Raw genomic sequence first — 57,671 nt, forward strand, 5'->3', positions numbered from 1 at the left:
GTAGGAGTCTGGACCGTGTCTCAGTTCCAGTGTGGCTGATCATCCTCTCAGACCAGCTAGGGATCGTCGCCTAGGTGAGCCGTTACCCCACCTACTAGCTAATCCCACCTGGGCCAATCCTGACGCGAGAGGCCCGAAGGTCCCCCTCTTTGCTCCCATCTCGTAAAAGACAGGAGATTATGCGGTATTAGCCATCGTTTCCAATGGTTATCCCCCACATCAGGGCATGTTCCCAGGCATTACTCACCCGTCCGCCGCTCGCCGCCCATGAACGCCCCCGAAGGTTTGTTCATGTCGCTGCCGCTCGACTTGCATGTGTTAGGCCTGCCGCCAGCGTTCAATCTGAGCCATGATCAAACTCTTCAATTAAAGTTTTGTTGCCTTTCCGAAGAAAGGCGGCTCAGTGATTACTGATGTTTCAACCGAAGTTGAAACGAATTGACTGTGCCGGTAACCCTTTCGAGAAAGCGCTACCATTTGGTCACTCAGTTCACTGATAAATCTTTTATGACTGTATCATTGTCGAGTGCCCACACAGATTGCATGGTCAAATTGTTAAAGAGCTTTCTGACATGGCCTTGGCTGTAAGCGCCGTTCTCCGTGTCAGTGAGGCGGCATTATAGAGAGTTCGCACACCTTGGCAAGCGCAAAATCACAAATAAATTCCAACAGGGCATTTTTTGAACGATTAGTGCTTTTGTGGTTAAAATCCCCCCAGGCAAAACCTGTAAATACAGAAAAGCCTGCTACGAGGCAGGCTTTTTTCGCTTAATGATCACAATTTATTGGCCGGCAGAGATATGTTCATCCTTTGCTGTAAGCACAATTGGCTTATCAACAGTTAATTTCCCGGAAAGAATATCCTGCGCCAATGGGTTTTCAATGTATTGCTGAATGGCCCGTTTCAGCGGGCGAGCCCCGTATACAGGATCGAAACCTGCGCTTGCAATCAAATCCAACGCAGAATCTTCTACTTTCAGTTCAAAGCCTTTTTCCTCCAGTCGATCACTCAGGCGACCAATCTGAATTCGTGCGATATCTTTGATATGTTTATCACCCAGAGGGTGGAAAACAACGGTTTCATCGACACGGTTGATGAATTCCGGGCGGAAGTGATGGCCCACGACTTCCATAACCAACTGTTTGATACCGTCGTAATCAAGTTCACCAAAGTGCTCCTGGATACGATCAGACCCCAGATTCGATGTCATAATGATGACACTGTTACGGAAGTCGACCGTTCTGCCCTGCCCGTCAGTCAGACGACCATCATCGAGCACCTGCAGCAAAATGTTGAACACGTCCGGATGCGCCTTTTCTACTTCATCCAACAAAATGACGGAATAGGGACGACGACGAACCGCTTCGGTCAGGTATCCGCCCTCTTCATACCCTACATAACCCGGAGGTGCACCAACAAGTCTTGCGACAGAATGTTTCTCCATGAACTCTGACATATCAATACGCACCATGGCATCGTCACTGTCAAACATGAAGTTGGCTAACGCCTTGCACAACTCTGTTTTACCGACCCCTGTCGGACCGAGGAACAGGAATGAACCGATAGGCCGGTTGGGATCAGATAATCCTGCCCGGCTGCGGCGGATAGCATTTGCCACTGAATTAACAGCTTCGTCCTGGCCGATAACTCGCCGATGCAGTGCTCCTTCCATTCGCAGCAGTTTATCGCGTTCCCCTTCCAGCATACGGGATACCGGGATACCGGTCTGACGTGACAGCACCTCGGCAATCTCCGCATCTGTGACACGATTTTTCAGCAGGCTCATTTCCTGCATTTCGGCCTGAGCAGCCAGATCCAGCTGTTTCTCCAGTTCTGGTATCTTGCCGTATTGCAGTTCAGACATGCGATTCAGATCCCCCGCACGCCGGGCAATCTCCATATCTGTTCTCGCCTGCTCCAGCTCCGCTTTAATATGCTGAGTGCCGGACAGGGCTGCTTTTTCAGCTTTCCAGACTTCTTCCAGTTCTGCGTACTCTTTTTCCTTTCCGGCCAGTTCTTCACTTAACACGGCTAAGCGCTTCTGGCTGGCATCGTCACTTTCTTTCGATAGCGCCTGTTGTTCAATTTTCAACTGAATGATTCGGCGCTCAAGACGATCCAGAGATTCCGGTTTGGAATCAATTTGCATACGGATACTGGAAGCCGCCTCATCGATAAGATCAATCGCCTTGTCAGGTAGCTGGCGATCAGAGATATACCGGTGCGACAGGCTGGCCGCCGCAACAATCGCCGGATCCGTAATTTCTACATGATGATGAAGCGCATAACGCTCTTTAAGGCCACGTAAAATCGCGATGGTATCTTCAACGTTTGGCTCTTCCACCAGCACTTTCTGGAAACGGCGCTCCAGCGCGGCATCTTTTTCTATAAACTGACGGTACTCATCCAGCGTTGTAGCCCCGACACAATGAAGCTCACCACGGGCCAGCGCAGGTTTAAGCATGTTACCCGCATCCATCGCGCCTTCACCTTTACCGGCGCCAACCATGGTATGCAGCTCATCAATAAAGAGAATGACGCTGCCCTCTTCCTGTGCCAGCTCGTTCAATACTGATTTGAGACGTTCTTCAAACTCGCCCCGGTATTTTGCACCAGCAATCAGTGCCCCCATATCCAAGGACAGCACTCGCTTATTGCGTAGCCCTTCAGGCACTTCGCCATTGACAATACGCTGGGCAAGACCTTCAACAATTGCCGTTTTACCCACACCCGGCTCACCAATCAGGACCGGATTGTTCTTTGTACGGCGCTGCAAGACCTGAATAGTACGGCGAATTTCTTCATCGCGGCCGATCACGGGATCCAGCTTGCCTTGCTCGGCACGCTCAGTCAGATCAATAGTGAACTTTTCCAGCGCCTGACGGTTTTCTTCGGCATTGGGATCATCGACTTTCTGACCACCGCGGATTTTCTCAATCGCCTGTTCAACTTTTTCAGCACTCAAGCCAAACTTGCGCAATAGCTCGCCCAGCGGACCTTTGTCGTCCACCGCAGCCAGAATGAACAGTTCGGAAGAGATATATTTGTCTTTGCGTTTCTGGGCCAGCTTGTCGCACATGTTAAACAGCACGCCCATGCCATGGGACAACTGCACATCGCCGCCGATACCGCTTACTTTAGGTAAACGGTCGAGCTGTTCAGACAGACTGGAACGCAATTGGGTAATATCTACATTCAGCAGAGTCAGCAGCGGGCGGGTGGTGCTGCTGTCCTGATTCATCAGTGCCGTCATCAAATGCACAGGTTCGATATACTGATGGTCTCGTCCTAAAGCCAGCGACTGCGCATCAGAAATCGCTAATTGAAATTTGCTTGTAAACCGGTCAAGACGCATAAGTCCTCCACTCTAGATATGACCTTGTCATTACCTTTGTATATGGTTGCGCACCTTGTTCTTTTCAAGCATAAATTGTAGGGATATTAAAAAGCGGCTCAAGGCCGCTGTTTTGGAGGAGGTAATGGCAGAGGTTTATTTTTCCAGCCAGATTAAACTGGCCTGACGTCCGGTTACGCCATCCCGGCGATAGGAAAAGAAACGGAAAGCGTCGCTGACTGTACACTCATTGCCACCGAAAATCTGGTTCACGCCCAGACGATGTAGACGCAATCGCGCCAGCTGATAGATATCCGCCAGCCATTTTTCACCTTTTGGCTGAAATGCAGATTCCGCCGCAGGATCATGGGCCAGAAATTGCTCCCTGACTTCCCCTCCAACCTCAAAGGCTTGCGGTCCAATCGCGGGTCCCAGCCAGGCCAGCAATTGCTCTGGTGCTTGCTCAAAACAAGTCACCGTTTGTTCAATAATACCGTCAGCCAAGCCTCGCCATCCGGCATGCACTGCCCCCACCTGGGTGCCCTGACGATCGCACAATAATACAGGTAAGCAATCTGCTGTCATCACCGTACAGGCTAATCCAAACTGCCGGGTAATACTGGCATCCGCATGGGGAATGTCCGTCAGTGGTGCATGCAGGTCCAGTACTATCGTGCTGTGAGTTTGCGACAACCAGGCGGGCGCATGCACTAAGCCCAGTTGCTGCTGCAGCCATTGACGATTATGCGCAACAGCTGCCGGCTCATCACCGACGTGGTCCCCCAGATTAAGACCGGCATAGGGCCCCTGGCTGATACCCCCGGAGCGAGTGGTACTGATGGCTTTGACATTCTCAGGCGCTGGCCAGTCTGGGGTCATCCACATCTCAGTAATCATCCTCCGGATGGTCAAGTTTGTCCTGACGCAGAATCTCGACAAGTGCCACCATATCTTCGGGTGTCTCTGCATGCCACTCCATCAGCTCGCCGGTGATGGGATGATCAAGCCTTAACATACGAGCGTGCAGAGCCTGGCGGTCAAAAGCCCTGAGCGCTTGGATCACTTCCTGAGAGGCATTACGCGGTGGACGCGGACGACCGCCGTACAAGGTATCCCCCACCAGCGGATGCGACAGATACGCCATGTGAACACGGATCTGGTGGGTGCGCCCCGTTTCCAAGCGCAGCACCAGACTGGTGTGTTCACGAAAGTGCTCCGCGACACGATAATGGGTGATAGCCGGCTTGCCCAGCTCATGCACCGCCATCGAAGTGCGCTTAGTCGAATGGCGGCCAATTGGCTTTTCAACCACACCACCACCTGTCATTTTGCCCATGGCAACCGCTTCATATTCACGGGTGATTTTGCGTTTTTGCAGTGCACGAACCAATCGGGTCTGAGCCTGAATTGTTTTTGCCACTACCATCAGGCCCGTCGTGTCTTTATCAAGACGGTGCACAATACCGGCTCGCGGCACTTCGGCGAGAGACGGGCAGTGATGCAACAGTGCATTAAGCACAGTACCGTCTGGCGTGCCTGCTCCCGGATGAACCACAAAATCACGTGGCTTGTTAATCACCAGCAGATGCTCATCTTCGTAGACAATATTGAGCGGAATGTCTTGCGCTATCCAGCGCTCCTCATCTTCAATCTCAGCCACAACCGTGAGTTTTTCACCGCCCATCATTTTAAGGCGGGGTTTAGTCACCACTGCGCCATTGACGCAGACGCTGCCATTGAGAATCCAGTCTTTAATCCGTGAACGGGAATAATCGGAAAACAGTTCAGCCAGAGCCTGATCAAGACGTTGACCAAGCTGGCTATCGTTTACTATGTTGCTTAACTCTATTTGCTGTGCCATAAAGAACTTTTTCAAAAAGCGTGAGACTAAAGCCTAAACGCTGCGTAAAATGACAGATATTAGTTGTCATTGTATCTGTTAACGGCGCTGACCGTAATGGATCACAGAAATAAATTATGACCAAGGAAACTGACGCCGCAATGAAACGCCTGATAATCACGACATTTCTTGCCGCCGCTATTGTGTCTGGTTGCTCCAGTACAGAGGAAGTGGTACCGGATATTCCGCCTTCTGAGCTGTACGGCAGTGCTCAGCAAGCCTTACAAAGTGGTAGCTGGGTAACAGCCATTGAAAGATTGGAAGCTCTGGATTCACGTTATCCGTTCGGCGCTTATTCGGAGCAGGTGCAGCTTGATCTGATTTACGCTTATTACAAAAACGATGATCTGGCGCTCGGCGAAGCAACCATAGATCGTTTTACCCGATTAAACCCCACCCATGAAAAAGCAGACTGGGTGCTCTATATGCGTGGTCTGACTCACATGGCCCAGGACCGCTCTTTCATGCACGATGTGTTTGACATTGATCGCCACGACAGGGATCCGGAACCAGCTCGCCAGGCATTTCGTGACTTTAAGCGCCTGCTGGATCGCTACCCGGCCAGCCAGTATGCCGCAGACGCCAAAGCAAGACTGGTTTACCTGAAAAACCGTCTGGCCAATTATGAGTTAGCCGCTGCCGACTTTTATATCCGCCGTGAAGCCTGGGTGGCCGCCGTAAACCGCTGCCAGCAAATTCAGCGTTTGTATCCGGATACTGAAGCAGCACGTCAATCGCTGCCACTGATGCAAACCGCGTATGAAAAGCTTGGCCTGGAAACGCCGGCCGAACATGCTCAGCGACTGATTGATCTGAATCCGGTCTGATCCCCACACCATTAAAACGACAAACGGCAGCCAGGAGGCTGCCGTTTTTTGTTCTTGCTGATTACCGCACTGCATCTCATCACACCACGTTCTGGCCATTGATGGCAAAGCACTTAGCTTCAGGCCGAAAAACGCCCCTGAGCAGCACTGGCCGCCAGTCATCAACTCACTCCATACTGCCGCATTCATAATGCCCTCGACAAGGGGTTTTTATTCATTTTCTTGTCACAAAGCAGAACAAGTCACAGAAATATATTGGTGAATTATTTTACTTATTAAAGTTGATCCAGATCACTTTATTCACGATTGAGAAGAGTAATCTGAAGTTAACCCACCAAGGGGTAGCAAAACAGGAGAGAGACTATGCAAGTAGAAGTCACAGGCAAAAATATTGATGTCACCCCTGCTATCCGTGAGCGCATTGAGGAAAAGTTCAGTAAATTAGAGCGCTTTCAGGTCCCGCTGATCGGCAAACATGCTGTCATCAGCCAAGAACCCAACCGGCACTTCAAGGTGGAAGCGACAGCCGGCATTCCAGGGGGGAACCTCGTGGCATCCTCTGAACAGGAAAACATGTATGCCGCCATTAAAGACATGTATCAGAAACTGGAGCGACAGCTGAGCAAGCAATCACACAAATCGGAAGCCCGTCGAGCCAGTCACAGCCAGAAGCCTGTATTGACTGAAGCTGAAATGGCAGAAGAAGACTTCGAAGCCTGATCCCTTCCTACCAAGCCCTGCCCCGAGGCGGGGCTTTTTATTCTTGACAAGATCACCGACTCACCATAGGGTGATTCCTAGACAATAATTAACCGATATATTTACGAGATTGACTGACACATGATTCAACACACACTGTTTTTCTTTCACTTCTTTTTTCGCTCACCTTAAGTGGGGGCTATCGTTACGCAAGAAAGCAGCGAAAGACGAACAGCAAGCCTCCCAACCGGGAGGCTTTTTTGTAAGCATAACTATAAAATAAGCACAGACAGGGAACCAGAATGACCAAAAGCTACCACTCACTGGACGAGATCCGAACCCATGTCACTCGGATAGACAATGAAATTCTGGCGCTACTGGCAGAACGGCGTCAGCTGAGCCTGGAAGTCGCCAAAAGCAAAATCAAAACCACCAAACCTGTCCGGGATCAGGAAAGAGAGCAAGCACTGTTACTGAGACTGATTGATGAAGGTAAACAGCACCAGCTGGATGCTAACTATGTCACTCAGATCTTTCACACCATTATTGAAGACTCTGTGCTTTTCCAGCAGGCTTATCTGCAAAAGCTGACCAACCCTGACAGCCTTCAGCCTGTGGTTCGCGTGTCCTTCCTGGGCGCAAAAGGATCTTATTCCAACCTGGCCAGCCGTCAGTACTTCAGCCGAAAACAAACCAAGCTGGTTGAGATGAGCTGCTCCAATTTTCGTGATGTGGTCAATGTGGTAGAAACCGGTCAGGCTGACTACGGTGTCCTTCCGATTGAAAACACCAGCTCAGGTTCTATTAATGAAGTTTACGATTTGCTTCAGCATACCAGTCTGTCGATTGTGGGCGAAATTACCCAGCCGATTGAACACTGTCTGCTAACAGCCGTACCTACCTCGCTGGATAAAATTGATACCCTGTATTCCCATCCGCAACCCCACCAGCAATGCAGTGAGTACCTTCGCACTATGGGGGACATCAAGCAGGAATATACTTCCAGCACTGCCGATGCCATGCAGCAGGTCGCTGAACTCAAACAGCCAAATGTCGCTGCCATTGGCAATGCCTCCAGCGGTGAACTGTATGGCTTAACTCCGTTGAAAACCGGTATTGCCAACCAGCAGGAAAACTTTACCCGCTTTATTGTCGTTGCCCGAAAAGCAGTCGATGTCACCCCGCTGATCCCGGCCAAAACCACACTGATCATGTCGACCGGCCAGAAACCCGGTTCGCTGGTTGAATGTCTGCTGGTGCTGCGCAATCTCAACATCAATATGGCCAAGCTGGAGTCCCGACCTGTGATCGGCAATCCATGGGAAGAAATGTTCTATGTGGATGTTGAAACGAATTTAAAATCCGAGGCCATGCAGCAGGCACTGGAAGAGCTGACCCGACTGACGCGATTTATTAAGGTGTTAGGCTGTTATCCCAGTGAAAACGTCAAACCGACTGAAGTCGATTATCTGGAAGAATAAACACAGAAAGGCCAGCAATCGCTGGCCTTCTTTGTAGGTAAACAGAAAAACATAGAGCGACAGCAATGAGTCCGATCAGCCTCTGTGGGTTGCATCGTTGGCCTGCCGTAATAACGACTGACTTTCTTTCAAAAAGCGTCCGGCGTAGTCACCAAACCAGCTTTCCACCTGATCAAATGCCTGCTTGAACGCGGCTTTATCTTTGTTTTCCAGAATGGCAATGGCATCACCAAAGCGCTGGTGAAAACGCTTAATCATGGCCAGGTTTTGCGGCGAAGACATAATGATATCCGCATAGAGCTGCCCGTCCTGTGCAAACAGTCGCCCTACCATAGCCAGCTCCAGACGATAAATCGGTGAACTGAGCGACAATAGCTGATCTAAGCGCGGATCTTCCTCTGCCAGGTGAACACCATACACAAACGATGTGAAATGCCGCAGTGCCTGAATCAGGGTCATTCCCTGATCATGTTCAATGGCACTGATCCGGTTCAGGCTCGCTCCCCAGATCTGAATTTGCTCCAGCAGCCACTGATAGCTTTCAGGGTTACGCCCGTCACAGTACACCACCACCTGTTTAGCCAGGCTGCTGATATCCGGTCCGAACATAGGGTGCAAGCCCACCACAGGTCCCTGATGCGCTTCCAGCATTGCCTGCACCGGTCCGCTCTTAATCGAGGTCAGATCAGCCAGAATGCAATCATCCGGCAGCTTAGGCAGACGGCGGATCACTTGTTCGGTCAGATGAATCGGTACCGTTACCACAACCATGCCAGCATCTTCTAGCAATTCATCCGCTTTGTCCCAGTCCTGACTACCCAGGATACGTACCTGATAACCCGACAGCTCAAACAAACGGCAGAATAGACGACCCAGCTGACCATGACCACCCACCACGACGATCGGGCGTAATTCGGGTTTCAGGCATTTGAAACCCGAATCATTTTCACTGGCATAAGATTCACGCATGGTGCGGCGCAGAATATCTTCAATCAGATCCGGCGGTACGCCCTGGTCAGCCGCTTCCTGTCGCCGTGATGCCAGCATGGCGGCTTCACGATCCGGGGCATAAATCGGCAGGCCGTGCTGGCTTTTTACATGGCCGACTTCTTCGACCAAAGCCAGACGGCGCGCCAAGAGTGCGACCATCTGCTTATCGACTTCATCAATTTGATCTCGTAGTGTGCTCAGTTCCGCAACCATTCGTCTCTTATTCCATTATTTAATACGTTGTTGTAGGAAAGGGGTTAATTCCTGACGAGCGCGACGCAGCAGGCTTTCGGTATCTTCCCAGTTAATACAGGCGTCTGTGATAGAGACACCGTATGCCATTTCGCTGCGATCCAGATCAGCACTCTGGTTGCCGCCGTTAATATGGCTTTCCAGCATCAGACCAATAACGGAATGATTCCCTTCCCGGATCTGATGAATCACATCTTCGGCAACCAGTGGCTGACGACGGTAATCCTTGCGAGAATTGGCATGGGAACAGTCTACCATTAAGGCCGGGGTGAGACCCGCCGACTTCATCTCAGTTTCGCATTCAGAAACCGACACTGAGTCATAGTTGGTTTGCTTACCACCACGAAGAATAACATGGCCATCCGGGTTTCCCTGAGTGCTGAGCAGTGCTACCTGGCCTTCGCGGTTAATCCCCATGAAACGGTGACCGGAAGCGGCCGCCTGCATGGCATTGATGGCTGTACCCAGGCTGCCATCAGTGCCATTTTTGAAACCAACCGGCATAGAAAGACCGCTGGCCATTTCGCGGTGGGTTTGCGACTCAGTGGTACGCGCACCAATGGCTGCCCAGCTGAACAAATCGCCGATGTATTGCGGGCTGATAGGGTCCAGCGCTTCTGTGGCCAGAGGGATGCCCATTTCTACCAGATCGATCAGCAATTGGCGTGCGATGTGTAACCCTTCTTCAATCTCGAAAGTGCCATCCAGATGCGGATCGTTAATCAAGCCTTTCCAACCGACAGTCGTGCGCGGTTTTTCAAAGTACACACGCATGACAAGGTACAGCTGATCATCAAGTTCAGCTGCCAGTTCTTTAAATCGACGGGCATAATCTTTTGCCGCTTCGACATCATGAATAGAACAAGGGCCGCAAACGACCAGTAAACGGTGATCCCGTTTGTGGATAATGTCGGCAACGGTTTTACGCGATTGTTCGATGAAAGACAGCGCAGATTCACTGACAGGCAATTTATCTTTTAACTGTTGCGGCGTAATAAGGACTTGTTCATCCTGAATATGGACATTATTCAACACATCTTTTTGCATAGGGCCATCCTGATTCTGCTATACCTGGGTGTAAATTTTTAGTTACAACAGGATTTCCCCTGTCAATAAACAGACAATAACAACTGGTATTTCATGGGGCAATAGCCTGTAAATAAAAAATACCATTCGTAAATAAAAATTTACACACCATGTATATTATTGCCTTTCAAACAAAGACAGCTACCATAAACATCCATTTAGCTTATTCCGATACCGCCATGGAACTCATCCTGTCTTTGCTGCAACAGCTTAGTGTTTACCTGGTTTTGGCTTACCTGTTAAGCAAGACACCGCTGTTTATGCCTATTACTACGGTATCTGGCCGTTTATCTCAACGCTTTGCCTGCTATGTACTGTTTTCTCTTTTCTGTATTTTAGGCACTTATTTTGGTCTGCACATAGAAGATGCTATCGCCAATACCCGGGCCATCGGCGCTGTCATGGGAGGGTTGCTGGGTGGCCCGGTGGTAGGTTTTGCCGTGGGTCTGACCGGCGGTATGCACCGCTACAGCATGGGCGGGTTTACTGACGTCGCCTGTGCTATATCAACCACGGTTGAAGGGCTGATCGGCGGTATCATGCACAGCTATTTTGTCCGCCGCAGTAACTTTGATGCGATTTTCCGGCCGCTGACAGTGTTCGCCATTACCCTGGTTGCGGAGATCCTGCAGATGCTGATCATTCTGGCGGTGGCTGAGCCTTTTGATAAAGCCTACAGCCTGGTCAGCGCCATTGCCTTGCCTATGGTGATTGCCAACTCAGTGGGCGCCGCCCTGTTCATGAGTATTATCCGCGATAAAAAAACCATTTATGAAAAATACTCCGCCGCGTTTTCCAGCCGGGCGCTGAAAATTGCCCAGCGCTCTGTGGGTATACTCAGCCAGGGGTTTAATCAGGAAAACTCTAAACAGATTGCCCGTATCGTTTATGAAGAAACCGGGGTCGGTGCTGTCTCTATCACAGACAGAGACAAGATTCTTGCTTTCATTGGTATTGGCGATGATCACCATTTGCCGGGCACCCCAATTTCTTCCAAACATACTAAGCAGGCCATAGATAACTGCGAACTCGTCTATGCCGACGGTTATGAGGTGCCCTACTGCTGCTCACTCTACGACAAATGCAAACTAGGCTCTGCACTGGTCATTCCGCTGATTGGCGGCAACCATGAGGTAATAGGCACCATAAAACTCTATGAACCCAAGCATAAGCTGTTTTCCACCATTAACCTGACGCTGGGAGAAGGGATCGCCAAACTCTTGTCGAACCAGATCCTGACCGGTCGCTATAACCGCCAGCAAACCCTGCTGACTCAGGCAGAGTTGCGCCTGTTGCAAGCACAGGTTAACCCACACTTTCTGTTCAATGCACTGAACACTATCAACGCGGTGATCCGCCGTGATCCTGATAAAGCCAGGCAGCTGATTCAGCATTTGTCACAGTTTTTCCGTCGCAATCTCAAGCAGAATATAGAAACTGTCACCCTGGAAGAAGAGTTGCAGCACGTACATGCCTATCTGGAAATTGAACGTGCCCGGTTTGCCGACCGACTGCAGGTTGAAGTTAATATTGATGATGCATTATTGAATATCACGATTCCGACCTTTACGCTTCAGCCATTGGTGGAAAATGCCATCAAGCATGGCACGTCTAATTTGCTGGCAAGCGGTAAACTTACCATCAACGCGTTCCAGAGTGATGAGCGTATTGTGTTAGAAGTCCGCGATAATGCAGGCTTGTATCAGCCAGTGGGTGAAGAGAGCGGTCTGGGCATGAAAATTGTCGATAAACGATTGAAAAACCGATACGGCAAAGAATACGGCCTGCAAATGCGCTGGGAAGCCAATCAATGGACACTGGCCACCATTACGCTGCCAAAGGAGAACGGACAACCATGATCAAAGCGCTTGTCATAGACGATGAACCCTATGCCCGCGAGGAGCTGATGGAGCTGCTGCATGACAGCGGCGATATCGAAATCATTGGCAGCGGCGCCAACGCCATCGAAGGTCTGAAGATGATTAATCTGCTCAAGCCCGAAGTGGTGTTTCTGGATATCCAGATGCCGCAAATCACAGGGATCGAACTGCTGAGCATGCTAGACCCGGACACCATGCCCAAAATTGTGTTTGTGACGGCGTATGACGATTACGCCATCAAAGCATTTGAAGATAATGCCTTTGACTACCTGTTAAAACCGGTAGAACCGACAAGGCTTGCTAAAACTCTGGCCAAGCTGAAGCGCGAACTGCGCCAGCCTGATTACACCCCTTTGATCAGCGAGATGCTTGAGCTCATTCCGTGCAGTGGTCATAACCGTATCTTGCTGCTCAGCCCGACAGATATTGAACTGGCGCATTCTGATTTATCAGGTGTGCACATAGTCACTAAAGACACCAAGGCCACCACACAGCTGACACTCAAAGTGCTGGAAGAAAAAACCCCGCTCATCCGCTGCCACCGCCAGTATCTGGTCCACCCGCAGGCTATTCGTGAGATCAAACTGCTGGATAACGGGCTGGCGGAGATCACGACCCAGCATGGTCAGCAGGTTCCGGTCAGCCGGCGATACCTGAAAGAAATCAAAGATCGCTACGGGCTGAGCTGATGCATCATCAAGGGGCAGGTACACTCCGCTCTGCCTGCCCCTCGCTCTATCAACTCAACAACGCCAACTTTAGCGCTAGGCCACTCAGGATCACAGACAACCACTCCCCCCCCCGTTGCCGCCGCTCAACCTCTTTAGCGACCACTCAATAACGCCATACAGCCACTCAGTCTTTTAGGCCGTGTGTCTTTGCCGCAACCGGTTAAGATGCAAGCCTTGATAAAAGATTAAATCACCCTACTACCTACACTGAGAGAGGCACAGATATGGCCTGGTTTCTGATTTGCGTGGCTGCTTTGATTGGCGGTTACTTTATTTACGGTACCTTTATTGAAAAGCTTTTCGGCATTAACGAAAAGCGCCAGACGCCCGCTTACACCATGCAGGACGGCGTTGACTATGTACCTATGTCCAAGAAAAAAGTCTACCTGGTACAGCTGCTGAACATTGCCGGTGTTGGCCCTATTTTTGGTCCCATCATGGGGGCACTTTACGGTCCGGCGGCCATGCTGTGGATTGTGCTGGGCTGTATCTTTGCCGGCGCCGTGCACGACTATTTCTCAGGCATGCTGTCGGTACGCAATGGCGGCGCCTCAGTACCAACGCTGTCTGGCCGCTACCTGGGCAATGGCGCCAAGCACTTTATGAATATCTTTGCCATTGTGCTGCTGCTGCTGGTCGGTGTGGTCTTTGTTTCTGCCCCGGCAGGCATGATCACCAACCTGGTCAACGAGCAAACCGACATGACAGTTTCTATGGGATCCATGGTCGCTATCATCTTTGCCTACTACATCATCGCCACCATAGTACCGGTTGATAAGATCATCGGCCGCTTCTACCCGCTGTTCGGTTTCCTGCTGATCTTCATGTCGGTCGGCCTGATCACTGCCATTGCCGTTTCCAGCGAATACACCCTGCTGGGCGACTACCAAGTCAGCCAGATGTTCACCAACATGAACCCGAATGATCTGCCGCTGTGGCCTGCCCTGTTTATCACCATTGCTTGCGGTGCTATCTCAGGCTTCCACGCGACTCAGTCGCCACTGATGGCGCGTTGCATGGAAAATGAGAAAAACGGTCGCTTCGTTTTCTACGGTGCCATGATAGGTGAAGGTGTGATTGCCCTGATCTGGTGTGCGCTGGCACTGTCTTTCTTCGGCTCCGTTGAGAACCTGTCAGATGCCGTGGCTAACGGTGGTCCGGGTAACGTGGTTTACAGCGCATCCTTTGGCTTGCTCGGCGTTGTGGGTGGCGTGGTCGCCTTCCTGGGTGTCGTGATTCTGCCGATAACATCCGGTGATACCGCGTTCCGCTCAAGCCGCCTGATTCTGGCTGAATATTTCAACATGGAGCAGAAGAGTCTGCGTAACCGCCTGCTGATGGCCGTTCCTCTGTTTATTATCGGTGGTATTCTGACTCAGGTAGACTTCGGTATTATCTGGCGTTACTTCGGATTTGCTAACCAGACGACAGCTGTCATGATGCTGTGGACCGCTTCTGCTTATCTGTTGCGCCACAACAAACTGCATTGGGTAACGACAGTACCGGCTATTTTCATGACTACAGTCGTGATCACCTTTATTCTTAACAACAGCACACTGGGCTTCGGTCTGCCTATGATGATCTCGACTGTCATCGGCCTGATTGCGACGCTTGGCATCACTGTGTATGTCATTGTGAAGTCAAAAGGTAAAGGCGAAATCGACCTGGATGAAGAAGAGAGTGAACGCAAAGGCAAGCTGGAAACGGCTTAACCTTGCACTTCTCTAAAAACCAGCCTCCGGGCTGGTTTTTTTTATTCCTCTTCTCCCGATTGACGCTTTATTGCTTTAACCCCCACCTTCTGCCTGTATGTACTCGACATAACAACCGGTACAGGTGTATGGCAGTCAGTCCCCTCAAAACCCGCCTTCCCCAAGCCAGTGTAACGTCCTGCATAGAAGAGCTCAGTGACAGACAGCCCAGCTACTGCAACTTTTGAGCGCGCTGAGCCCGCATATAGAGGTGAAGAAACCGAAGTCCCAGTGTGAGTAAGACGGCATCCGGTACACTGCCGCTCCGCGGTAGCAGGTTGGCGCACCACAAAAAAAGGCCCGCCAAATTGGCGGGCCTCTCAATACGCGTCTTTCGTGTCGCGTTCTTATTTTCTGGTCAGCTTCTCTTTGATACGAGCCGCTTTACCTGAACGCTCACGCAGGTAGTACAACTTGGCACGACGTACTGCACCACGACGCTTAACAGTAATGCTGTCTACGATTGGAGAGTGAGCCTGGAATGCACGCTCAACACCTTCACCGTTAGAAATCTTACGAACAGTGAAAGCTGAGTGCAGACCACGGTTACGCTTGGCGATAACAACACCTTCGAACGCCTGCAGACGCTCACGGTCACCCTCTTTTACCTTAACCTGAACAACAACAGTGTCACCTGGTGCGAATTCAGGCAGGTCATTTTTCATTTGCTCTTGCTCAAGAGCTTTGATGATATTACTCATTGGTATATACCCTAGAATAAACTGATACTAAATTAACTCATGGCTTGCCGATGTTCACGGATAAACTCCGCTAGCAAGCTCTCCTGATCGTCAGTCAGAGCTAGGTTTTCCAGGAGCTCTGGTCTTCTCAGCCAGGTACGGCCCAGCGATTGTTTCAATCGCCAGCGGCTAATGTCCTTATGGTTACCAGACAAGAGTACCGGAGGTACGGCTTGTCCATCTAACACTTCAGGACGCGTGTAATGCGGGCAATCCAGCAAGCCATTGGCAAAAGAATCTTCTTCTGCTGACGCAAAGTCACCCAGAACGCCCGGTACAAACCGCACGACTGCATCGACTAAGGTCATGGCTGGCAGCTCACCACCCGTCAGCACAAAATCCCCGATAGACCATTCTTCGTCTACCTCTTGTTGGATAATGCGCTCATCTACCCCTTCATACCGGCCACAGATCAGAATCAGATTCTCGTTCTGTGCCAGTTCCTCAACACCCGTCTGATCGAGCTTACGGCCCTGAGGAGAGAGATAAATCACTTTCGCCTGGCCTTTAGCAGACACTTTGGCTGCATGAATGGCATCGCGCAAAGGCTGCACCATCATCAGCATACCGGGTCCGCCACCATAAGGTCGGTCATCGACCGTACGGTGCTTATCGTGAGTAAAGTCGCGGGGATTCCACGTCTCTACAGTCACTAGGCCTTTTTTTACCGCCTGACCTGTTACCCCAAACTCAGTAATAGCCCGGAACATTTCAGGGAATAGGCTAATTATTCCTACCCGCATGGTTCTTTACGCTCTTACTGATGGGTTAAAATCCAGGATCCCAGTCAACTTCGATCCGTTGAGCAGTGCGATCAATCGACTTGATGACCTGCTCATCGAGGAACGGAATTAAACGTTCCTTCTGTCCAAAAGCATCTTTAAGGTTGGCTTTAACCACTAAGACGTCATTAGAACCGGTTTCCAGGATGTCTGTCACTTTACCCAGGTCGTAACCTTGAGTAGTCACAACAGCCATGCCCATCAGTTCGCGCCAGTAGAATTCTTCATCTGACAACGCCGGTAATTGTTCAGCAGGTACGTTGATCTCCGCGTTGGTCATGACCTGAGCATCCTCTCGGATATCCAGACCCTGCAACTTGGCAACTAACCCCTGACCATGACGTTTCCATGCTTCCACATGGAAGGTCTTCCATTCACCTTTCATCTTTATCAGCCATGGCTGATAAGCGAAAATGCTCTCGGCTTGTTCTGTGTAGGAAAAAACTTTGAGCCACCCTTTGATACCGTAAGTGGCACCGATTTTACCGACAACAACTTGGTCTTGGTTGTGTGAACTCATTGCTTCTCTGCTACCCATTAACCAATCTTAAGCAGCTGCTTTAGCAGCGTCTTTGATCAGTTTAGCTGCGCGATCAGATACAGTTGCACCTTGACCAACCCAGTGATTTACACGGTCCAGGTCCAGACGCAGACGCTCTTCCTGACCAGTAGCTAGTGGGTTAAAGAAACCTACACGCTCGATGTTACGACCGTCGCGCGCAGCGCGGCTGTCAGCAACAACGATGTGATAAAATGGACGCTTTTTCGCGCCGTGACGTGCCAAACGAATGGTTACCATATCGTCCTCTTTGCATTACTGTAAATAAAAGTGGCCCCGCCATAAAAAACGGGGCCCGTGCCAAATAAAGCCTCGGAATTTTACTCTTTCAACCCGCGAATGCAACTGCTTTAGCTACTTTTTCACCAGTAAAATCACCAGCCGAGACCAAAAAACAAGCAATTGAAGCAATTAGCGCCCAGGGAACATGCCGCCACCCGGCATCATGCCTTTCATATTGCGCATCATGTTCTTCATGCCGCCCTTCTGCATTTTCTTCATCATCTTCTGCATTTGGGTAAATTGCTTCAGCAAACGGTTAACGTCCTGTACCTGAGTACCGGAACCGGCAGCAATACGTTTCTTACGCGAACCTTTAATCAACTCCGGACGCTCACGTTCTTTCGAGGTCATGGAGTTAATGATCGCTTCCATCTGGACAAAGATTTTATCATCGACCTGGTCTTTGATATTACCAGGCAACTGGGACATACCGGGCAGCTTGTCCATCATGCCCATCATACCGCCCATGTTCTTCATCTGCTGAAGCTGGCCACGGAAGTCTTCTAGATCAAAGCCTTTCTTCTCTTTGAATTTCTTCGCGAGCTGCTCGGCTTTTTCCTTATCAACGTTACGTTCCAAATCTTCAATCAGCGACAGGACATCGCCCATTCCCAGAATACGGGACGCCACACGATCAGGGTGGAAAGGCTCCAGCGCATCTGTCTTCTCACCGACACCCAGGAACTTGATGGGTTTGCCTGTGATATGACGCACCGACAGCGCAGCACCACCTCGGGCATCACCGTCGACCTTAGTCAGAATCACACCGGTCAGCGGTAACGCCTCGTTAAAAGCTTTGGCGGTATTGGCCGCATCCTGACCTGTCATGGCATCGACCACAAACAGGGTTTCTACCGGATTCGCTATTTTATGAACGGCTTTGATTTCGTCCATCATGGCTTCATCGACGTGCAGACGGCCTGCGGTATCGACAATTACCACATCATAGAACTTACGTTTACCGTGCTCGATAGCCGCCTGGGCAATCACCACCGGTTTTTGATCCGGGCTGGAAGGAAAGAAATCAATACCGATATCAGAAGCCAGTGTTTCCAGCTGCTTGATAGCCGCAGGACGGTAAACGTCAGCAGAAACAACAAGTACCTTCTTTTTATTACGCTCTTTAAGCAGTTTACCCAGCTTACCCACACTGGTGGTTTTACCGGCACCCTGCAAACCCGCCATCAGGATGACCGCAGGTGGCTGGCTGGCTAAATCCAGCGCTTCGTTCGTGTCGCCCATGACGGCTTCTAATTCCGCCTGAACGATTTTGATAAATTCCTGGCCTGGCGTCAGGCTCTTAGAGACTTCAGTTCCGACAGCGCGTTCTTTCACCCGCTTGACGAAATCACGGACAACCGGCAGCGCGACATCCGCCTCAAGCAATGCCATGCGCACTTCACGCAGGGTATCTTTAATATTGTCTTCAGTCAGACGGCCACGGCCGCTGATGTTTTTCAGCGTTGACGACAAACGCTCGGTTAAATTGTCAAACATGTGTGACTCGCTCGTTACGCACTCATTTTGTGCCAGTATACCGCAATCAGTTACCCGGTTTCATGCCATACGTGCAGCCTGTGACAGAATTCTTGTCATTTCTGTCGCACACCCCCATCAGACATTCGTGCTGAAATCGCAGAAACAGACCGTAAATTGCGCTCTGTCCCACACGATTGTTCCCTCTGTATCATTGTCGTGCTATCCGTTCACAAGGTATACTCACCAGTTCGGATTCACGATCTTTTCAGGTGTTATGGACATATTGATTGCCTTTACTGCTGCTGGTTTCTATCTGCTTGCGCTGGCGTTTATCGTGCCTGGGCTCAGCCATAATAATGGCATAAAAGCCCGGCCAGTGCTGATCAGTGCCACAGTGGCGATCATCTTGCATGTGGTGTTTCTGAAAGATCTGATCCTGGGTGGGGTTGGCCAGAACCTGAGTATATTAAATGTCGCCTCGCTCATCAGTCTGATTATCGCCGTCATCACTACCCTGGCCATGGTCAAAATGCGGATCTGGTTTCTGCTGCCCGTCATTTACAGCTTTGCCGCGATTAACCTTGCAGCGGCAGCTGTGTTACCCGGTGGTTTTATTACGCACCTGGAGGCGCATCCTCAAATCCTGTTACATATTTCTCTGGCGCTATTTGCCTACTCGACCCTGATGATCGCTACACTGTACGCGATTCAGCTGGCGTGGCTGGACTATAAGCTCAAACACAAAAAACTGGCTTTTAATCCTAATCTGCCGCCCTTAATGCTGGTTGAGCGACAGTTGTTTAAAATCATTCTGGTCGGTCATATACTGCTGACGGTCACGCTGATCACAGGCTTTATTTTTCTGCAGGATATGTTTGCTCAGGGCAAAACCCACAAAGCAGTGCTGTCTATCCTGGCATGGGGAGTTTACAGTGTCCTGCTCTGGGGCCATTACCGGATGGGCTGGCGGGGGAAAAAGGTCGTCTGGTTCAGCCTGATTGGCGCTTTCCTGTTAACTCTGGCCTATTTTGGCAGCCGTTTCGTCAAAGAAATCATCATTGGCAGCTAATGACAATTTAATAAACACTATCCATGCTTAAGCATGATTAATCTTGGCCGGGCCGTCAGCCTCTTAACGACCCAGTCTTGACACCTTTACTCATATTCAGTACAGAGTACACATCCACAGCGATACAAGGAACTGACTTTTTGGACGATATATCCACGGGAGCTTTATTCTCCCTTCTGGTATTACTACTCCTGATTTCCGGATACTTCTCCGGCTCTGAAACCGGCATGATGTCGATAAACCGCTACAAACTGCGCCACCTGGCAAGCCAGGGCCACCGTGGGGCTAAGCGGGTTGAAAAACTGCTCGACCGACCTGATCGCCTGATCGGCCTGATTTTGATCGGCAACAACCTGGTGAACATCCTTGCTTCTGCCATCGCGACGATTTTAGGTATGCGCCTGTACGGCGATCTGGGGGTGGCTATTGCCACCGGCGCGCTGACCATGGCTGTATTGGTGTTTGCTGAAGTCACGCCCAAAACCCTGGCCGCGCTGTATCCTGAAAAAGTGGCCTATTCCAGCAGTATCCTGTTACGGATACTGATGAAACTGCTGTATCCGCTGGTCTGGTTTGTCAACGGCATCACCAACAGTTTCCTGCGCCTGCTCGGCATGCGTATCGACAATATGAACGACGCCACCCTGAGTTCAGAAGAATTGCGTACTGTGGTCAATGAAGCGGGCAGCCTGATCCCCCGCCGCCACCAGGACATGCTGTTATCGATTCTGGATCTGGAAAACGTCACAGTGGAAGATCTGATGGTACCGCGTAATGAAATTGTCGGTATCAATATTAATGACGACTGGAAATCCATTGTCCGCCAGCTCAGCCATGCCGCTCACGGCCGTATCGTCCTGTACCGTGACAACATAGATGAAGTCGTTGGTATGCTGCGCGTCAGAGAAGCTTATCGCCTGATGATGGATAAAAACGATTTCAGCAAAGAAAATCTGCTGCGTGCCGCCGACAAAGTGTATTTCATCCCGGAAGGCACGCCGCTGAATATCCAGCTGCTGAAGTTCCAGCGCCGCAAAGAACGCATCGGCCTGATTGTTGATGAGTACGGCGATATTCAGGGCTTGATTACCCTGGAAGACATTCTGGAAGAGATAGTAGGGGAATTCACTACGTCTATCTCTCCGACCTTAGCTGAAGAGATTACCCCGCAAAGTGACGGCAGTTTGCTGATAGAAGGCACAGCCAATATCCGGGAACTGAACAAGAGCCTGAACTGGGATTTGCCGACAGACGGTCCCAGAACCCTGAATGGTTTGATTCTGGAACATCTGGAAGATATCCCGGACAGTATCCTCAGTGTGTCAGTGGCCGGCTATCAGATGGAGATCGTTGAAATCTCCGATAACATGATCAAACTGGTTAAGATCCTGCCGGCACAGCTACAAAAAACCGGTTGATCCAGCGTGCGGTAATCACCGCCCCTTCACAGACTGTGGTTGGCGAGCACAATGCAAAAGACAAAAAACCACCGGCAATGCCGGTGGTTTTTTGTCTCGGTGAAAAGCCCGCATAAGGCTTACTTCACTTTCAATTCCTGCAACATACTCTCTGGCAGCGCTAACTCGTCGTTTCTATTAACATCAATGCCACGATCCAGAATATCCTGCGCGATCTGCTTGGCTTCGTCGAGCGAGTGCATGCTGTAAGTGCCGCACTGGTATTCATTCAGTTCAGGAATTTGCGCCTGAGAAGCCACTTTGAGCACATCTTCCATCGCGGCACGCCAGCTGTCTGCCACTTGCTGCTCATCAGGCTCACCGATCAAACTCATATAAAAACCGGTACGACAGCCCATTGGCGACAGGTCGATAATTTCCACTGCCCCTGAGTTCAGGTGGGCCCGCATGAAACCGGCAAACAAATGCTCCAGGGTGTGAATACCGCGCTCGGAGAGGATTTCCTGATTGGGGCGACAGAAACGCAGGTCAAACACAGTAATAGTATCGCCCTTTGGTGTCTGCATCGTTTTGGCAACACGCACAGCCGGTGCATGCATCTTGGTGTGGTCGACGGTAAAACTATCTAATAATGGCATGGTGTCCTTCTCCTTTGCCTGTCATGTCGTAGCCTGGCAGTCCCTTCCGCTCAGAACGGCCACCAGCTGCGGTTATCTTCCAATTCCTGCCGGCATTGCTTTAATTGCCAGCCATAAGATTTCGCCTGCTGATCCACTTTACGGGACACTTGCAGTAAAGTTGGCTTATGGCGATAAGTGCCGCGGCTATAGCCACCTCGCCCTTCATGATAGGCCAAATACTGGTTATAAGCATCCCACTTGGATATTCCCAGTTGCCGCTGTGTTTCATCGGTATACCAACCGATAAACATCAGCGAATCATCAAAACTGGTACGTGAACTCCAACTGCCAGTCACACGCTGGTAATCTTCCCAGGCAGGATCTTGTGCCTGCGCATAGCCATAGGCACTGCTGCTGCGGAACCAGGGTATCACGCCCCACACATAGGGACGGGGAGGACGGGCGTCATGACGGAAAGCACTTTCCTGGCGCATAAAGGCCATGGCAACCTGAATGGGCGTTCCCCACCGCTTTTCCATGTCGACCGCATCTTCATACCAGTCGGGGTTTTCACGAAAAATATCACACAAGTTTGACTGATTTTTCGGCGGTGGTGTTGCGCAACCGGTTGTTATTAAAGCCAACAATATCAGTGCCAACCTTTTAGTTGTCGCCAAAAGCATTTTTCACTCCCTGAATTGGAACCAAAGTGAAAACGGCAGGTCTGATATTATGACTGGCAGTGCAAACTGTCGTCATCCCTGCGAAATTGTAATTTTATTGGGCAGCAAGGTCGCTGCCCGTTTTTTTATCTCTGCCGTTACGCTTTCTTGAACGGATTTTGTTGCAGATCTGCAAAATAATCGGCCAGAAACGCTTCAAACGAGACCTCATCAGCCTGCTCGATTTGCTGCTGCTTTACTACAGAGGCGGCTGCTTCCGATTCAAAATCAGACTGAGAATACCGACTGTAATTCTGCTTGTTCAGCCACTGGGCATGTTTTGCGGCTAATTCCAGGCCAAACTTACCAATGCCTTCATTGGCTTCAATGTGACGCAAAACCTGCGCGGACAATGTCAGCTCAGGATCATTGACCCATCCGGTCAGCGTTGCCAGTGTTTGCTGGTAGTGGTTGCCACCGTTTGCCTGATCCATGGCCACAGCGACCTGCCCCAGCTCAGAAAAGACACGTAAGGCCCAGTCACGCAGTGGCAGACGCTCACCACGGCAACCGATTTGCAGTTGCAGATCAGGATCCCGCCCCTGCAGTACCACTTTCTTCCAGTTATCACGCCAGCAAGCCAGTTCGGCATCATCCATATCATCAGACGGTGACAATACTGCCCAGGTCAGGAAGAGATCCAAAAAGCGGACCTGCTCAGAGGTGATGCCTATCGGGCTGAACGGGTTAACATCCAGTGAGCGCACTTCAATGTATTCCACACCACCCCGCTCAAGCGCTTCAGACGGCTTCTCGCCGCTTCTGGTCACTCGCTTGGGACGGATAGGCGCATAAAGCTCATTTTCAATCTGCAGCACATTGGTATTCAGCTGGCGCAATTGGCCATCGACCTTAACTCCGATATCCGCAAATTCTTCAGACGGCGTATGGATAGCTTTCTGTAAACCGTCCAGATACTGAGCCAGATGATTAAAACCAATCTTCAAGGCACTCTGAGCATGATTGGTATAACCCAGATCACTCAGACGCAGGGCGGTAGACTTCGGCAGGAAATAGGTACCTTTACCTGTCTTTCGAAAATCGAGCTTAGCACCGTCTTTTTTCAGGAATGAGCCACACAGCGCCGGAGAAGCACCGAACAGATAAGGGATCAGCCAGCCAAACCGGTAGTAGTTTCGGATCAAGGCAAAATACGACTCGGACACGGAAGCCTGCCGCACGTCTTCGCTCTGATCACCAAACAACTGTTGCCAGAAACTGTCCGGAAAAGAAAAGTTGAAATGCACACCTGAGATGATCTGCATGATGCTGCCGTAGCGGCGTTTCAACCCTTCACGATAGAGGGTCTTCATCCGGCCAATATTGGAACTGCCATATTGCGCCAGTTCGATATCCGACTCATCGCCGACATAGCAAGGCATAGACATAGGCCAGAGCATTTCGCTGCCCAACTGGCTATAGCTGAATTTATGGATATCGGACAATTGAGATAACAGCTCATCGACATCTCGAGACACCGGGGTAATAAACTCCAGCAGAGACTCAGCAAAGTCCGTTGTTACCCACTTATTGGTCAGGGCCGACCCCAGACCGACAGGGTGCGGTTGAGTGGATAATTTCCCTTGCGGGGTTATTCGTAACGCTTCCCTTTCCAGGCCACGACCGAATTGTGTCAGCGCTTGCGGATTGGCCGACACCCTCTCTAACCTTTGTGAAAAATCCATCAGGCTGTTCTCAATCATCACTATCACAGGGAAGCTAGGGTAATCATAATTCTTGCTGATTACCATGATTATTGTTGATTTAGCAAAGGGTTTCCTGCCTGAGGTAACGGCAACAATAAAAAAAGCCGATACATACAGTATCGGCTGAGATCTTAAGCTGAATCCGGGCTTAATCAGCCGGTAATTATGCTGATCTTATTGCACTGGTTTTAAAGGATGAACAGGCATATTCAGTGTTTTTAATTGCGGCAATAATGACTGCGCATCCCCCACCACAATAATCTGGTAATCCTCGGGATTAAACCATTTTGCGGCCAGCTCATTGAGCCGGTTTTTACTGATAGATGCCGTGATCGCATTACGCTTTGACACAAAATCATCATCGAGCTGATAAATCATAATTTGCCGCAGCAAATCAGCTTTATCACTCGGTGTTTCATAACTCAGTGCCTCTTGCTGACCGACCGCCAGACGCATAAAGGCCAGTTCATCATCCGTCAGACCATTGCGGCTGTAATTCTCCAACTCCTTCAGCATCTCTTTAATTGACGGTATGGTCACATCGGCACGCACTTCGGCATAGAATACAGACAGCCCCGCTTCTTTGTTGCCGCTCTGATAACCACCGGCACCATAGGTGTAGGCCTTGTCTTCGCGCAGATTGAGATTAATCCGGCTGTTGAAATTACCTGCCAGATTAAAGTTCGCCAGCTGGATCTCGAACTGTTCACCCGTGGCGTCATACGGCAGGCCATTCCGCACTAAGCGCACAGTGCTTTGCGGTGCCCCCGGCTTATCGACCAGCCAGATTGCCGGCTCAGACTGAGCGGGCAACACAGGGGTGACATAAGTAGGTGCCGGTGCACCCTGCCAGCTTGCCAGAAATGACAGATGGGATGTCAGCTCAGCGGGCTGCACATCGCCAACGACAGCCAGTTGTGCTCCATTGGGGGTGTAGAAGCGCTGATAAAAAGCTTTGACATCTTCCAGTGTCATTGACTGAACCGATGCCAGCGTACCGTCCGAAGGACGGCCAAACACAGTATTGCCGTACAGCACCTCGCGGGTGGCCTGACTGACCAGCCAGCTCGGACGCTGATGATCATACACCAGGCCTTCCAGCGCCTGCTGTTTCACCCGGTTAAAATCCTCTTCATTGAAGGCCGGTTCAAACAAACGCTCCTGCATGATAGCCAGCGTTTCGTTAAGGTGCTTCTTCAGGGTCGTGACAGAAACAACAGTCCCGTACATACCTGATGAGAAGGTCACAGTACTGCCCAGCGTATCAAGACGAGAAACCAGATCTTCCGATGAATGGCGCTTGCTGTCTTCTGCCAGCATCGCAGCCGTGAGTTCGGCCAGCCCTTCTTTACCCACAGGTTCATATCGGCGCCCCGCCGGTAAAACCAATTGCAATTCCACGGTCGGGGTTTCATCGTACTGGGTGCCCAGCACTTCAATACCGTTAGCCAGCATGAAGCGGTATAACTCAGGCACCTGAGCCGTAACCGGCTCAGAAGGCTGAGGCATGACTGAGCGGTCAAACCCTTCATCCTGTGGTTCGCGCAGGTTCAGCTCATTGTCCCGAACGGATTTGTGCTCAGGAATAAGGCGATCTGCCGGACTGTAGTTGGCTTTGGCGGCGGCCATCTCTGTTCGCCCGTTTGGCACAGTACTGAGCACCACTTTGGGCCGGTTCTCCACATAGCGCCGATACACGGCCTCCACATCCGCGGGTTTCACGCTGCGCAGGTTGGCCAGCTCTGTGCCCAAACGGTTTGGATCACTGTAAAAGGTCTGGTAAGCCGCCAGTTGCGCCACTTTGCCATGCACACTTTGCAGGCCAAAAATCGCAGAGGCTTCGGCCATACCTTTCATTTCATCAAGCTCTTGCTGGTTGACGCCGCGCTGTGCCAGACTGCTGAGCACAGTGCTGACTTCGTCATAAATGCGGTCCAGCTGTCCCTGCTCGCCACTCTGACCGATGGCATAGACATACATGGTACAGGCCAGCTCACCGCAATCGTGATAGGCGCCGGCATCCACTACTTTTCCGGTTTTCACTAATGCCTGGTACAGGATACTGTTCTTCCCGCCCCCTATGACTTTCGCCAGCATATCCAGTGATGCATCATCGGGCGCCCCTTTGTATGAGGTCGGCCATGCCATCATCAGCATAGGTTGCTGGATGTTATCTTCCAGAGTCAGGTAGCGATCTGCATCAAGTGTGACAGGCGCTTTGGGCGAGTTATCGACTTTCGGTCCACGCGGAATACCACCAAAGTACTTCTGTACCCATGCCAGTGTTTCCGCTTTATCAATATCGCCACCAATGGTCAGCGTGGCGTTATTCGGCCCGTACCAGCGAAGAAAGAAGGCTTTCAAATCGTTAACATCAACCCGGTCCAGATCGTCAACATAACCGATAGGCTGCCACGAATACGGGTGTGTGCGCGGAAAAAGCGCTTCGCCGATTCTTTCATTCACCATGCCGTAAGGGCGGTTCTCATAGCGTTGTGCACGCTCGTTCTTCACCGTGGCGCGCTGAATCTCAAACTTGTGCTGGGATACGGCACTCAACAAGAAGCCCATACGGTCGGATTCCAGCCAGAGCACCTTTTCCAGCTGATTGGACGGCACAGTTTCAAAGTAATTGGTGCGGTCACGATTGGTTGTACCGTTCATGGTGCCGCCGGCTTCGGTGATCAGGCGAAAGTGCTCTTGATCACCGACATGTTTGGAGCCCTGGAACATCATGTGCTCAAAGAAGTGGGCAAAACCCGATTTGCCCAATTGCTCGCGGGCCGAGCCCACATGGTAAGTCACATCCACATGCACAATAGGGTCTGAGTTATCCTCATGCAGGATCACCGTCAGGCCATTATCCAGCACATATTTGCTGTAAGGGATCACGACTTCAGCACTAGTGTCCGAGACGCTTTCGACAAAATGCACACCATCAGGCAATGACTGTGCCTGTTCGGGGGGCGTCTGACTGCTGCATCCGCTAAGGACCAGCAACACAAGGCTCAGAATCCGCTTTTGCACGTTCGCCTTCCTTCTATTAATTTCAGAGTGAAAAATCAAAACAGCAGCACCAGTATTACGTACCGCACGGCTTTGCCGATGAGAATAAACAAGGCACAGAGTCCTGCCCGCATCCGCAGCCAGCCTGCAGCTAAGCAAAGCGGATCACCCACAATCGGCACCCAACTGAGCAACAGGCTCCAGTAACCGTATTTTTTTATCCAAGCAACTGCTTTAGTATGACTCTGATTTTCTTCAGAAGTTTTATCGGGGATGCAACGTCCCAGATAAAAACTCACCATGCCCCCGACAGTATTGCCCGCCGTGACAACGGTAACCAGCAGCCATACCGGCTGTGACTGCGCACTAAGAGCGGCCAGAAGGCCGGCTTCCGAGCCTCCCGGCAGCAAGGTCGCGCTGAGTAAGCCAGTGAAAAACAGCCCCCACAACAGGGCTTCGCCAGACCAACTCCAATCCATTCGTCAGTCTTTCATTGCCAGAACTATTTTGCCGCGGGTCCGGCCAGTTTCTATCTGACGGTGTGCCTCCGCGCCCTGCCCAAGTGGGAACTGCTCAGTGATCAACACCGTCAGATCACCTTCTGCCATCATAGCCAGCATCTGATCGTTCTGCGCCACCGAAGGGGACACCAGCATACCTAGTGCATGCAAGCCGGTGACTTTTGCCGCCGCTGTCACACTCTCTGCCGTGATAGTCGGTACAGTCACCACGCGACCCCCCGGCTTGACACAAGAGAGTGCCGCCACGCCTATTTCGCCTCCAACCAGATCGATAAGCACATCCACCGCCTGTAACTGAGCTGACAGCTCTCCTTTTTGGTAATCCACCGCTTGCGCACCCAGAGAAGCGACGAACGCCTGATTGGCCGCCGAACAACTGGCCACGACTTCAGCACCTTTGCGACATGCCAGCTGTATGGCCAGATGGCCTACACCGCCAGCACCGGCTAAGATCAATACGCGCTCACCGCTCTGTACTGATGCTTTTTCCAGTGCCTGCCTGGCCGTTTGCCCCGCTAAAGGTAACGCCGCTGCTTCTGCTAAAGGGACACCATCCGGCACCAGACTCAGGCTGTCCGCCTCAGCCAGTACCTGCTCACTGTATCCACCGCCTTGCAAAGGAAACCCGATAAAACCGCACACTCGCTGCCCGACGCTCCATTCAGCGACCTCCTCGCCAACAGCGGCGATAACACCGGCAACATCATAGCCCGGCACCCAAGGCAGCTTGTCCCGGTTTTGCTGCGCCGCCCAACCTAAGCCTGCCCGGGTTTTGGCATCTATAGGGTTGACTCCTGCATAAGCCACATCGATCAGCACCTGCCGCCCTTCTGGCGCCGGGATCTCGGCCGATTGCAGCTGAAGACAATGAACATCGCCAAAGGCAGTAATAGCAAGCTGTTGAGTTGTCATAGGCATTTTCCTTCTCAATCCGGTGAAATCCTTAGCCTTATCATTGCAAGGCAAGCCAAAACTACCCCTTTCCATACAGAAATGCCAGTGGTTGCAGGGAGTGTTGAGCGGAGAATGAGTAAAACGGAAAAAGGAAGGCAATAAAAAACCCAGCCGGGGCTGGGTTTATAAGGATGGCGCGTCCGGGAGGATTCGAACCTCCGACCGCCTGGTTCGTAGCCAGGTACTCTATCCAGCTGAGCTACGGACGCGCAGAGCAGATGCGTGAAAAATCACGACTTGAATAATGGCGCGCTCGGGAGGATTCGAACCTCCGACCGCCTGGTTCGTAGCCAGGTACTCTATCCAGCTGAGCTACGAGCGCGCAAAATTGGTTTAACCGTTACAGTCCATTGAAACTTGAAAATAATGGCGCGTCCGGGAGGATTCGAACCTCCGACCGCCTGGTTCGTAGCCAGGTACTCTATCCAGCTGAGCTACGGACGCGCAGAATTTTCTGCGTGAATAATCACGACTTGAGATGATGGCGCGCTCGGGAGGATTCGAACCTCCGACCGCCTGGTTCGTAGCCAGGTACTCTATCCAGCTGAGCTACGAGCGCGCAGAATCAGTTTTTGAAGTAGCAGTCCATTGATACTTGATCAAATATGGCGCGTCCGGGAGGATTCGAACCTCCGACCGCCTGGTTCGTAGCCAGGTACTCTATCCAGCTGAGCTACGGACGCGCAGGGTCTTACACAATATCTAAAGGGACTCTAGCTATTGGGAAGAATGGCGGTGAAGGAGGGATTCGAACCCTCGATACGGGATAAACCGTATACTCCCTTAGCAGGGGAGCGCCTTCAGCCTCTCGGCCACCTCACCACACAAATAATGGCGCGCTCGGGAGGATTCGAACCTCCGACCGCCTGGTTCGTAGCCAGGTACTCTATCCAGCTGAGCTACGAGCGCGCAGAAACTTGTGTTTTCACAATGTCTGACACTGACATTGTGATTTAAATAATGGCGCGTCCGGGAGGATTCGAACCTCCGACCGCCTGGTTCGTAGCCAGGTACTCTATCCAGCTGAGCTACGGACGCGCAGGCTTTACTTCTTGCTTTCAGCTATCACACTGAAGAAAGAATGGCGGTGAAGGAGGGATTCGAACCCTCGATACGGGATAAACCGTATACTCCCTTAGCAGGGGAGCGCCTTCAGCCTCTCGGCCACCTCACCACACTGTATAATGGCGCGCTCGGGAGGATTCGAACCTCCGACCGCCTGGTTCGTAGCCAGGTACTCTATCCAGCTGAGCTACGAGCGCGCAGAAACAGTTATTCAGCAGAGCCCTTGAGCCCTGCTTCTGAAATATGGCGCGTCCGGGAGGATTCGAACCTCCGACCGCCTGGTTCGTAGCCAGGTACTCTATCCAGCTGAGCTACGGACGCGCAGATTGCAAACACCACTTCTTTCAAGCTGTTGAAAGGAATGGCGGTGAAGGAGGGATTCGAACCCTCGATACGGGATAAACCGTATACTCCCTTAGCAGGGGAGCGCCTTCAGCCTCTCGGCCACCTCACCGTCTTGCGGTCGCTCATATTACTGTCAGGCAAAAATAAGTCAAACACTTTATTGAGAAAAAGCGCCTTTCCATCACTGGCTGGACACTTAATCACCAAACCGCTATCAAAAGCTTCCCGGGTGGTGACTTCATCATAATTTTCACTGACCTGGCGCGTTATCAGCGTACAAAAACAAAAAAGGCCAGCTAATAAGCCGACCTCTTTATAAAACAGGAATTAGTAGTTACCCGAACCTTGTGTTCCGGTATCTTTTTCTGCCTGTATACGCATGTAGATCTCTTCACGGTGAACAGACACTTCTTTCGGCGCATTAACACCGATGCGAACCTGATTTCCCTTTACGCCAAGTACGGTCACGGTTACTTCGTCACCGATCATTAGCGTCTCACCTACACGACGAGTCAAAATTAGCATTCGATTGCTCCTTGAGTAATCTTACTTGTAATTAGTGTTTATAAAGCTTTTTTACACAAAAAGCCCATAGAGTTCATGGTCACTGCTCAAGAAACAGCGAGAAGTGGGCGATTATCCAGACTTTAACAATCAACCACAAACATTTTCTGCATCTGGCGCACCACTCAGATCAGACCCAAAAAATGTACTCGACCACTCGCCATTGCATCCTCTGTCAGGTTCAACGACTCAATTGACTGTAATTGTAGCACTTTTTTCATGGCTGATGTTGACTGTACCACAGTCAACATCAGCACTTAAGTCGCCGTTTTGCAATCAGAGATCGTCGTTACAGGCGCTCGGTCAACCAAGGCGACACACTGTCCAGTGCTGCAGGTAACGCACCAGCATCTGTACCGCCAGCCTGAGCCATATCAGGACGACCGCCACCTTTACCACCAACCTGCTGAGCAACCATGTTCACCAGATCGCCAGCTTTCACTTTAGTGATCACATCTTTGGTGACACCAGCGATCAGGCCAACTTTGCCGTCACTGACGTTACCCAAGACAACAACACCGCTTCCCAGCTTATTTTTCAGCTCGTCTACCATACCACGCAGTGCTTTGTTATCTGCACCATCCAGCTTAGCAATCAAGACCTTAGTACCATTAATTTCTTGCACCTGATTAATCAGATCGGCACTTTCCTGGGCGGCCAGTTTGTCTTTCAGCTGCTGAATTTCTTTCTCCAGCTGCTTACTGTGGGCAACCAAAGCATTCACTTTGATGGCAACAGACGCTGGATCAGATTTCACCAGACTGGCCGTTTCGGCCAACAGGCTGTCCTGCTCATGCAGCAGCGCAATGGCGCCTTCACCCGTCACAGCTTCAATACGACGGATACCCGCAGCAATACCCCCTTCCGACACTATCTTAAACAGGCCGATATCACCGGTCTGGCGGGCATGAATACCACCACACAGCTCAGTCGAGAAGTCACCCATGCTGAGTACACGCACTTGGTCATCATACTTCTCGCCAAACAGCGCCATCGCCCCTTTGGATTTTGCTGATTCAATGTCCATGACATTGGTTTCAATCACATGGTTCAGGCGGATTTGTTCGTTAACAATGCGTTCAATCTTGCGCAACTGCTCAGGTTTAACTGACTCCAGGTGCGAGAAATCAAAACGCAGGCCATCAGGTTTCACCAGTGAGCCTTTTTGAGTCACGTGCTCACCCAGCTCCTGACGCAGTGCCGCGTGCAACAGGTGCGTGGCAGAGTGGTTCAGGCTAATGGCTGCACGGCGCTTAGCGTCAACCTTGGCATCCACTCGATCACCCACAGACAAGGAACCTTCGTTCAGGGTGCCCTGATGACCAATTGCATCGCCAAACTTCTGCGTATCTTCAACTGAGAACATCACACCCTGGGCGGAAAGCACCCCCGTGTCACCACACTGGCCACCGGATTCCGCATAAAACGGCGTGTGGTCCAGGATGATCAGCGCTTTGTCGCCGGCTGCCACAGTGTCTACCGCTTCACCGTCACGGAAAAGCGCTACAATCTGACCTTCACCCTGGGTGCCGTCGTAGCCGCAAAACTCAGTTTCCGCATCGACTTTCACGTTGTCGTTATAGTCAACACCAAACTGGCCGGCTTCACGGGCGCGCTGACGCTGTGCTTCCATCGCATTATTGAAGCCTTCTTCATCAATGCTGAAACCACGCTCACGAGCGACATCGTTAGTCAGATCAGCAGGGAAACCATAGGTATCGTACAGTTTAAAGACAGTTTCACCGTCCAGCACTTTGCCATCCAAAGCGTCAATCGCTTCATTCAGGATGGACATACCGCGATCCAGTGTGCGACCAAAGTTTTCTTCTTCGATCTTCAACACTTTCTCAACCATGGCCTGTTGCTGCTTGAGTGTCTCACCAGCGCTGCCCATAACCTCAGCCAGAGGACCAACAAGCTTGTGGAAGAAAGCACCGGTCGCACCCAGTTTGTTACCGTGGCGTACCGCACGACGAATGATACGGCGCAGCACATAACCGCGGCCTTCGTTAGAAGGCATCACACCATCCACAATCAGGAAAGCACAAGAGCGGATATGATCAGCAACAACCCGCAGAGACTGGTTAGTCAGATCGTCATAGCCAATCACAGAGGCCGCCTCTTTGATCAGCGCCTGGAAGATATCTATTTCATAGTTTGAGTGAACGTTTTGCATAATGGCCGCCAAACGTTCAATCCCCATCCCTGTATCGACAGAAGGCTTAGGCAGCGAATCCATCTGGCCATCAGCCTGACGGTTAAACTGCATGAAAACGATGTTCCAGATCTCAATGAAGCGGTCACCGTCTTCTTCCGGTGAACCCGGAGGGCCGCCCCAGATATGATCACCGTGGTCGTAGAAAATTTCAGTACATGGGCCGCACGGACCGGTGTCGCCCATCTGCCAGAAGTTATCAGACTCGTATGCCTTACCGCCGGTTTTGTCGCCAATACGGATAATACGCTCTTCCGGTAAACCAATTACCTTGTGCCAGATATCAAAGGCTTCATCATCGGTCTGATACACAGTGACCAGCAAGCGCTCTTTCGGCAGTTTCAATACGCCGGTCAGAAACTCCCAGCCATATTGAATCGCTTCTTCTTTGAAATAATCACCAAAGCTGAAATTACCCAGCATTTCAAAGAAGGTATGGTGACGGGCAGTAAAGCCCACATTCTCCAGGTCATTGTGTTTACCACCAGCACGTACACAGCGCTGCGCCGTGGTCGCTCGGGAGTAATTACGCTTTTCCAGACCCAGAAAAGTATCTTTAAACTGGTTCATGCCTGCGTTTGTAAACAGCAGGGTCGGGTCGTTGGCGGGAACCAGCGACGAACTTTCGACTATCTGGTGGCCTTTGCTTTCAAAAAACGTAAGAAACGCACGGCGAATCTCATCAGTGCTCATGTACATTTGACAATCCTGAATAATGCTGTGTTAATTCCCCTGCCTGCAACTGCGCCCCAGTTGCCCGCTGCCGAACGCAAAGTTCAGCAAACCTGCAGGTTTAATCAATCTAAGATAAAAGGTTTACCGGCTATTGTAAAACAACGCGGGTTTGACGGGAAATGTTCTGTTAACACAATGGCAGAATCTGCCTCAGTATTCATCTTCGACCGCTAAGGCATACCGAATCTGGTCGAAATCAAAACCTCTTGATTGCATAAAACGTAATCGGCGGGCTTTTTCTTTCGGTGTGTCCATCTGAGTGTCACCAAACTTGCGTTGTGCCACCGCCCTGGCCTGTGCAAACCAATCCACACCGGCCTCTTCCAGTGCCTGCTTGATACACAAGTCATGCACCCCTTTCATCTTCATTTCCTGCTTGATTCGCAGCATGCCCCAGCCTTTTGATACCCCGTTTCGCACCGCCATGGCCGCATAGCGGGCATCATCCAGCCAGTTGTAATCCTGGCAATATGCGACTGCGTCACAGACCTCCTGCTCGCTGTAACCACGCTGCTTAAGCTTTTGCTGCAACTCGCGCTTGGCATGGTCTCGCCGTGACAGATACCCCACGGCCGCTTCTTTAGCCGAGATTTTAGGTGCTTGCCTTCTCACCTATACACCTCCCCGATTGACGTATACCAAGCAAAATAGATTGCTGATTAATTCCATGTCCCCTCGAAATACTTAGGTACATCGGTTGTAAATACAAAACGGGCACTGACATTGGTGTTTTCACCTTTGTACAGCGCCCGTGAAAGCCATGACTGCTCCGGCTATCCAGCCGTTACATCATACGTCGTGATTAAAAAGCTTCATCCTGAGCATCGACTTTATCTGTCTCGGCACTGACCAGCTCAGCATCGGCTTCTGAAACATTGGCAGGGTTCAGCAGTTGCTCTCGTAATTGCTGGTCAATGATCTGCGCAATTTCAGGGTTTTCGGTCAGGTATTTACACGCATTGGCTTTACCCTGTCCAATCTTGTCACCCTTGTAGCTATACCAAGCGCCCGCTTTTTCGATCAGCTTTTGCTTCACACCCAGATCAATCAGCTCACCATTACGGTTGAAGCCTTGTCCGTACAGGATTTGCGTATCGGCTTGTTTAAACGGGGCTGCTATCTTGTTTTTCACTACTTTAATGCGGGTTTCGTTACCCACCACTTCATCGCCTTCTTTGATAGCGCCGGTACGGCGGATATCCAGGCGAACTGAGGCATAAAATTTCAGCGCGTTACCGCCGGTGGTTGTTTCCGGGTTACCGAACATCACACCGATCTTCATACGGATCTGGTTGATGAAGATACACATACAGTTAGACTGTTTCAGATTACCCGTCAGCTTACGCATGGCCTGAGACAGCATACGCGCCTGCAAGCCCATGTGCGAATCACCCATTTCACCTTCGATTTCGGCTTTGGGTGTCAGGGCAGCAACGGAGTCGACCACTATCATATCGACAGCGCCGGAACGGGCCAGCGCATCACAGATTTCCAGTGCCTGCTCGCCGGTATCCGGCTGTGAAACCAGCAGCTGATCAATATCCACACCCAGCTTCTTGGCATAAATAGGATCCAGTGCGTGCTCAGCATCGATAAATGCGCAGGTTTTACCCTTGCGCTGTGCTGCTGCAATGGTCTCCAGCGTCAGCGTCGTTTTACCTGACGATTCCGGACCATAAATTTCTACGATACGACCCATTGGCAGGCCGCCGGCACCCAGTGCAATATCCAGAGACAGTGAACCGGTTGAGATGGTCTCAATGTCCATCGTACGGTTATCACCCAGCTTCATAATGGAGCCTTTACCGAACTGCTTTTCGATCTGACCCAGGGCAGCGGCAAGAGCCTTCTGTTTGTTGTCGTCCATTCGACTCTCCAACGGATGCTAATTCAATATTCAAATTACTGGTTAGTATACTGTCTATTCATACAGTGTCTAGCACTGTGTGGCATTTTTTTCCTGACCGGCTGTCAGGCCGGGCAAGACTGTGATCTTCACTGCAGAGTGTTCAGGCGATCAAGTAAGCCTTGCAATGCGCGCTCGACAGCCTGCGCACGTATCGTCTGCCGGTTTCCGCTGAAATGGCAGGTTTCGGCAACAAGCCAGCCTGTAGTATCGGCCCAGGCAAAACAGACAGTGCCGACAGGTTTATCCGGCGTGCCCCCATCAGGCCCGGCAATACCACTGATAGCCACGCTGATAGTGGCCAGTGAATGTGCCAGCGCGCCTTTCGCCATCTCCTGCACCACAGGCTCACTTACCGCGCCGTACTGAGCCAGAGTTTGAGCTTTAACACCCAGCATCTCCTGCTTAGCTTCATTGCTATAGGTAATAAATGCTCGGTCAAACCAGGCAGAGCTGCCCGCAATATCCGTGATAGCAGCAGAGACACCGCCACCGGTACAGGATTCTGCGGTAGTGGCGAGCCACTGTTGGGTTTTCAGTGCCTGACCAAGCTGCGCTGACAAAGATGTCGTCACCATCGGCTTTCCTCCGTACACAGTCAATGCCGACACCTTACTAGGATGGTATGGGCGCTTCAAGCATTAGTCGCGACATGAAATTGCGCTTCCCCCCTTTGCCACTTTTACGCTTTCACGTATCCTAGACGGCCTGATTTTTCTCGGTTTGATGCGGGCAACAGCGTGACAATAAAAGGTTTAGAAACACACACACCCATGATGCAGCAATATTTGAGGCTTAAAGCTGAAAACCCTGATGTGCTGATGTTTTACCGCATGGGGGATTTCTATGAACTCTTCTTTGATGATGCCAAGCAAGCTTCTCAGCTGCTTGATATTTCGCTTACCAAGCGAGGTTCAAGCAACGGTCAGCCCATTCCTATGGCTGGCGTACCATATCATGCCGTTGAAGGTTATCTCGCCAAGCTGGTTCAGTTAGGCGTTTCGGTCGCGATATGCGAGCAGATTGGCGATCCTGCCACCAGCAAAGGACCGGTTGAGCGCCAGGTTGTGCGTATTGTCACACCGGGCACCGTCAGCGATGAGGCGCTGCTTCAGGAGAGACGCGATAACCTGATCGCGGCAATTTTCTGTCAGAATGGCCGCTTCGGCTATGCCACCCTGGACATCACCTCCGGCCGCTTCATGCTGATTGAGCCCGAAACCGAAGAAGCCATGCAGGCCGAGTTACAGCGCACCAGTCCGGTCGAGCTGCTGTATCCGGAAGATTTTCCTCTGCCGGGCCTTTTCAGCCACATAAAAGGGGCCCGCCGACGCCCGGTGTGGGAGTTTGATCTGGACACTGCTCGCCAGCAGCTGACCCTGCAATTCGGCACCCGCGATCTGGTGGGTTTTGGCGTCGAAAACGATGAGTTCGGCCTGTGTGCGGCCGGTTGCCTGCTGCAATACGTAAAAGATACTCAGCGCACCGCGCTGCCTCACATTCGTGCCATCACCCGGGATACTCAGGAACAGTCGGTAATTCTTGATGCTGCTACCCGCCGTAACCTGGAACTGACCCAGAATCTGGCCGGCGGTACCGAGAATACGCTGGCTTCCGTGCTGGATCAGACGGCCACCCCAATGGGCAGCCGTCTGCTCAAACGCTGGCTGCATCAGCCCGTTAGAAACCGTCAGCAGCTGAATCTGCGTCTGGATGCCATCGGCAACCTGAAAGACAGCGGCATGTTCGCCGAACTGGCCGGCGTACTGCGTCACATGGGCGATCTGGAAAGGATCCTGGCCCGACTGGCATTACGTTCGGCCCGACCGCGCGATCTTGCCCGTATGCGAACGGCACTGCAGCACCTGCCCGAACTGGCTGAGCTACTGGCAGAGTTGAACAGCGAATCACTGCGCCAGCTGGCACAACAAAGCCAGCCAATGGACGAGATTTGCAGCCTGCTGGAGCAGGCTATCGTTGAAAACCCGCCTGTCATTATCCGTGACGGTGGCGTGCTGGCACCTGGCTACAATGCTGAGCTGGACGAATGGCGCGATCTGGCCGATGGTGCCACCAAGTTCCTGGCCGAGCTGGAAGAACGTGAACGTGAGCGCCATGACATCGACAGCCTGAAAGTCGGCTTTAATCAGGTGCATGGCTTTTATATTCAGATCAGCCGCGGTCAGAGCCACAAAGTACCAAGCCATTATGTTCGCCGTCAGACGCTGAAAAATGCGGAACGTTACATTATCCCTGAGCTGAAAGAGCATGAAGATAAAGTGCTTAACTCCAAGTCCAAAGCACTGGCGCTGGAAAAACAACTCTGGGAAGCTCTTTTTGACAGCCTGCTGCCGCATCTGGCTCAATTGCAGCAGACCGCGGCAGCACTGTCGGAACTGGATGTGCTGGCTAACCTGGCTGAACGCGCAGACACGCTGAATTACTGCCGCCCGACGCTGAGCGATAAACCCGGCCTAGATATCAATGCTGGCCGTCACCCGGTCGTCGAGCAGGTGCTGGATGCACCTTTCATTGCCAACCCGATCTCGCTACACCAGGATCGCCGCATGCTGATTATCACAGGGCCAAACATGGGCGGTAAATCCACCTATATGCGTCAAACTGCCCTGATCGCCCTGATGGCACATGTCGGATCTTACGTGCCGGCAGATTCTGCCACTATTGGGCCTCTGGATCGTATTTTCACCCGGATCGGTGCCTCGGACGATCTGGCCTCCGGCCGCTCCACCTTCATGGTGGAAATGACGGAAACCGCCAATATTCTTCATAACGCGACAGAAAACAGTCTGGTACTGATGGATGAAATCGGCCGTGGTACCAGTACCTATGACGGACTCTCTCTTGCCTGGGCCAGTGCTGAATGGCTGGCTGAAAAAATTGCGGCCATGACGCTGTTTGCCACCCATTATTTCGAGTTGACCGAGTTGCCATCTCTAATACCGGGGCTCGCCAATGTGCACCTGGATGCCATTGAGCACGGCGATGAAATTGCCTTTATGCACGCTGTGCAGGAAGGAGCCGCCAGCAAGTCTTTCGGTCTGGCGGTTGCCAGCCTGGCAGGTGTCCCGAAATCAGTGATCAAACGCGCCAAGCAAAAGCTACAGCAATTGGAGACCACAGGCCATCAGCAAGCCTTGGACCAGCCGCAGGCGCAACGCACAGACAACCAGCAGCTGTCGCTGATCCCTGAACCCAGTGAAGTCGAAGAAGCGCTGGCACGCCTGAACCCGGATGAGCTGACACCAAGGCAAGCCCTGGATGAGCTTTATCGTTTAAAAGCATTACTGTAACGGGTGCTGCTAACGGATCAGGAACGATCAAGAAAGGACGCCGAAGCGTCCTTTTTTTACCTTTTTACCTTGTTTCTTATTTCTTGTTGTTGGGTTCTTCTTTCTATTTTCGTTGTGTCAGCATGCACTAAAAAGTGCGTTTACCTTAGATTTCCTGATTGAACAGGGATTCAATATTCAAGCCCTGATGTGTCAGCATGTCACGCAGGCGGCGCAGGCCTTCGACCTGGATCTGGCGAACACGCTCTCGGGTCAGGCCAATCTCACGACCGACATCTTCAAGGGTGGAAGCTTCATAGCCCAGCAGACCAAACCGTCGGGCCAGTACTTCACGCTGTTTGGGGTTCAGTTCCTGCAGCCAAGTGACAATAGAGGTTTTCATATCGTCATCTTGCGTGGAGGTTTCCGGGCCGCCACAACGTTCATCCGGGATGATATCCAGCAGGGCTTTTTCTGTATCGCCGCCAATCGGGTTATCAACTGAACCGACACGTTCATTCAGACGCAGCATGCGGTTAACATCATCCACCGATTTATCCAGCTGAAGGGCTATATCTTCTGCTGTAGGCTCATGATCCAGCTTTTGAGCCAGCTCTCGAGCCGTACGCAGATACACATTCAGCTCTTTCACCACATGAATTGGTAAGCGGATTGTCCGGGTCTGGTTCATGATGGCCCGTTCAATGGTCTGACGGATCCACCAGGTTGCATAGGTAGAAAAACGGAAGCCGCGCTCAGGGTCGAATTTTTCTACCGCGCGGATCAGGCCCAGATTACCTTCTTCGACCAGATCCAGCAGGGCAAGACCACGGTTGCTGTAACGACGGGAAATTTTCACCACTAAACGCAGGTTACTTTCGATCATACGTTTGCGGGCGACTTCATCTCCCCGCAGCGCGCGGCGGGCATAGAGAACTTCTTCTTCGGCAGTTAAAAGTGGGGAAAAGCCGATTTCACCGAGATAAAGCTGAGTGGCATCCAGTGCTTTCTGAGTGACACTGTATGACGAGATATCCAAATCTTCGTCGGCGTCATCAACCTCTGAGTCTGATTTTGCTGAAACGTCGGCTTCCTGTTCTTCAACATCGAGCTCCATCTCATCGTCAAACTCTTCATAGTTTTCGATATCAGTAGCTGCATTACTTCTGCTCATAGCGCCTCCCAGATAGCGTTTTGCAAATCCGGTTCACCACGCCCGAGTAGTCTGTCAGTTTGGCAGGTACTTGAGCGGATTCACTGACTTGCCTTTATAACGGATCTCAAAGTGCAGTCGGACACTGTTCGTTCCCGAGCTGCCCATCAAAGCAATTTTTTGCCCTGCGGTTACCGTATCTTGCTCCCTGACGAGTACTCTGTCGTTATGTGCGTAAGCACTCAAGTAGTCGTCATTGTGCTTTATAATGACAAGGTTGCCATAACCCCGTAATGCATTGCCGGCATACACCACTTTCCCTGCAGCCGTTGCGTTGACGTCCTGCCCTCTCTGGCCAGCGATATCAATGCCTTTGTTGCCATTATCACTGCTGGAAAAACGGGAAATGACCCTTCCCTTTGCCGGCCATACCCAGCTGTCAACCTTGTCAGCAACAGGCGCTGGCGTCTTGCCTGCCTTGTTACTTGTGTTAGTCTTGTTTGTAACAACTTTGTTACTTTTTGAGTCTTGAGAGTACTCTTTTGTGGGAGCGCGATCAACATCTTTATTGACGGTTTTTTGCACGCTTTTTGCAGGTGTTGCAGCCGAATTGTTCTTGGCAGGAGCAGGTTTATTCGCTGGCTTACTCGGGGTTGTTGATTTTACTGGTGGTTTAGCGACCGCCACAGCAGCTGATGCTCCTGTCGTACCGGAAGCGACAGCTGCTGTGGCAACTGGACCGACCACAACAGTGGGCTGATACGGCACAACTTCACGTTTAGGTGGCGCTGGCGGTTTTTTGTTGATGACTGGCGCAGGCTGAGCAGCCACTTTGTGGCCGAACTGAGGGGCTACGTATTTGGACTTCCACAGAAACAGTTTCTGGCCGGGATAAATCGTATAAGGGGGAGCCAGCTGATTAAGTGCAATCAAGTCGTTGACATCACGACCTGAGAGGTAAGAGATAAAGTAAAGGGTGTCACCTTTTTGCACTTCATAGTAACTGCCCCGGTAACTGCCAGGCCGGGTGTTGTCATAGTTCGCGCCATCAGGCGGATAAGTGGCACAGGCCGACAGCAACAAACAGGCTGCCAGTACCATCGGGACTTTGTGCTTTTTTCCGCTAAAACCTTTCATGCGCTACGCCAGCTCCCCTGCGACCAGAGGCACAAAACGGACCGGCGCGATTTCATCTGTCACATAGTGACCGTCCAGTAAGCGGATGCGTTTCAGCATCTGGTGTTGCTCACCAACAGGGATCACCAGGCGACCGCCTTCGGACAGTTGCTCCAGCAACGCCGGCGGAACGACCTCCGCGGCGGCCGTCACTATAATGGCATCGAATGGCCCTTTGCTTGCCCATCCCTGCCAGCCATCACCATGCTTGGTCGAGATATTATGTAAGTCCAGCTGTTTGAAACGGCGCTTGGCCTGCCACTGTAAAGCCTTAATGCGTTCAACCGAGTACACATGCTCCACCATACGAGACAGAATCGCGGTCTGATAACCAGAGCCGGTGCCAATTTCCAGTACTCGAGTACCGGGTTGCAAGGCAAGCAGCTCTGTCATTCTGGCCACAATATAAGGCTGTGAAATGGTCTGCCCACGCCCGATGGGCAGGGCATTATTCTCGTAAGCCTTGTGCGACAAAGCTTCATCAATAAAATGCTCACGGGGAACGGTATCCATTACCCGCAACACCCTACGGTCTGCTATCCCCTGCTGAGACAAATATTCCATCAGGCTATGGCGTTGTTCCGCATAGCGCATTATCAGTCGCTCTCCACTTGTTTCATCCACTGTGTCAGGTCGTCCAGCGCGTCGTGTGCTGTCAGATCAACCTGAAGCGGTGTAATTGATACTTGCTTGTGTTCTATCGCATAAAAATCTGTACCTGGCCCGGCATCCTGGCAACTGCCGGGAGGACCAAGCCAGTAAATCGTTTTGCCGCGAGGATCGACGTCCCTGACCATTTTTTCCGCGCGGTGACGGGCACCCAGACGCGTTACCTGCCATTCACCCAGTTCCGACAAAGGTACATCCGGCACATTGATATTGAGAATTTTATTTCTCGGCAAAGGCTGCGCCATCAGGCGCCCCACCACTTCTTTGACTACCTGGGCGGCCGTCGCAAAATGTTCGCGCCCGACCAAAGATACGGCAATGGCCGGTACGCCGAGAAAATGCCCTTCCGTCGCAGCAGCCACAGTGCCTGAATACAGCACATCATCACCCAGATTGGCGCCGTGATTAATCCCGGCCACCACAATGTCGGGTTTATCGGTCAGCCACTCGTTCAGTGCGAAGTGTACGCAGTCCGTTGGCGTCCCTTCCACCGACATACGCCTGAGACCTTCTTCGCGGACACGCAAAGGGGTTTCCAGTGTCAGTGAATTGGAGGCACCGCTGCGATTACGATCCGGTGCCACCACATACACCTCCCCCAGCTCTTTGAGGGTATCGGCCAGTGTGTTGATTCCTTCAGCAAAGATGCCATCATCATTACTGATCAAAATTCGCATATCTGCCATCCTTCTGCTCAGGCTCATCAATCAGCTCCCTCAATACTGCCGTGGCGAAACACCCTGCAGGTAAAGAGAACTGTACTTCCAGCTGATCAGCATGCAGTTGCCAGCTCATGTCTGCCGGACGCAGCATCAGAGGGCGACGTTCGTGTCGCATCCTGTTATCACGGATCAGTTTGAGCAGTAATGGCTCCTGTTCAATAACGGCCATTTCAAACGCCGCCACCTCACCTTGACTGGGCAACGCATTGTCACCAGTCACAGGTGCTGTTATCAGCCATTCGCCCGCCGCAACCTGAGCTTGCCATTCAGGCGTGATCTGCTCAACCAGTTGCCAGTCTTCACTGCCCTGTCGCTGAACACAGTCACCCGCCAACAAGGTGTCAGCCTTGCCATCGGCAATACGCTGGGACACCACCAGATTAAACAACCAAGAGCGGGCGGCTGACAGATAGAAGCTGCGCTTACTCTTGTCGCGGACACGAAATTCATCGTTACCCCAGGCTCTGGCTTTGACCACGTTGTTGCCATCATGACCAAAACGTTGCGCACCAAAGTAATTCGGTACGCCCTGCTGTTGAATCTTAACCAGACGCGCATCGAGATCCTGAGGATTATCCAGCCCGGTCAGACGCAGCTCAAAATGGTTGCCGGCCAGATCGCCGGGACGCAGTTTTTTGTCATGACGATCGGTCGCCAGCACTTCGACACCGGGGTGCTCAGCGACAAATTGCGTCAAATCCGGGTCTGGTTTACCCGGCAGGTGGACACTCAGCCACTGTTCGGTCACCGCGTGCCTGTCTTTCAGGCCAGCCCAGCTAACATCGCGGGATTTCACTCCGCACGCTTTCGCCAGCTCATTGACCACATATTTGGTGTTCTCGCCGGTTTTACGGATCTTCACCATGAAATGCTCACCACTGCCGGTGAAGTCAAAACCCAGTTGCTCTTTGACGATAAAATCTTCCGGGCTAACTTTGCTTCGTCCCTGGCAGACAGGCTTACCATTCAGCCAGCTCAGGCTGTCCATATCAATTGTCATATTCTTTCCGTTATACAGGAAGGGGCGGCGTCAGAGCGAGCGCAGCAAAACGACCGCTTCGCAGGCTATGCCTTCTTTGCGGCCCGTAAAACCCAAACGTTCAGTCGTTGTGGCCTTTACATTAATATTATCGACCGTGGTGTCGAGATCGTCGGCAATGGTTTGGCACATTTGTTCAATATAAGGCGCCATTTTCGGGGCCTGCGCAATAATTGTGACATCCAGGTTACCCAGGCGATAGCCTTTCGCTTTAACCTTGGCGTACACGTCACGCAGCAGCATGCGACTGTCAGCCCCCGCCCACTCCGCATCGGTATCCGGGAAATGACGGCCGATATCACCAGCACCTATTGCACCCAACAGTGCATCACATACAGCATGCAGAGCGACATCGCCATCGGAGTGAGCAATCAGACCCTGCTCATAAGGCACTGCCACCCCGCCGATAATCACCGGGCCATCACCGCCAAATTTGTGTACGTCAAAACCGTGTCCAATTCGCATTATGCCTGCTCCTTTTGTCGTTGCTGCAGGTAAAATTCAGCCAGTGCCAGATCTTCAGGCTGAGTGACTTTCAGGTTATCAGCCCGACCGGGCACCAGCCGCGGAGAAAAGCCGCAATACTCCAGTGCCGATGCTTCGTCTGTAAGCACTGCCCCTTCCGCCAGCGATTTGACCATGGCATCTCTGAGCTGTCTGACCCGAAACATCTGGGGGGTCAATGCATGCCAGAGATCGGTGCGATCCACTGTCGCTGCAATAGTTTGCTGGCCGTTACCACGCTTCATGGTATCGCGCACCGGTGCAGCCAGAATGGCACCAAAGGCATGCTGTTGTGCCTGTTCAATCAGACGGGATAAATCATCCTGGTGCAGGCAGGGACGGGCAGCATCATGCACCAGTACCCAGTCTTCATCTGCCAGTGTGGCCAGCCCGGAAAACACGGAATCGGCACGTTCGTTACCGCCCGGCACCACGACCACGTCCGGACGGCGGGCCAGAGACAAATGATTAAAATATGGATCGCCGTCACTGATCGCAATCACTACCCGGCCAATAGCGGGGTGTTGTAACAAGCTGTCTACTGTATGTTCCAGTATCGTTTTGCCTGCAATCACCAGATACTGCTTTGGCCTGTCGGCCTGCATACGACTGCCGACACCTGCAGCAGGCACTACCGCCGTTAAGATTTGAGTCATGATGGGTTTACTGCCAAGTTAACGCTGAGTGTCCCCCTAGAGGGAATGGTCACTGACTATGCGGAAAAAAGTTTCGCCGGGCTTGATCATACCCAGCTCATGCCGGGCCCGTTCTTCTACCGCTTCAAGGCCCTGATGCAAATCATTGATTTCTGCATACATCTGCTGATTACGCTGAACCAGCTCGGCATTCGCTTTTTGCTGTAGCGCAACATTGTTTTTAAGCGCCATATAATCAGACATGCCATTTTTGCCGGACCAGAATTCGTACTGCAACCAGGATAATACCAGCAGTAACACTGCACTGAATACACGCATGCAAGCCTCATTCTTGGGTAATTAACACAAGCAGACAGGCTCTCTAATCAGCCTCTAAGGCGGTAATAATCCCATAAAGCGCCGTATGTGACCAGTTCCAGACCCACCATTCGGGCAGAAAAAAGCCGCTCTGTTGAGCGGCTTATCATCCGGAGTCACTCTAAGTGACAAAAGTGAAGCTTCAGCTTATGCCTGACCTTTCACTTCTTTCAGACCGTTATACGGGGCTTTCTCGCCCAGCGCTTCTTCGATACGGATCAGCTGGTTGTACTTAGCAACACGGTCAGAACGGCTCATAGAACCTGTTTTGATTTGACCTGCTGCGGTACCCACTGCCAGATCAGCAATCGTTGCATCTTCAGTTTCACCGGAACGGTGAGAGATAACAGCGGTGTAACCGGCATCTTTCGCCATCTTGATAGCAGCCAGTGTTTCAGTCAGAGAACCGATCTGGTTGAACTTGATCAGGATAGAGTTAGCGATACCTTTGTCGATACCTTCTTTCAGGATCTTAGTGTTAGTCACGAACAGATCGTCACCCACCAGTTGCAGTTTGTCGCCCAGCAGTTCTGTCTGGTGCTTGAAGCCATCCCAGTCAGACTCGTCCAGACCGTCTTCGATAGACACGATTGGGTACTGGTTCGCCAGATCCTGCAGGTAGAAGTTAAATTCTTCAGAAGTGAAGATTTTACCTTCGCCTTTCATGTTGTAGTTGCCCGCTTCTTTGTCATAGAACTCAGAAGCTGCACAGTCCATCGCCAGCGTTACGTCTTTACCCAGTACATAACCTGCCGCTTCAACTGCTTCTTTGATTGCAGCCAGTGCCGCAGCGTTAGATTCCAGGTTTGGTGCGAAGCCACCTTCATCACCAACAGCCGTGCTCAGGCCTTTGGCTTTCAGTACTTTGGCCAGATTGTGGAACACTTCAGCACCGATACGCAGACCTTCTTTCAGTGTTTTGGCACCGACTGGCTGGATCATGAATTCCTGAATGTCTACGTTGTTGTCAGCGTGCTCACCACCGTTGATGATGTTCATCATTGGCAGAGGCATAGAGAACTGGCCCGGAGTGCCGTTCAGTTCAGCAATGTGTTCGTACAGAGGCATGCCTTTTGCAGCCGCTGCCGCTTTTGCGTTCGCCAGAGAGACAGCCAGGATAGCGTTAGCACCAAACTTAGATTTGTTTTCAGTGCCGTCCAGGTCGATCATGATTTGGTCGATGTCCGCTTGGCTTTTCGCGTCTTTACCAACCAGCGCCTGAGCAATAGGACCGTTAACCGCTTCAACGGCTTTCAGTACGCCTTTGCCAAGGAAACGAGATTTGTCGCCGTCACGCAGCTCCAGAGCTTCGCGGGAACCCGTTGATGCACCAGATGGTGCCGCAGCCATACCAACGAAACCGCCTTCCAGGTGGACTTCAGCTTCCACTGTCGGGTTACCGCGTGAGTCGATGATTTCACGACCCAAAACTTTAACGATCTTAGACATAGTGTTTCCTCTTGCTTTATTTTGATTTAAAAAAGCGAAAAAAAAGCTGCCGCACTCCATGTGCAACAGCTGTTTGTAACTTACTTCTCTTCGAACTCACCACGCTGGTGCTGACCAGCGGCTTTGACGAAACCTTCAAACAAAGGATGGCCATCGCGAGGTGTTGAAGTGAACTCAGGGTGGAACTGAGCCGCCACAAACCAAGGGTGATTCGGTACTTCGATAATCTCTACCAACTTCTTGTCAGCAGACAGGCCGGAAATTTTCAGGCCCGCTTCTTTCAGCTGAGGCAACAGGTTGTTGTTCACTTCGTAGCGGTGACGGTGACGCTCGTGAATGGTTGCACTGCCGTACATTTCACGCGCTTTGCTGCCCTCTTCCAGATGGCACAGCTGAGAACCCAGACGCATAGTACCGCCCAGATCCGACTCTTCCGTACGCTCTTCAACGTTACCGTCGCTGTCGACCCATTCAGTGATCAGGCCAACCACAGGATACGGTGATTTGGCATCAAATTCCGTCGAATGAGCACCGTTCATGCCCGCCACATTACGGGCGAACTCGATCAACGCCACCTGCATACCCAGGCAGATGCCCAGATAAGGGATATTGTTTTCACGCGCATATTGCGCTGTCATGATCTTGCCTTCAACACCACGACCACCAAACCCGCCCGGTACCAGAATCGCATCCAGGCCTGTCAGCATTTCTGCGCCTTTTGATTCAACATCCTGCGAATCTATGTATTTAATGTTCACAGACAGACGGTTTTTCAGGCCCGCGTGCTTCAGTGCTTCGTTGACTGACTTATACGCATCCGGCAGTTCGGTGTATTTGCCCACCATACCGATAGTCACTTCACCGGTCGGATTGGCGTCTTCATAGATAACACGCTCCCACTCGCTCAAATCGGCTTCCGGGGCGTTAATACCAAAGCGCTGACAAACCAGCTCATCCAGACCCTGCGACTTGATCAGCTGCGGGATCTTGTAGATGGAGTCAACGTCTTTCATTGAGATAACGGCTTTTTCCGGCACGTTACAGAACAGGGCAATCTTGGCACGCTCATTGGCCGGGATCATACGGTCAGAGCGGCAGATCAGCACATCCGGCTGAATACCGATAGACAGCAGTTCTTTGACTGAGTGTTGAGTCGGTTTGGTTTTCACTTCGCCGGCCGCGGCCAGGTATGGCACCAGAGTCAGGTGCATAAACATCGCACGCTCACGGCCCAGCTGCACGCCCAGTTGGCGAATCGCTTCCATGAATGGCAGGGACTCGATATCACCGACAGTACCGCCCACTTCGACGATAGCGACGTCGTGGCCTTCAGCACCGGCAATCACACGCTCTTTGATAGCATTAGTGATATGAGGGATGACCTGAATGGTCGCACCCAGATAGTCACCGCGACGCTCTTTACGCAGCACGTCTTCATAGACACGGCCGGCGGTAAAGTTGTTGCGCTTGGTCATCTTGGTACGGATGAAACGCTCATAGTGACCAAGGTCAAGGTCGGTCTCTGCACCGTCTTCCGTAACGAATACTTCACCGTGTTGAATCGGGCTCATAGTGCCTGGATCAACGTTAATGTAAGGGTCTAGCTTCATCATGGTCACTTTCAGACCACGGGCCTCTAAGATGGCCGCCAGTGAGGCTGCAGCAATACCTTTACCTAGGGAGGATACAACACCGCCCGTCACAAAAATGTAATTCGTTGTCATGTTTAACCTGGAAGATTGGTGTAGAGGATAAAAAGTATCTGGACGGGAAATTAGTATACCAGACACATTTTATTGCCACAACGTGAAAACTATCACAGTAAACCCAGACGCTTTTTGTTCCAAATCAAGCCCGCTATCTTTGATGAAAAGTCAGCTTACGGGTTAGTGCTCACTTTGATGCTGAAACAGACTTTTCCTTGCGTTTAACCTTTTCCCACTCAGCGTCCAGCTCATCCAGGGAACAAGCGTCGATCGACCTGCCCTGTTCCCGCACACAGCGTTCTACTTCGCGAAACCGGCGTTCGAACTTACGGTTCGCTTTCTGCAAGGCCATTTCCGGTTTCACTTTCAGGTGACGGCTCAGGTTAACAACCGCAAACAGCAGATCACCGACTTCCTCTTCGATGCGTTCCTGATTGGGTACCGCCTGATGGGCTTCTTCCATCACCTCGTCGATTTCTTCCTGTACTTTGTCAACGACCGGCCCCAGTGTAGGCCAGTCGAAGCCAAACTGGGCACAACGTTTCTGGATTTTATCGGCCCGGTTAAGCGCAGGCATTGCCTTAGGGATATTAGCCAGAATACTGTCATCCTGCCCTTTTTCTGCTCGCTCTTTGGCCTTTTCCGCTTCCCAGTTCGCATGTATTGCAGCTTCATCGGCGAAATCTTTATCTGCAAAAACATGAGGATGACGACGAATCAGTTTATGATTTATCGCGCCGACCACTTCATCAAAATCAAACAAACCTTGCTCTTTCGCCAGCTGGCTGTAAAAGATCACCTGAAATAACAGATCGCCCAGCTCTTCCTTCACATCCCCCCAGTTCTCTTCGGCAATGGCATCTGCCACCTCATAGGCTTCTTCCAGCGTATGCGGCACAATCGAGGCGAAATCCTGTTTGAGATCCCAGGGGCACCCCCGCTGCGGGTCGCGCAGCTGCGTCATGATGGAAAGTAAGGTGCTGATGGGCTTATCGCTCATGATGGTTTTCCTGTGCTCTGTATAGGGTTGTCATTTGGCACAAAACGGGCCGGGGCCCGTTCTGTCAATAGCATGAGATCAGTGCAGTCGTCTGGCTTCAAAGACATCTTTCACCTGCTCCAGGCGGAGAAGGAGCTTACCCAGACTGTCGAGATCGGTCAGCTCGATATCGAAATCCATAATCGCCATCTGCTTTTTGAAATCGATCCGGCTTTTCACGCCTGCTACTTTCACCTTTTCATTGTGCATGGTGTTGGTCAGATCTTTAATCAGGCCGTTACGCTCTGAAGCAGTCACTCTGACTGTCAGTGTGTAGCGCCCGGCAAAGCTGCCCCCCCAGACAGTATGAATAATCCGCTGTGGTGCGACATGACGCAGCTCTTCCAGTTGCTCACAGTCGCTGCGGTGCACCGAAATTCCCCGTCCCTGTGTGACAAAGCCGACTATGTCATCGCCGGGAATCGGCTGGCAGCAACGCGCCAGGTGGGTCATCAGGTTATCCACCCCTTCCACCACCACAGCATCACGCTGCGGTTTTTTCTGGCTGGCTTTGCTGCCCGCTTCGGTTAGCCGCTCAAGTAACTGCTGATCTTCTTCTTCCGCTGTCGGTTTATTTACCAGCGCATTGATGTGGTTAATGACCTGATTGATCCGCAGATCACCGCTGCCGATACCGGCGAACAGCTCATCCGTAGAATTCACGTTAAAGCGTTTCAGCGCGTAAGATTCAGCATCTTTCATGGTAGCGCCGATTTTATGCAGCTCCTGCTCCAGAATTTCCCGACCCGCTGCAATGTTTTTGTCTCTGTCCTGCTTGCGGAACCAGGCATGTACTTTAGCTCGTGCCCGGCTGGAATTGACAAATCCCAGGTTTGGATTCAGCCAGTCACGCGACGGATTTGGCTCTTTCTGGGTAATGATCTCGACCTGATCACCCATTTGCAGATGATAAGTGAAAGGCACAATACGCCCTTCTACCTTGGCACCGATACAGCGGTGACCCACTTCAGAGTGAATGTGGTAGGCGAAATCAAGCGGGGTGGCATTCAGAGGCAAGTCCACCACATCCCCTTTCGGGGTAAAGGCATAGACCCTGTCGTCGAAGACCTGACTGCGCAGTTCCTCGAGCATTTCGCCAGAGTCGGACATTTCTTCCTGCCAGGCCAGCAGCTTACGCAGCCAGTTGATTTTCTCATCGTAGGCTGAATGGGCGCCGGCGGAGGTGCCGGATTCTTTGTATTTCCAGTGCGCGGCCACCCCGAGTTCGGACTCTTCGTGCATCTGTTTGGTGCGAATCTGGATCTCAATGGTTTTGCCTTCCGGGCCGATCACCACAGTGTGGATCGACTGATAACCATTGGGTTTGGGGTTGGCTACGTAATCATCAAATTCTTTAGGCAGGTGCCGGTATTTGGTATGTACGACCCCCAGCGCCGCGTAGCAGTCTTGCAGCTGATCGGCGATAATACGCACCGCACGCACATCAAACAGCTCATCAAAGGCGAGATTCTTTTTCTGCATTTTGCGCCAGATGCTGTAGATATGCTTAGGGCGTCCATGCACCTCAGCCTTGATATTCGAGGCTTTCATCGACTCATCCAGATCCTTCACGAAATGGTCAATGTATTGTTCCCGGTCGATACGCCGCTCAGACAGCTGTTTGGCGATCTGCTTGTAGGTGTCAGGGTGCTTGTAGCGAAACGCGTAGTCTTCGATTTCCCACTTAAGCTGACCGATACCTAAACGGTTTGCCAGCGGAGCGTAGATATTGGAACACTCCCGTGCTGCGGCACGACGTACATTATCCGGCTCGTCCTTCACCTCGCGCAGATTACAGATTCGCTCGGCCAGTTTAATCACCACGCAGCGGAAGTCGTCCACCATAGAAAGCAGCATGCGGCGAATATTATCGACCTGTGCCGATTGTGCCGCGCCTTCTTTAATGGCGTTCAGCTGGCTTATCGCTGCCATCTGTTTGACGCCCTTGACCATCTGCAGAATGGTCTGGCCGTATTCCTCTTTGATGTCATCACTCTTGTAGAAGCCAGCTTCAACAAGCGGGAACAGCAGAGCCGCCACCAAAGTGTCAGTATCCATACTGAGCATTACCAGGATTTCAACCATCTCCCGGCCACGCCACAATAACTGGCCGGCCGCTTCCTTGTTGTCCAGATGCGCTTCACAGCGCTGATAGGTTTGGATCAGACGGTCCGAGGTTTTAGCATCCTGCAGCAGACTCTCTACCCAGGGTACCAACTCAAATTTAGCGTTTTCCTTCAAATGCGCACCGCGAACTGCGACCATGATTCTGTCCTGTATAGCGTTATTACGGATGGCTTCCTGTTACTCCCAGCGACCTTCGCAGGCACGTCCTGACATCAGGTTCGAATAAACAGTGCCATAGATTCTAAGTGACCCGTATGGGGAAACATATCCAGCATTCCCAGCCGTTGCAACTGATAGCCCTGCTGCAACAGGACCTGACTGTCCCGCGCCAGTGTGGACGGGTTGCAGGAAACATATAAAATCCGGCTGGGCGATAGCGCAGCCACTTCTTCCATTACCCCGGCAGCACCTGCACGTGCCGGATCCAGCAAGACTTTGTCGAAACCGTCTCTGGCCCAACTGAACGACTCAATACCCTGTTCAAGATTCCCTTGATAAAAAGCCGTATTCGCCAGCTGATTGAGTGCGGCGTTGTCACTGGCCCGCTGCACCATCTCATCCACACCTTCCACACCAACGACTTGCCGCGCTTTCTGAGCCAGCGGCAAACTGAAATTACCCAGGCCACAAAAAAGATCCAGTACTCTGTCCTGTGGTTGAATATCCAGCCAGTCCAGTGCCTGCTCTATCATCCGGGTATTCACCGTCCGGTTGACCTGAATAAAATCTTTGGGCGAGAACTGCAGCGTCAGGCCATTTACTGTATAGCAGGGAATGTCACCCGCCAGCTGACTCACTTCATCAGGCCCCGGAGCGAGGAAAAGCATAACATGATGACTGTCAGCAAATTGCTGAATTCTCGTCATATCCGGGTCAGAAAATGGCTTGAGATGTCGGATCAGTACCACAGGACCATTATCGGCTTCGACCAGCTCGACATGCCCCAGGTTCCGGCGGCCCTGTAGTTGCGCCAGCAATTCACGCAAAGGCGGCAGCAGAGCGTTCAGCGAAGCCGCCAGGACAGGACAATGCGCAATATCCACGATCGCTTTGCTCTGCTCCTGGCGAAAACCGAAACTCAGCCCTTTGCCCGATTCAACCCTGAGGCTGAAACGCGCGCTCCGTCTGTACTGCCACGCGTCTCCGGTAACAGGTTCATCCTGTACTATTGCTGTCGCCGTCTCATTTTCCCCTCCTAAGGCAAACTTCGCCATCAGCTCCCCCAGAGACTGGCGCTTGGCCGAGATCTGGGCAGAATGAGAGAGATGTTGCAAGTTACACCCGCCACACTGGTCATAAACAGGACACTGAGGTGTAATGCGCTCAGGACTGTCAGTCAGACGTTTGATGACTTTAGCCCGGGCATACTGTTTTTTATTGTCGGTGAGCTGCACCAGCGCACGTTCGCCAGGCAGTAATCCCGGAATAAAAACCGGTTTGCGGTCGAGATGGGCGATACCAGAGCCCAGATGGTCGAGACGTGAAACCATCACTTCTTTGTGTTTGGTGTCGCTGACAATTCGTTTAGTCGGCTTAAAAAAGCGTGCCATAATGTTGTAACTCACGGTGTTCTGTCGCCTTTTCAGGGCAACGCCGGATCGACATCAATTGTCGCTACGGTAAAGATTCATTAAGCTAAGGGCTGGAACATGCTTGCGTGACCAGCATAGACAGCAATTCTCCCACAGAATCGAATTCTTGTAACCATGACCAAATACGGACTTCGCGCCCGGGTTTTCACCCTGACATTAGCACCAACCCTGATCATTGGCCTGCTATTGAGCGCATTTTTCACATTGAGCCGCTACCGTGATCTGGAGCATCAGCTGATTGAAACCGGCACCAGCATCATAGAGCCGCTGGCGATTGCCACTGAATACGGCATGGCAGATCATAATCGTGAAGCGGTCAGACGCATCATCAGCTATGCCCATCGCAAGCATTCCGATATTGTACGCAGTATCGCGGTATTTGACGGCAATAATGAGCTGTTTGTGACCTCTAACTTCCATCGGAACTTTGAGGCGCTGATGTTTCCCGATGATCAGCCGATCCCCTTCCTGCCTGATATCGTCATCAATGACAGCACCATGATCATGCGGGCGCCGATTTTGACAGAAGCGCAGCAAAGTAACCTGTCAGCACCGGGGTTTCAGGCCAGAGCGCTGGGTTATATCGCCATTGAAATGGACATGAGTCCGCTGCGGCTGCAGCAGTATCAGGAAGTGTTCACTGCGCTGATGGTATTACTGCTGGGCCTTATTCTGTCAGGGTTATTTGCCTATCGTCTGATGCGCGATGTCACCCGCCCGATATCGCACATGATCAGTGTTGTGGACAGAATTCGCCGCGGGCACTTGGATATCCGGATTGAAGGCGAGTTGCTGGGGGAGCTGGATAACCTGAAAAACGGTATCAATGCCATGGCCATTTCGCTGTCTGACTACCACATCGAAATGCAGCAAAGCATCGATCAAGCCACGTCCGATCTGCGTGAAACCCTTGAACAGCTCGAAATACAGAACGTCGAGCTGGATATTGCCAAAAAGCGCGCTCAGGAGGCCGCCCGGGTCAAATCCGAATTTCTGGCCAATATGTCTCATGAGTTGCGAACGCCACTGAACGGCGTCATCGGCTTTACCCGCCAGATGCTCAAAACCCGGCTCAGTGCCAGTCAGCACGATTACCTGCTGACGATAGAAAAGTCCGCCAATAACCTGCTGACCATCATCAATGACATTCTGGACTTTTCCAAGCTGGAAGCCGGAAAACTGTTGCTGGAAAATATTCCGTTCGACTTCACCGACTCGCTGGATGAAGTCATGCGCCTGCTGGCACCCAGCGCCCACGAGAAAGGCCTGGAACTGACCCTGCGGGTTGATCAGCGTATCCCAACCGGCCTGATTGGCGATCCGCTGCGTATTCAGCAAGTGCTGACCAACCTGATCGGTAACTCAGTGAAATTTACCGAGCGCGGTAACATAGACATTGCCGTTGAGCTTAAAGCCGATCGCGATGAGAGCCTCGAATTGCAATTTATGGTCCGTGATACCGGGATTGGGATATCAGAGCGCCAGCAAGCGCAATTATTCCAGGCATTCAGCCAGGCTGATGCCAGTATTTCACGCCGCTACGGCGGAACCGGGCTTGGGCTGGTGATCACCCAGAAACTGGTCACTCAGATGGGTGGCGAGATCAGCCTGACCAGTCGCCTGCACCAGGGCTCAACGTTCTGGTTCACCCTCAAACTGACCAAAACGGATCTGCCGGTATCGCAGCCGATTGATACCAGCGAGCTGAAAAACCGCCACCTGCTGCTCATCGAACCCAACCTGCAGGCGGCCAACGTACTGCAGCAACGCCTGCTGCAGGCGGGACTGGATGTCACCTACCGGGCCGATATGCCGGAGGACGATGTCGAACATCACGACTTTGCCCTGCTCTGCCTGTCTCCGGGCGAACAGCCGCCGCTGGCAACGATTCTGGATAAAGTCTTTAAAGCCGAGCAACTGGCCGACAAAGTCTTGGTGTGTCTGCCCACCACAGAACTGGCGTTGTCCGAACGCTTGCTCAGTGCCGGTGTCACGGCTTGCCTGGGTAAACCTTTGGCCCGCCGTAAACTGTTCGATGCCTTGATTGGCCAGACAGATCAGCAAGAAGAGCCGGAACCCTTGCCACTGGCTCCAGCCAGCGATGCTCTGCTGCCTCTTACTGTGATGGCGGTTGATGACAACCCGGCGAACCTGAAGCTGATCGCCGCCCTGCTCAGTGAACGGGTAGAAACCGTGATTACCGCCACCGGCGGTCGCAAAGCCGTGGAATACGCCCAGCAAAAAGCCTTTGATTTAATCTTCATGGATATCCAGATGCCAGAGATGGACGGCGTCAGAGCCTGTGAGGCGATTCATGAAACCACGCTGAACAGCCATACGCCTGTGATCGCGGTTACAGCCCATGCCATGGCGGGCGAACGCGAGCGCTTGCTTCGCGCCGGTATGGACGATTACCTGACCAAACCCATTGAAGAGCAGATTTTGCAGCAGATGCTGGCAAAATGGATTCCGCAGCCCCAGAACAATCATTCTGCGCCTGCCGCGACCGCGACTGCCCCCGCAACGAAACCCGATGCTGTGAATAATAACGTCAGCTGGGACTGGGATCTGGCCCTGAAACAGGCCGCCGGCAAAGAAGGACTGGCCCGGGACATGCTGCAGATGTTGCTCGATTTTATGCCTGAAGTGGAAATGCTGGTCAATGAAGTGCTGGACGGCAAAGACATTGACCTGTGGCCGTCTATCCACAAACTGCATGGCAGTTGCGCCTACAGTGGCGTGCCGAGACTGAAAAACCTCTGCTACACCCTGGAAACCCAGCTCAAAGCCGGGAGTTCCGCCACCGAGCTGGAGCCTGAACTGTTTGAATTAATCGACGAAATGAACAATGTGGTCAGGGCGTCACAGGCCTACCGGCAGTAACACCCATCAAGCAGAAAGGATTATCCTTTCTGCTTTGCTTTATACTTTTGGTTACTTGGCAAACCAAGTGCAGACCAAGAATATTGACTGCGATTTGAGTCACTGATGGTTCAGAAATCCCCATTCGAGTTGATTCGGTACATTCTTTATCAATCATTGTATGGGGAGGTTGCTATTTCCAAGTCCCAAATATCATCGGGTGGTAAAATTGTTTTCCCATCAAACAGATTTGCTTTATCTTTTTTAATTTCCCCATATGGATGATAAGCATTGATAGTTTTTATAATTTCATCTTTCATTCCTTTCTCGCAAAAAATATCCGTTGAGAGAAAGCAAGGTTTCTCAAATGAAATTTCTCCATCATGTTCTTCAAAACTACGAAACCGATGAAATAAATAAAAATAATCTCTTGGCTCGTCATAGTCATCATGCTCACGAATAAAAAAAGTATCTTCATGAAAAGAAACTCGCTGCATCAAACCGAATTTTTCAAAATTCACATTGGCTAACACTAACCAGGTAATGCCCAACCCTCCTGCACCGACCAATGCGACAGGACCTATCATGACCACAGAAATAATGGTAAGTACCGCGAGCACACCTACCATTTTTTTTGCAACCTTTGTGGCCTTTGGGGGAGAATATGCATGTTCTTCAGTGACCAATCCGTGCTTGCTGAGTATGTAATGATGGCGGTAATAGTTAAAAACGGTAAGCCCTGAGTAGTAATACCCCATGAACATACCAAACCCAACTAAAATCCAAGTCCATGGCTCAGTTACCGTCTCTATAAGATCGAATCCAGAAGCAAAAAAAATAAAAGCGAACATAGGAGCAGCACAATAAAAAGCATTCTTCTGTAATGTCTTTTTTCTGCGACTGACATAAGGCCAGGGATACGCCAGCACCTCCCACTCTATTTTATCCGGATCATTCCTGATCTTTTCAAATCGTGAGTAGATTTCTTCATCTGTTGGGATGCTTGATTTGTTTAATGGTCTGTCCATCTTCGTCATTGTTCTCAACAGCCTGGTATACGATAAATTTATTCCGCATTAGAATATAATGATGTTCTAGAAACTAGTTCTCTGATTTCTCTTGGTGCAACGAAACTAATATCATCATCAAATAAATTCATTTTGTCAGAAATGATCTCTCGCCAAGGGTGATGCTGGTTAAAAAACTCAATAATATCCGATTTTTTACCGGCTTCACAGTAAACATCCGTATGCATGTAGGCAAACGTATTTAATTTAATAATTTTATCTTCGTAAAAATTAATACTATAGTACCTATGATATAAGCGAAAATAATCTCTCTTTTCATCTGAGTCATCATGTTCCCTGAGAAAAAAAATATCATCATGTTTACAAACACGTTGCATTAGTCCATATTTTTCGAAATTCACATTGGCTAACATCAGCCAGGTAATACCCAGCCCACCTGCACCAACCAATGCCACAGGGCCAATCATTATTACAGTAAGAACAGTGAGAACCGCTAATACGCCCACCATTTTCTTGGCGACATTCGTCGCCGATTTTGGTGAATAGGAATGCTGTTCAGTAATCAAGCCGTGCTTACTGAGCATGTAATGATGGCGGTGGTAATTAAAAACAGTGAGCCCTGAAAAATAATAACCAAACGCCCCCAAGAATATCACAATCCCCCAAACCCATGGTTCTGTAA

At 51.4% G+C, this 57,671-nt stretch carries 46 protein-coding genes, 12 tRNA genes, 1 rRNA gene and 1 other annotated feature (1 of these 60 running past the window's edge); of the genes, 10 read left to right on the forward strand and 49 right to left on the reverse strand.

Features of this window, described 5'->3' with window-relative positions:
• The 4 genes from D6M16_RS17750 to rluD all read right to left on the reverse strand — a co-directional run.
• Positions 1 to 369 (reverse strand): 16S ribosomal RNA (locus D6M16_RS17750); the annotation flags it as partial.
• 413 nt (positions 370 to 782) lie between these two features.
• Positions 783 to 3,356 (reverse strand): ATP-dependent chaperone ClpB, encoded by a 2,574-nt coding sequence (gene clpB / locus D6M16_RS17755; protein WP_120513248.1) that lies wholly within the window; start codon positions 3,354 to 3,356, stop codon positions 783 to 785.
• 135 nt (positions 3,357 to 3,491) lie between these two features.
• A complete protein-coding gene (gene pgeF / locus D6M16_RS17760) occupies positions 3,492 to 4,220 on the reverse strand; it encodes a peptidoglycan editing factor PgeF (RefSeq protein WP_120513249.1) in 729 nt (242 codons plus the stop codon).
• Position 4,221: 1 nt separating this feature from the next.
• On the reverse strand, positions 4,222 to 5,196 hold the full coding sequence (gene rluD, locus D6M16_RS17765) for a 23S rRNA pseudouridine(1911/1915/1917) synthase RluD (RefSeq protein ID WP_120513250.1): 975 nt from the start codon (positions 5,194 to 5,196) through the stop codon (positions 4,222 to 4,224).
• A 140-nt stretch (positions 5,197 to 5,336) separates the two neighbouring features.
• Here rluD and bamD point away from each other — a divergent pair, with 140 nt between their 5' ends.
• The 3 genes from bamD (at position 5,337) to pheA (ending at position 8,242) form a co-directional block, all read left to right on the forward strand.
• On the forward strand, positions 5,337 to 6,062 hold the full coding sequence (gene bamD, locus D6M16_RS17770; RefSeq protein ID WP_027253524.1) for an outer membrane protein assembly factor BamD: 726 nt from the start codon (positions 5,337 to 5,339) through the stop codon (positions 6,060 to 6,062).
• A gap of 363 nt (positions 6,063 to 6,425) precedes the next feature.
• Positions 6,426 to 6,782 carry a ribosome hibernation-promoting factor, HPF/YfiA family gene (gene hpf, locus D6M16_RS17775; RefSeq protein WP_120513251.1) on the forward strand — a complete coding sequence of 119 codons (357 nt, stop codon included), beginning with the start codon at positions 6,426 to 6,428 and terminating at the stop codon, positions 6,780 to 6,782.
• Positions 6,783 to 6,904: 122 nt separating this feature from the next.
• Positions 6,905 to 7,025, forward strand: a sequence feature (Phe leader region).
• A gap of 38 nt (positions 7,026 to 7,063) precedes the next feature.
• The gene (gene pheA, locus D6M16_RS17780; RefSeq protein WP_120513252.1) at positions 7,064 to 8,242 is read left to right on the forward strand and encodes a prephenate dehydratase; all 1,179 of its coding nucleotides are present in this window, start codon (positions 7,064 to 7,066) and stop codon (positions 8,240 to 8,242) included.
• 75 nt (positions 8,243 to 8,317) lie between these two features.
• Here the strand turns inward: pheA and tyrA are convergent, their stop codons facing one another.
• Together tyrA and D6M16_RS17790 are read right to left on the reverse strand one after the other, a co-directional pair.
• Positions 8,318 to 9,445, reverse strand: coding sequence for a bifunctional chorismate mutase/prephenate dehydrogenase (tyrA, locus tag D6M16_RS17785; RefSeq protein WP_120513253.1), 1,128 nt, complete (start codon positions 9,443 to 9,445; stop codon positions 8,318 to 8,320).
• Between the two features lie 15 nt (positions 9,446 to 9,460).
• Positions 9,461 to 10,531, reverse strand: a complete 1,071-nt coding sequence (locus D6M16_RS17790) for a 3-deoxy-7-phosphoheptulonate synthase (protein WP_120513254.1) — start codon at positions 10,529 to 10,531, stop codon at positions 9,461 to 9,463.
• Between the two features lie 218 nt (positions 10,532 to 10,749).
• Here D6M16_RS17790 and D6M16_RS17795 point away from each other — a divergent pair, with 218 nt between their 5' ends.
• The 3 genes from D6M16_RS17795 to D6M16_RS17805 all read left to right on the forward strand — a co-directional run bounded on the left by D6M16_RS17795 (position 10,750) and on the right by D6M16_RS17805 (position 14,893).
• On the forward strand, positions 10,750 to 12,429 hold the full coding sequence (locus D6M16_RS17795; protein ID WP_120513493.1) for a sensor histidine kinase: 1,680 nt from the start codon (positions 10,750 to 10,752) through the stop codon (positions 12,427 to 12,429).
• Positions 12,426 to 13,139, forward strand: a complete 714-nt coding sequence (btsR, locus tag D6M16_RS17800; RefSeq protein ID WP_120513255.1) for a two-component system response regulator BtsR — start codon at positions 12,426 to 12,428, stop codon at positions 13,137 to 13,139. The genes D6M16_RS17795 and btsR overlap by 4 nt, the downstream gene beginning before the upstream one ends.
• Positions 13,140 to 13,405: 266 nt before the next feature.
• Positions 13,406 to 14,893: a carbon starvation CstA family protein gene (locus D6M16_RS17805; protein ID WP_120513256.1), complete on the forward strand. Its 1,488-nt coding sequence runs from the start codon at positions 13,406 to 13,408 to the stop codon at positions 14,891 to 14,893.
• A 386-nt stretch (positions 14,894 to 15,279) separates the two neighbouring features.
• On the opposite strand, the gene rplS is transcribed toward D6M16_RS17805, so the two are convergent.
• From rplS to ffh, 5 genes are all read right to left on the reverse strand, one after another.
• Positions 15,280 to 15,633 (reverse strand): 50S ribosomal protein L19, encoded by a 354-nt coding sequence (gene rplS, locus D6M16_RS17810; RefSeq protein ID WP_120513257.1) that lies wholly within the window; start codon positions 15,631 to 15,633, stop codon positions 15,280 to 15,282.
• Positions 15,634 to 15,665: 32 nt separating this feature from the next.
• On the reverse strand, positions 15,666 to 16,415 hold the full coding sequence (gene trmD, locus D6M16_RS17815; RefSeq protein WP_120513258.1) for a tRNA (guanosine(37)-N1)-methyltransferase TrmD: 750 nt from the start codon (positions 16,413 to 16,415) through the stop codon (positions 15,666 to 15,668).
• 25 nt (positions 16,416 to 16,440) lie between these two features.
• On the reverse strand, positions 16,441 to 16,974 hold the full coding sequence (rimM, locus tag D6M16_RS17820; protein WP_120513259.1) for a ribosome maturation factor RimM: 534 nt from the start codon (positions 16,972 to 16,974) through the stop codon (positions 16,441 to 16,443).
• A 27-nt stretch (positions 16,975 to 17,001) separates the two neighbouring features.
• On the reverse strand, positions 17,002 to 17,253 hold the full coding sequence (rpsP, locus tag D6M16_RS17825; RefSeq protein ID WP_027253536.1) for a 30S ribosomal protein S16: 252 nt from the start codon (positions 17,251 to 17,253) through the stop codon (positions 17,002 to 17,004).
• 171 nt (positions 17,254 to 17,424) lie between these two features.
• A complete protein-coding gene (gene ffh, locus D6M16_RS17830) occupies positions 17,425 to 18,792 on the reverse strand; it encodes a signal recognition particle protein (protein ID WP_120513260.1) in 1,368 nt (455 codons plus the stop codon).
• A 256-nt stretch (positions 18,793 to 19,048) separates the two neighbouring features.
• Between ffh and D6M16_RS17835 the strand changes: the two genes are divergently transcribed.
• Both D6M16_RS17835 and D6M16_RS17840 read left to right on the forward strand, forming a co-directional pair.
• Positions 19,049 to 19,843, forward strand: a complete 795-nt coding sequence (locus D6M16_RS17835) for a cytochrome C assembly family protein (protein WP_027253538.1) — start codon at positions 19,049 to 19,051, stop codon at positions 19,841 to 19,843.
• Positions 19,844 to 19,983: 140 nt separating this feature from the next.
• Positions 19,984 to 21,261, forward strand: a complete 1,278-nt coding sequence (locus tag D6M16_RS17840; RefSeq protein ID WP_120513261.1) for an HlyC/CorC family transporter — start codon at positions 19,984 to 19,986, stop codon at positions 21,259 to 21,261.
• A gap of 119 nt (positions 21,262 to 21,380) precedes the next feature.
• Here D6M16_RS17840 and luxS read toward each other — a convergent pair whose 3' ends face one another.
• From luxS to pncC, 23 genes are all read right to left on the reverse strand, one after another.
• Complete coding sequence (gene luxS, locus D6M16_RS17845) at positions 21,381 to 21,899, reverse strand: S-ribosylhomocysteine lyase (RefSeq protein WP_120513262.1); 519 nt, start codon at positions 21,897 to 21,899, stop codon at positions 21,381 to 21,383.
• 50 nt (positions 21,900 to 21,949) lie between these two features.
• Positions 21,950 to 22,564: a transglycosylase SLT domain-containing protein gene (locus D6M16_RS17850; protein ID WP_120513263.1), complete on the reverse strand. Its 615-nt coding sequence runs from the start codon at positions 22,562 to 22,564 to the stop codon at positions 21,950 to 21,952.
• A 137-nt stretch (positions 22,565 to 22,701) separates the two neighbouring features.
• Positions 22,702 to 24,291 (reverse strand): glutamate--cysteine ligase, encoded by a 1,590-nt coding sequence (gshA, locus tag D6M16_RS17855; protein ID WP_205576946.1) that lies wholly within the window; start codon positions 24,289 to 24,291, stop codon positions 22,702 to 22,704.
• Between the two features lie 192 nt (positions 24,292 to 24,483).
• Complete coding sequence (locus tag D6M16_RS17860) at positions 24,484 to 27,336, reverse strand: M16 family metallopeptidase (protein WP_120513264.1); 2,853 nt, start codon at positions 27,334 to 27,336, stop codon at positions 24,484 to 24,486.
• A gap of 35 nt (positions 27,337 to 27,371) precedes the next feature.
• Positions 27,372 to 27,794 carry a YqaA family protein gene (locus D6M16_RS17865; protein ID WP_120513265.1) on the reverse strand — a complete coding sequence of 141 codons (423 nt, stop codon included), beginning with the start codon at positions 27,792 to 27,794 and terminating at the stop codon, positions 27,372 to 27,374.
• 3 nt (positions 27,795 to 27,797) lie between these two features.
• Complete coding sequence (locus D6M16_RS17870) at positions 27,798 to 28,748, reverse strand: NADP-dependent oxidoreductase (protein ID WP_120513266.1); 951 nt, start codon at positions 28,746 to 28,748, stop codon at positions 27,798 to 27,800.
• Positions 28,749 to 28,922: 174 nt separating this feature from the next.
• Positions 28,923 to 28,999, reverse strand: a tRNA-Arg gene (locus D6M16_RS17875).
• Between the two features lie 36 nt (positions 29,000 to 29,035).
• Positions 29,036 to 29,112, reverse strand: a tRNA-Arg gene (locus D6M16_RS17880).
• Between the two features lie 45 nt (positions 29,113 to 29,157).
• Positions 29,158 to 29,234 (reverse strand) — tRNA-Arg (locus D6M16_RS17885).
• A gap of 38 nt (positions 29,235 to 29,272) precedes the next feature.
• Positions 29,273 to 29,349 (reverse strand) — tRNA-Arg (locus tag D6M16_RS17890).
• 47 nt (positions 29,350 to 29,396) lie between these two features.
• Positions 29,397 to 29,473 (reverse strand) — tRNA-Arg (locus D6M16_RS17895).
• A gap of 47 nt (positions 29,474 to 29,520) precedes the next feature.
• Positions 29,521 to 29,612: transfer RNA gene (locus D6M16_RS17900), tRNA-Ser, on the reverse strand.
• 10 nt (positions 29,613 to 29,622) lie between these two features.
• Positions 29,623 to 29,699 (reverse strand) — tRNA-Arg (locus D6M16_RS17905).
• A 52-nt stretch (positions 29,700 to 29,751) separates the two neighbouring features.
• A tRNA-Arg gene (locus D6M16_RS17910) sits at positions 29,752 to 29,828 on the reverse strand.
• A gap of 44 nt (positions 29,829 to 29,872) precedes the next feature.
• A tRNA-Ser gene (locus tag D6M16_RS17915) sits at positions 29,873 to 29,964 on the reverse strand.
• An 11-nt stretch (positions 29,965 to 29,975) separates the two neighbouring features.
• Positions 29,976 to 30,052, reverse strand: a tRNA-Arg gene (locus D6M16_RS17920).
• 47 nt (positions 30,053 to 30,099) lie between these two features.
• Positions 30,100 to 30,176: transfer RNA gene (locus tag D6M16_RS17925), tRNA-Arg, on the reverse strand.
• A gap of 41 nt (positions 30,177 to 30,217) precedes the next feature.
• Positions 30,218 to 30,309: transfer RNA gene (locus D6M16_RS17930), tRNA-Ser, on the reverse strand.
• Positions 30,310 to 30,527: 218 nt separating this feature from the next.
• Entirely contained in the window at positions 30,528 to 30,725 is a 198-nt protein-coding gene (csrA, locus tag D6M16_RS17935; protein WP_027253546.1) for a carbon storage regulator CsrA, read from the reverse strand.
• Positions 30,726 to 31,053: 328 nt separating this feature from the next.
• Positions 31,054 to 33,678 (reverse strand): alanine--tRNA ligase, encoded by a 2,625-nt coding sequence (gene alaS / locus D6M16_RS17940; RefSeq protein ID WP_120513267.1) that lies wholly within the window; start codon positions 33,676 to 33,678, stop codon positions 31,054 to 31,056.
• 186 nt (positions 33,679 to 33,864) lie between these two features.
• Positions 33,865 to 34,326 (reverse strand): recombination regulator RecX, encoded by a 462-nt coding sequence (gene recX / locus D6M16_RS17945; protein WP_120513268.1) that lies wholly within the window; start codon positions 34,324 to 34,326, stop codon positions 33,865 to 33,867.
• Positions 34,327 to 34,516: 190 nt separating this feature from the next.
• Positions 34,517 to 35,581: a recombinase RecA gene (recA, locus tag D6M16_RS17950; RefSeq protein WP_120513269.1), complete on the reverse strand. Its 1,065-nt coding sequence runs from the start codon at positions 35,579 to 35,581 to the stop codon at positions 34,517 to 34,519.
• Positions 35,582 to 35,709: 128 nt separating this feature from the next.
• Positions 35,710 to 36,198 (reverse strand): nicotinamide-nucleotide amidase, encoded by a 489-nt coding sequence (gene pncC / locus D6M16_RS17955; protein ID WP_120513270.1) that lies wholly within the window; start codon positions 36,196 to 36,198, stop codon positions 35,710 to 35,712.
• Between the two features lie 162 nt (positions 36,199 to 36,360).
• On the opposite strand from pncC, the gene mutS reads away from it, so the two are divergent.
• Complete coding sequence (mutS, locus tag D6M16_RS17960; protein ID WP_120513271.1) at positions 36,361 to 38,931, forward strand: DNA mismatch repair protein MutS; 2,571 nt, start codon at positions 36,361 to 36,363, stop codon at positions 38,929 to 38,931.
• A 145-nt stretch (positions 38,932 to 39,076) separates the two neighbouring features.
• On the opposite strand, the gene rpoS is transcribed toward mutS, so the two are convergent.
• The 13 genes from rpoS to rlmD all read right to left on the reverse strand — a co-directional run bounded on the left by rpoS (position 39,077) and on the right by rlmD (position 53,057).
• The gene (gene rpoS, locus D6M16_RS17965) at positions 39,077 to 40,084 is read right to left on the reverse strand and encodes an RNA polymerase sigma factor RpoS (RefSeq protein WP_120513272.1); all 1,008 of its coding nucleotides are present in this window, start codon (positions 40,082 to 40,084) and stop codon (positions 39,077 to 39,079) included.
• A 54-nt stretch (positions 40,085 to 40,138) separates the two neighbouring features.
• The gene (locus D6M16_RS17970) at positions 40,139 to 41,200 is read right to left on the reverse strand and encodes a peptidoglycan DD-metalloendopeptidase family protein (RefSeq protein WP_120513273.1); all 1,062 of its coding nucleotides are present in this window, start codon (positions 41,198 to 41,200) and stop codon (positions 40,139 to 40,141) included.
• Positions 41,201 to 41,203: 3 nt separating this feature from the next.
• Positions 41,204 to 41,833: a protein-L-isoaspartate(D-aspartate) O-methyltransferase gene (locus tag D6M16_RS17975; protein WP_027253554.1), complete on the reverse strand. Its 630-nt coding sequence runs from the start codon at positions 41,831 to 41,833 to the stop codon at positions 41,204 to 41,206.
• A 2-nt stretch (positions 41,834 to 41,835) separates the two neighbouring features.
• Positions 41,836 to 42,585 carry a 5'/3'-nucleotidase SurE gene (gene surE / locus D6M16_RS17980; RefSeq protein WP_120513274.1) on the reverse strand — a complete coding sequence of 250 codons (750 nt, stop codon included), beginning with the start codon at positions 42,583 to 42,585 and terminating at the stop codon, positions 41,836 to 41,838.
• Complete coding sequence (gene truD / locus D6M16_RS17985; protein ID WP_205576943.1) at positions 42,566 to 43,630, reverse strand: tRNA pseudouridine(13) synthase TruD; 1,065 nt, start codon at positions 43,628 to 43,630, stop codon at positions 42,566 to 42,568. The genes surE and truD overlap by 20 nt, the downstream gene beginning before the upstream one ends.
• Positions 43,631 to 43,660: 30 nt before the next feature.
• Positions 43,661 to 44,134 carry a 2-C-methyl-D-erythritol 2,4-cyclodiphosphate synthase gene (ispF, locus tag D6M16_RS17990; RefSeq protein WP_027253557.1) on the reverse strand — a complete coding sequence of 158 codons (474 nt, stop codon included), beginning with the start codon at positions 44,132 to 44,134 and terminating at the stop codon, positions 43,661 to 43,663.
• Positions 44,134 to 44,829, reverse strand: a complete 696-nt coding sequence (gene ispD / locus D6M16_RS17995) for a 2-C-methyl-D-erythritol 4-phosphate cytidylyltransferase (protein ID WP_120513275.1) — start codon at positions 44,827 to 44,829, stop codon at positions 44,134 to 44,136. Before ispD ends, ispF begins: the two co-directional genes overlap by 1 nt.
• A gap of 36 nt (positions 44,830 to 44,865) precedes the next feature.
• On the reverse strand, positions 44,866 to 45,147 hold the full coding sequence (ftsB, locus tag D6M16_RS18000; RefSeq protein WP_120513276.1) for a cell division protein FtsB: 282 nt from the start codon (positions 45,145 to 45,147) through the stop codon (positions 44,866 to 44,868).
• A 186-nt stretch (positions 45,148 to 45,333) separates the two neighbouring features.
• On the reverse strand, positions 45,334 to 46,635 hold the full coding sequence (gene eno, locus D6M16_RS18005; protein ID WP_027253560.1) for a phosphopyruvate hydratase: 1,302 nt from the start codon (positions 46,633 to 46,635) through the stop codon (positions 45,334 to 45,336).
• A gap of 80 nt (positions 46,636 to 46,715) precedes the next feature.
• Positions 46,716 to 48,359 (reverse strand): CTP synthase, encoded by a 1,644-nt coding sequence (locus D6M16_RS18010; protein ID WP_120513277.1) that lies wholly within the window; start codon positions 48,357 to 48,359, stop codon positions 46,716 to 46,718.
• Positions 48,360 to 48,528: 169 nt separating this feature from the next.
• Complete coding sequence (gene mazG, locus D6M16_RS18015) at positions 48,529 to 49,341, reverse strand: nucleoside triphosphate pyrophosphohydrolase (RefSeq protein ID WP_120513278.1); 813 nt, start codon at positions 49,339 to 49,341, stop codon at positions 48,529 to 48,531.
• Positions 49,342 to 49,419: 78 nt separating this feature from the next.
• Complete coding sequence (gene relA / locus D6M16_RS18020; RefSeq protein ID WP_120513279.1) at positions 49,420 to 51,645, reverse strand: GTP diphosphokinase; 2,226 nt, start codon at positions 51,643 to 51,645, stop codon at positions 49,420 to 49,422.
• Between the two features lie 74 nt (positions 51,646 to 51,719).
• Positions 51,720 to 53,057 (reverse strand): 23S rRNA (uracil(1939)-C(5))-methyltransferase RlmD, encoded by a 1,338-nt coding sequence (gene rlmD, locus D6M16_RS18025; RefSeq protein ID WP_120513280.1) that lies wholly within the window; start codon positions 53,055 to 53,057, stop codon positions 51,720 to 51,722.
• Between the two features lie 156 nt (positions 53,058 to 53,213).
• Between rlmD and barA the strand changes: the two genes are divergently transcribed.
• On the forward strand, positions 53,214 to 55,982 hold the full coding sequence (barA, locus tag D6M16_RS18030; RefSeq protein ID WP_120513281.1) for a two-component sensor histidine kinase BarA: 2,769 nt from the start codon (positions 53,214 to 53,216) through the stop codon (positions 55,980 to 55,982).
• Between the two features lie 149 nt (positions 55,983 to 56,131).
• Here barA and D6M16_RS18035 read toward each other — a convergent pair whose 3' ends face one another.
• Both D6M16_RS18035 and D6M16_RS18040 read right to left on the reverse strand, forming a co-directional pair.
• Positions 56,132 to 56,989 carry a hypothetical protein gene (locus D6M16_RS18035; protein ID WP_205576944.1) on the reverse strand — a complete coding sequence of 286 codons (858 nt, stop codon included), beginning with the start codon at positions 56,987 to 56,989 and terminating at the stop codon, positions 56,132 to 56,134.
• A gap of 38 nt (positions 56,990 to 57,027) precedes the next feature.
• Positions 57,028 to 57,671, reverse strand: the 3' portion of a protein-coding gene (locus tag D6M16_RS18040; protein WP_120513283.1) for a hypothetical protein. Its footprint extends 238 nt past the window's final position; 644 of the gene's 882 nt are visible here — the last part of the coding sequence; its start codon lies beyond the right edge, outside the window; the stop codon is at positions 57,028 to 57,030.

Source organism: Photobacterium salinisoli (genome assembly GCF_003614885.1).
GTDB lineage: Bacteria > Pseudomonadota > Gammaproteobacteria > Enterobacterales > Vibrionaceae > Photobacterium > Photobacterium salinisoli.

Bases quoted from the DNA above. Each gene is read 5' to 3' on its own strand.
- clpB (WP_120513248.1), bottom strand. From the start codon at position 3,356: ATGCGTCTTGACCGGTTTACAAGCAAATTTCAATTAGCGATTTCTGAT.
- pgeF (WP_120513249.1), bottom strand. From the start codon at position 4,220: ATGTGGATGACCCCAGACTGGCCAGCGCCTGAGAATGTCAAAGCCATC.
- rluD (WP_120513250.1), bottom strand. From the start codon at position 5,196: ATGGCACAGCAAATAGAGTTAAGCAACATAGTAAACGATAGCCAGCTT.
- bamD (WP_027253524.1), top strand. From the start codon at position 5,337: ATGAAACGCCTGATAATCACGACATTTCTTGCCGCCGCTATTGTGTCT.
- hpf (WP_120513251.1), top strand. From the start codon at position 6,426: ATGCAAGTAGAAGTCACAGGCAAAAATATTGATGTCACCCCTGCTATC.
- pheA (WP_120513252.1), top strand. From the start codon at position 7,064: ATGACCAAAAGCTACCACTCACTGGACGAGATCCGAACCCATGTCACT.
- tyrA (WP_120513253.1), bottom strand. From the start codon at position 9,445: ATGGTTGCGGAACTGAGCACACTACGAGATCAAATTGATGAAGTCGAT.
- D6M16_RS17790 (WP_120513254.1), bottom strand. From the start codon at position 10,531: ATGCAAAAAGATGTGTTGAATAATGTCCATATTCAGGATGAACAAGTC.
- D6M16_RS17795 (WP_120513493.1), top strand. From the start codon at position 10,750: ATGGAACTCATCCTGTCTTTGCTGCAACAGCTTAGTGTTTACCTGGTT.
- btsR (WP_120513255.1), top strand. From the start codon at position 12,426: ATGATCAAAGCGCTTGTCATAGACGATGAACCCTATGCCCGCGAGGAG.
- D6M16_RS17805 (WP_120513256.1), top strand. From the start codon at position 13,406: ATGGCCTGGTTTCTGATTTGCGTGGCTGCTTTGATTGGCGGTTACTTT.
- rplS (WP_120513257.1), bottom strand. From the start codon at position 15,633: ATGAGTAATATCATCAAAGCTCTTGAGCAAGAGCAAATGAAAAATGAC.
- trmD (WP_120513258.1), bottom strand. From the start codon at position 16,415: ATGCGGGTAGGAATAATTAGCCTATTCCCTGAAATGTTCCGGGCTATT.
- rimM (WP_120513259.1), bottom strand. From the start codon at position 16,974: ATGAGTTCACACAACCAAGACCAAGTTGTTGTCGGTAAAATCGGTGCC.
- rpsP (WP_027253536.1), bottom strand. From the start codon at position 17,253: ATGGTAACCATTCGTTTGGCACGTCACGGCGCGAAAAAGCGTCCATTT.
- ffh (WP_120513260.1), bottom strand. From the start codon at position 18,792: ATGTTTGACAATTTAACCGAGCGTTTGTCGTCAACGCTGAAAAACATC.
- D6M16_RS17835 (WP_027253538.1), top strand. From the start codon at position 19,049: ATGGACATATTGATTGCCTTTACTGCTGCTGGTTTCTATCTGCTTGCG.
- luxS (WP_120513262.1), bottom strand. From the start codon at position 21,899: ATGCCATTATTAGATAGTTTTACCGTCGACCACACCAAGATGCATGCA.
- D6M16_RS17850 (WP_120513263.1), bottom strand. From the start codon at position 22,564: ATGCTTTTGGCGACAACTAAAAGGTTGGCACTGATATTGTTGGCTTTA.
- D6M16_RS17865 (WP_120513265.1), bottom strand. From the start codon at position 27,794: ATGGATTGGAGTTGGTCTGGCGAAGCCCTGTTGTGGGGGCTGTTTTTC.
- D6M16_RS17870 (WP_120513266.1), bottom strand. From the start codon at position 28,748: ATGACAACTCAACAGCTTGCTATTACTGCCTTTGGCGATGTTCATTGT.
- csrA (WP_027253546.1), bottom strand. From the start codon at position 30,725: ATGCTAATTTTGACTCGTCGTGTAGGTGAGACGCTAATGATCGGTGAC.
- alaS (WP_120513267.1), bottom strand. From the start codon at position 33,678: ATGTACATGAGCACTGATGAGATTCGCCGTGCGTTTCTTACGTTTTTT.
- recA (WP_120513269.1), bottom strand. From the start codon at position 35,581: ATGGACGACAACAAACAGAAGGCTCTTGCCGCTGCCCTGGGTCAGATC.
- pncC (WP_120513270.1), bottom strand. From the start codon at position 36,198: ATGGTGACGACATCTTTGTCAGCGCAGCTTGGTCAGGCACTGAAAACC.
- rpoS (WP_120513272.1), bottom strand. From the start codon at position 40,084: ATGAGCAGAAGTAATGCAGCTACTGATATCGAAAACTATGAAGAGTTT.
- D6M16_RS17970 (WP_120513273.1), bottom strand. From the start codon at position 41,200: ATGAAAGGTTTTAGCGGAAAAAAGCACAAAGTCCCGATGGTACTGGCA.
- D6M16_RS17975 (WP_027253554.1), bottom strand. From the start codon at position 41,833: ATGCGCTATGCGGAACAACGCCATAGCCTGATGGAATATTTGTCTCAG.
- surE (WP_120513274.1), bottom strand. From the start codon at position 42,585: ATGCGAATTTTGATCAGTAATGATGATGGCATCTTTGCTGAAGGAATC.
- truD (WP_205576943.1), bottom strand. From the start codon at position 43,630: ATGACAATTGATATGGACAGCCTGAGCTGGCTGAATGGTAAGCCTGTC.
- ispF (WP_027253557.1), bottom strand. From the start codon at position 44,134: ATGCGAATTGGACACGGTTTTGACGTACACAAATTTGGCGGTGATGGC.
- ispD (WP_120513275.1), bottom strand. From the start codon at position 44,829: ATGACTCAAATCTTAACGGCGGTAGTGCCTGCTGCAGGTGTCGGCAGT.
- ftsB (WP_120513276.1), bottom strand. From the start codon at position 45,147: ATGCGTGTATTCAGTGCAGTGTTACTGCTGGTATTATCCTGGTTGCAG.
- eno (WP_027253560.1), bottom strand. From the start codon at position 46,635: ATGTCTAAGATCGTTAAAGTTTTGGGTCGTGAAATCATCGACTCACGC.
- D6M16_RS18010 (WP_120513277.1), bottom strand. From the start codon at position 48,359: ATGACAACGAATTACATTTTTGTGACGGGCGGTGTTGTATCCTCCCTA.
- mazG (WP_120513278.1), bottom strand. From the start codon at position 49,341: ATGAGCGATAAGCCCATCAGCACCTTACTTTCCATCATGACGCAGCTG.
- relA (WP_120513279.1), bottom strand. From the start codon at position 51,645: ATGGTCGCAGTTCGCGGTGCGCATTTGAAGGAAAACGCTAAATTTGAG.
- rlmD (WP_120513280.1), bottom strand. From the start codon at position 53,057: ATGGCACGCTTTTTTAAGCCGACTAAACGAATTGTCAGCGACACCAAA.
- barA (WP_120513281.1), top strand. From the start codon at position 53,214: ATGACCAAATACGGACTTCGCGCCCGGGTTTTCACCCTGACATTAGCA.
- D6M16_RS18035 (WP_205576944.1), bottom strand. From the start codon at position 56,989: ATGGACAGACCATTAAACAAATCAAGCATCCCAACAGATGAAGAAATC.